Origin of the sequence: Streptomyces sp. NPDC058373, from assembly GCF_042723275.1 — a bacterium.
Taxonomy (GTDB): Bacteria; Actinomycetota; Actinomycetes; order Streptomycetales; family Streptomycetaceae; genus Streptomyces.
Window position 1 is genome coordinate 135,724 of record NZ_JBHXJE010000001.1, and the last position, 54,409, is coordinate 190,132.

A 54,409-nucleotide genomic window follows, 5' to 3' on the forward strand; every position below is an offset into this window, starting at 1 on the left:
CCTCTCACCCTTGCTCCTGCGGGCGCCTCGCTTTTTTTTTCATACCCCCGCGGGGGGGGGGCGCGGGGGGGGGCGGGGGGGGGGGGGGCGGGGGGGGGCGCGGGGGGGGGGGGGGCCCCCCCCCCCCCCGCCCCTCGCTCATGGGCACCCCCTGCCGGGCCCCGGCCCACTCACCCCGAGTCGCCCGGCACCACCCCGTGGTCCGGCGGCGACAACCGGGCCGGGCGGCCCCGCGCGACCTGGCGCCCCGTCCGCCCCGCCGCCTGCTCGGCCCGGACCAGCGCCCGCACCGCCCGCCGGGCCTCTCCCCGCTCGGCCGGGGTGGCGCGGCCCGGCCGCCGGCCCCCGGTGACGGCCGGTCTCGACGCCGAGGCCACCGCGACGGCGAGCCCCACCACCGCCAGCAGCACGACCCCGAGCACCCCGGCCACGCCCAGCAGCGCGTACCCCACCAGGCAGGACACCGCCGCCAGCAGCGCGAACCCCTCGGCCCGCCTGTGACGCCGGCCGCCCGCCGTCCGCCGGGCTCCACCCAGGCTTCGCCCCGCTCCGGCCGAACGTCCTCGCCCGCCCGGCTCCCTCTGCGCATCCGCGTACATCAGCGTCTCCTCTCTCCCCCGGACCGCGCACGCCCGCCCGGCCACCTGCGGCGCCGACCGCTCCCGGCGGTGACGTACGGACGACCGGCCCGCGCGAGCGACCGGAGTAACTCAACGTGAGCATTACTTCATCCGAGAGTGACACACGGCTCCGACAAACGGCGGCGCTTCTCCAGCCCCGACCCCTCGGATCGCCTACCGTTTCGGCGTATCAACCCAGTAACTCCACTGTTCACAGCGATACCGCCCACTAGAGCGTCATTCCGCTTACTTCTCCGCACCCGGTCCGCCCTGCCGACCCCCTCACACCCCACCCGGCACACCCGCCCCTCACCTCACTTCGGCCCCGACCGCCCCCGCCCGCCTTGCGCGTCGCCGCTCCATCGCGCGGCTCCCCCGCCGCCCGCGCACGGCCGGTCGGGTCACAGGCCGGGGCACGGGACCGGAAAGCGACCCCCCATCCCTGGGCGCGCGTGCCATCCTGGCCGGATGAACGGACCGGAGATCCTCCTCACCTTCGCGCCCGAGCTGGGCCTGTTCGTCTCCCACGAGCGCCGGGCGGGTCCCAGCACCGTGATCACCGACGGGGCCTCCACACTCGGCCACGTGGTGGAGTCGCTCGGCGTCCCCCTCACCGAGGTGGGCACGCTGACGGTCGACGGCCGCGAGGTGGCGCGCGGGCACATCCCCGCCGCCGGGGAGCACGTCGCGGTGGGGGCCGTGGCACGTCCGCAGGTGGTCGAGGGGGCGCCGCTGCGCTTCCTCCTCGACGTGCACCTGGGCACCCTGGCCCGCCGGATGCGGCTGCTCGGCATCGACACCGCCTACGAGAGCCACGACCTCGGCGACCCGGCCCTGGCCGCCCGCTCCGCCGCCGAGCAGCGCGTCCTGCTCAGCCGGGACCGCGGCCTGCTGCGCCGCCGCGAACTCTGGGCCGGAGCGTACGTCTACAGCGACAAGCCCGACGAGCAACTACGGGACGTCCTCGGCCGGTTCGCCCCGGCGCTGACGCCCTGGACGCGGTGCACCGCCTGCAACGGCCGGCTGCGCGACGCCGACAAGGACGAGGTCGCCCGCGACCTCGAAGGCGGCACGAAGGCCACGTATGACGTCTTCGCCCGCTGCGACACCTGCGGGCGGGTCTACTGGCGCGGCGCCCACCACGACCGGCTGGAGACCATCGTCCGGCAGGCGGTGCGCGAGTTCGGCAAGGAGCCGGCCAGGGCCTGAGGCCCCGGCCGGCCACCGCGCCGGTCAGTCGCCGAGCTGGGCGGCGAGCAGGGCCGGGTCGGTCGTCGGCACGTCGCAGACGAAGCCCCGGCAGACGTACGCGGTGGGCACTCCGTCGACCGGTACGCGCCCGGCCAGCAGCGGCAGTTCGCCGTCGGCCGGGCCGACCGCGGTCACCGCTCCGGGCGCCGCCGACAGCAGCGCCGTACGGTGCAGCCCCGCCGTCCGCGGGTCGTCCGGGTCGCCGACCACGGCCACCTCGCGGGGACCGTCGAGCAGCGCCTCGGTGACGGCCAGGCCGTGGCCGATGAACCGCGGCACCTTCGGGCCGAGCGCGGCCACCACGCCGAGCGCCCGTTCGGCGGCGGTGCGGTGCGGCTCGGAGCCGGTCTGCGCCGCGTAGGTCAGCAGCGCCCCGGCGGCGGCGGTCCAGCCGGACGGGGTGGCGTTGTCGGTGGGGTCCTGCGGGCGCCGGATGAGGGCCTCGGCGTCGGATGCCGTGTCGTAGAGGGCGCCGCTCTCGTCGGTGAAGCGGTCGACGATGCCGTTCAGGAGCAGCCCGGCGAAGTCCAGCCAGACGCCCTCCCCGGTGACGGAGGCCAGCGCGAGGAACCCCTCGGCGACATCGGCGTAGTCCTCCAGCACGCCCGCGTGGGCGGAGGCGCGGCCGTCGCGGGAGGTGCGGGCGAGCCGGGCGTGGTCGTCCAGGTGGACGCGGACCAGCAGGTCGGCCGCGGTCACGGCGGCGTCGACCAGGTCCGGCCGCTCGAAGCAGGCGCCGGTCTCGGCGAGCGCGGCGATCGCCAGCCCGTTCCAGGCCGCCACCACCTTGTCGTCCCGCCCCGGCTCGGGCCTGCGCAGCCGCGCCTCGTACAGCCGTTCGCGGATCGCGGCGAGCCGCCCGGCGTCCTGGACGGCCCCGCTCTCCTGCGGCAGCCGCAGCACGGAGGCGCCCTCCTCGAAAGTCCCCTCCTCGGTGACGCCGAAGTGGGCGGCGGCGATCCGCCCGTCCTCCTCGCCGAGCACCTCGGTGAGCTGCGCGGGCGTCCACACGTAGTAAGCGCCCTCCACCATCCGCCCGTCGGCGTCCGCGCTGTCGGCGTCGATCGCCGAGGCGAAACCGCCCTGCGGGGTGGCGAGGTCGCGCACCAGGAACTCGGCCGTCTCCAGGGCGACCCGGCGGGCCAGGGCGGAGCCGGTGACCCGCCACAGGTGGGTGTGGACGCGGCAGAGCAGGGCGTTGTCGTAGAGCATCTTCTCGAAGTGCGGGACGATCCACTCGCGGTCGACGGAGTAGCGGGCGAAGCCGCCGCCGAGCTGGTCGTAGATCCCGCCGCGCGCCATCCGCTCGGCGGTGTCGGTGGCCATCTGGAGCGCCCCTTCGGCGCCGGTGCGGGCGTGGTGGCGCAGGAGGAACTCCAGCACCATGGACGGCGGGAACTTGGGCGCGCCGCCGAATCCGCCGTGCACCGGGTCGTACTCCCGGGTGAGCCCGAGCAGCGCCTGCGCCGTCTCCTCGGCGCCGGGCAGCCGGGTCTCGCCGAGCGTCAGCCGCCGCTCGCGCAGATCCGCGGTGATCTTCCCGGCCACCTCGCCGACCTCGCCGCGCCGGTCGGCCCAGGCGACGCGTACCCCTTCGAGGATCTCCCGGAAGCCTGGCATGCCGTGGCGGGGCTCGGGCGGGAAGTACGTACCGAAGTAGAAGGGTTCGGCCTCCGGCGTCAGGAACACCGTCATCGGCCACCCGCCCCGCCCGGTCGCCGCCTGCACCGCCTCCATGTAGACGGCGTCGACGTCGGGCCGCTCCTCGCGGTCGACCTTGACGTTGACGAAGTGCTCGTTCATGACCGCGGCGGTCGCCTCGTCCTCGAAGCTCTCGTGCGCCATGACGTGGCACCAGTGGCAGGCCGCGTAGCCGACGCTGAGCAGGACGGGCACGTCGCGCCGCCGGGCCTCCTCGAATGCCTCGGGCGACCACGGCCACCAGTCGACCGGGTTGTCGGCGTGCTGCAGCAGGTACGGGGACTGCGTGTCGGCAAGGCGGTTCATACGGCCACCCTCGCACGACCGGGACCCTCCAGCTCAACCTCGCGACGCCGTGACCGCGAAGAAAAATGCCGACCGCGGGCCCCCGGGTCGCGGCCGCCCCGCTCCGGCCGGCTGGACGTGGCGGGACGCCGGCGTCCGCGTCTCGTCCGGGCCGGGCGCTGCCCGCCCCTGCCCGCCGCGTGCGGGTCGGAAGGGGGCTCGGCCCCTATCCTCGCCGTACCGCCCCCAGCTGCGCCCTGTTCAGGCCCGGGGCCGCGAAGCGCTGGGCGACGGTGCGCAGGACGGAGGCCATCGCCTGGGCGGGCGGCGTGGCGGGGCGGGACCTGGCGCGGGCCAGCAGGACGCGGCGGGTGGGGGTGGGCAGGTCGGTGGCGAAGGGAAGCAGGCGGACGTCGCTGCGGCGGCTGGTGAGGGCGAGCCGCGGGGCGAGCGCGACGCCGAGACCGGCGGCCACCATGGCCTGCGCCTCCTGGTAGTCGTGCGAGGCGTAGGCGATACGGGGGTCGAACCCGGCCTGGCGGCAGCTGCGGCGCAGGACGTCGGCGACCGGATGGTTGTCGGCGCGGATGATCCATTCCTGGTCGGCGAGGTCGGCCAGCCGCACGGCGGCGTGCGCGCGCAGCGCGGAGTCCGCCGGGACCACCAGGACCGAGGGGTCGTCGAGCAGGTGGGTGAGGACGAGCGCCGGGTCGTCGATCCGGTTCCAGTCGTAGTCCCAGAGCAGCGCCTGCTCCACCTCGCCGGTGTGGAGCAGCTCGCGCAGTTCGGCCAGCACCCCCGCGCGCACCTCGATGCGGACCCCGGGGTGGCGGCGGCGGAAGCGGGTGAGCGCCAGCGGGAGCAGGGAGGCGCTCGCGGTGGGGAACGAGCCGAGCCGCAGCGTGCCCTGGTCGAGGTCGGCGAAGTACTCCAGGTCGGCCTGAGCGGCGCGTAGTTCGCGGCGGATCGCCTTGCCGCGCTCGGCCAGCGCGAGCCCGGCCGGGGTGGGCCGGATACCGCGCGGCAGCCGCTCGACGAGAGGCTGCCCCGCCTCGCGTTCCAGCAGCGACATCTGCTGGGAGGCCGCCGAAGTGGTCATGCCCATCGCCTCGGCGGCGGCGGTGAGGGATCCGCGTTCGGCGGCCTCGGTGAGGAGCAGCAGGCGGCGCGCGTTCAGCATGCCGGTGACTTTAGCTGAGCTGAACCCACCTGAAGAAGACTGCCATTGTGGCCAAGTCGCGCCTCTGCGAGGGTCGTCGCATTCGCCGGGGCGGTTCATCCACCGGCAACGCGCCCGTAACCCCTGACCGCCTCCCCTCTCCGTCACCGGTTCCGCACCGGCGTCGACCGAGAAAGAACCTCAGACATGCACACTCCCGCGACTCTGGTCCGTGGTGGCACCAGCAAGTGCTGGCTCTTCCACCAGGTCCATGTCCCCGCCGACCGTGAGGGGCTCGAACGCCTGCTGGTCGCCGCCTACGGCGCCACCGACCCGGTGGAGCTCGACGGCGTCGGAGGGGCCACCCCCACCACCTCCAAGGCCGCGGTCGTCGGCCGCTCGCCCGAACCCGGCACGGACATCGACTACCTCTTCGCGCAGATCGGCATCGGTACCGGCACCGTGGAGTGGACGAGCAACTGCGGAAACTGCGCGACGGCGGTCGCCCTGTACGCGGTCGCCAAGGGCCTGGTCCCCATCACCGGCGACCGGACGCGCGTGGTGATGCGGAACGCCAACACCGGCGCGGTGCTCGAAGGGCTGGTGGACACCGAGGGCGGCCTCGTCCACGACTTCGGCGAGCAGACCGTGCCGGGCACCCGGGCCGGCGGCGTCGCGGTCGGGCTCACCTTCCGCGACCCGGTCGGCCGCACCACCGGATCGGCGCTCCCCACCGGTTCGCCCGCGCAGGAGCTGCGGGCCGGTGACGCGGACCCGGTGCTGGTGAGCATGGTCGACGCGGGGGCCCCGGTGGTCCTCGTCGAGGCCGCCTCCGCCGCGCGCACCGGGGCCGAGACGCTGGAGGGGATGCGGGCGGAGGTGCCCTGGCTGCGCGCCGTCCGCCACGCTGCCGCACCGCTGATGGGCCTGACCGGACCGGGGCGGGACCCCGGCGACGCGGTACCGAAGGCCGGTCTGGTCGGCCCCCCGGTCGCCTACACGACGAGCCTCGGCGAATCCGTCGCCGCCGAGGAGTACGACGTCTCGGTCCGCATGCTCAGCATGAACGCCCCGCACCCCGCGATCGGGCTGACCTCGGCGGTCGCCCTCGCCGCCGCGGCACTGGTCGAGGGCTCGGTGGTCCATCGCGTCACCGGCGGCTCCACCGGCGAGTGGCTGCGGCTGGGCACTCCCGCGGGGGTCGTCGCGGTCCGCTGCTCACAGCTGCGGGACGGCCTGCCGGGCCTGGTCACCGTGCAGCGCGCGGCCCGGCTGCTCGCGGACGCCCGTATCTACGTACCCGAAACGGTCCGGCCGGCGGCGGCCTGACCTCCGGCCTCCCCTCCCCGGCCCTCAGCTCGACGTCCGTCCCCGAGAGCCTCACACCTCCTCGGACGGCCCGCGCCCCCGGCGGCGCCCATCCCCTGTCCCCACCGCACCAAGGACAATGATGTCTGCTGAAGTGATCTCGATAGGCGCGCTGCTGGTGATGTTCCTGGTCGGCACCATCCTGCCGATCAATCTGGGCATCCTCGCCTTCGTCGCCACCTTCGCCGTCGGCACCGTCTCACTCGGTCTCACCGAGGACGAGATCTTCGAGGGCTTCCCGGTGGAGCTCTTCGTGACGATCGTCGGCGTCACCTACCTCTTCTCCGTCGCCCGCCGCAACGGCACCATCGACTGGCTCGTCGCGGCCGGGGTGCGGCTGGTGCGCGGCAAGGTGGCGCTCATCCCCTGGGTGCTGTTCCTGGTCGCCGCGACGCTCACGGCCTTCGGCACCTTCACCCCGGCCGCCGTCGCGCTCCTCGTACCGATCGCGATGAACTTCGCCCACCGGTACCGGATCAACCCGCTGGTGGCGGGGATGCTGGTGATCAGCGGCGCCCACGCGGGGGCGTTCTCCCCGCTCGCCGTCTCCGGGGCGCTCGTGCTGGGGCTGCTCGACGACACCGGGCTGGAGGTCTCGGCGGCCACCCTGTTCACCGCCAGCTTCACGATCAACCTGCTGCTCTCGGTCCTCACCTACGCGTTCCTCTCCAAGCGCCCCGCGCCGTGGACCGGGGAGGCCGAGGCGGACGAGACCGGGGAGGAGGCCGCCGCCGGGTCCGGCCGGCTCGACTGGCGGCAGTGGCTCACCCTCGCCTGCCTGCTGGCGCTGGTGGTCGGCGCGCTCGGCTTCCGGCTGGAGATCGGCTTCCTGGCCCTGATGGCCGGTGCGCTGCTGGCGCTGGTGGACATGAAGCGCCAGGAGAAGGCCGTGGACGGCATCAGCTGGTCCACCCTGCTGCTGGTGGCGGGCATGATGACCTACATCGCGATGCTGGAGAAGGCCGGGATCATCGAGGACATCTCCGACCACGCCGCGAACCTCGGCGCCCCGCTCGTCGTCGCCCTCGTCCTGTGCTTCACCGTGGCCATCACCTCGGCGTTCGCCTCCTCCACGGCGATCCTCACCGCGATCATCCCCCTCGCGGTGCCGCTGCTGGTCTCCAGCCATCTCAGCGCCGCCGGGCTGGTCGCCGCCCTCGCGGTCTCCACCACGATCGTCGACACCTCCCCGTTCTCCACCAACGGCGCCCTCGTCCTCAGCAACGCCCGCGGCGTGGACACCCGCCGCTTCTACCGCCAGGTCATCGGCTACACCGGGGGCATCGTCGCGGTCGGACCGGTCGTGGCGTGGGGGGCGTTGGTCCTGCCCTGGTCCTGACGAAGGCGCGGGGAGCGGGCTCCCCCGGCCGCCGAACGGCCCGACGCGGCCTGCCCGCTCTCTCGCGAGGGCGGGCAGGCGGCTGCGGACGGTGGGGCGGTGGCTGACGGCGAACCTTGACGCGTTGCGCGAGGCGACCGCCGCGCTCGGGAGGGCGAGGGGTGGAACGGGCGGCGCCGGGGTGTGGGCCCCGCCAGCCCGGACCGACCGATTCCGCTCCCCCGCGCATGACGGCCCGCCAGGGGGCAACACGTTCCAGGTCCGCTCATCACCACCGCGCGAGAAAGGGACGCACATGAGCCAGATCGAGCAGTCCGTCGAGGTGCAGGCGCCGCTGTCCGCGGTCTACAACCAGTGGACGCAGTTCGAGGAGTATCCGCGCTTCATGTCCGGGGTGGACCGGATCGAGCAGCGGACGCCGACGCTCACCCACTGGGTGGCCGAGGTCGACGGCGTGCGCCGGGAGTTCGACGCCGAGATCACCGAGCAGATACCGGACGAGCGGGTCGCCTGGACGACCGTCGGCGGCGACGTGCGGCAGGCCGGGGTGGTCACCTTCCACCGGATCTCCGACGACCGCACCAAGATCATGCTGCAACTGGAGCACGAGCCGCACGGCGTCACCGAGCAGGCCGGCGACAAGCTCGGCGTCGTGCGGCGGCAGGCCGTGGGCGACCTGGAGCGGTTCAAGGACTTCATCGAGAAGCGCGGCACCGAGACCGGCGGCTGGCGCGGCCAGGTCTGACGCCGCCGCACGGCCCGGCGCACGGGAACGGGCCGGGCCCCCTCGGGGGCACCGGCCCGTTCCCGTGCGCCGGGCCGCTCAGCCCGCGGGTGCGGTGAGCACCGAGTCGTCCTCGACGCGGGCGCCGGGCAGCTGGTGGCGGGCGGCGATCACGGCGGCGTCGACGTCCTGGGTGCCGGTGGCCACGCAGAGGGTGTACGACACGTCGGCGAGCCTGCGCTGTGCCTCCTCGCCACCGTCCTGGGCGTTGAGCGCCCGCAGGGTCTCGTACTGGCCGATCAGGTCCCGCAGAACCGCGGGGTGCGCCATCAACATGGGGCATCCTTTCGTCGTCATGGCCGGTCGGTCGCGGCCTGGCTGCCGTGCCGCGCCCCTCCCTCGTACCGTGGCCGGGCGCACGTGCTGTCCGCCGCCGTCTTCCCCCGCCCAGGCCGCCCACACCCGGAGTTTCGTGCCGGGCGCGTGGGGTGACGGGGCCTCCGCTCCGGCGTACGACCCTCTCGCGCTGGGGCGCGCCAGGCTCCACACTGGGGCCGCGGAGGCGGGATGGGCGCGGTGGGGCTCCGCAGGGACCGGCCGGACGCGGCCGGGTGACGGGAAGGGGGACGTCGATGCGGACCAGCCATCGGACCCAGGCCGAGGAACTGCTGGCACGGGCGGTCGAGGAGGAGGTGCGGCGCTCCGGCGGCCGCACCGACGGACAGGTGCTGCTCTCCCGGGCCCGCGGCGAGCTGGACGGGCTGCTCCGCACGACCGACGAGGAATACGCGGCGTACGAGGCGGCCGTCGCCGCCGCCGAGGCCGAGCGGCAGAGTTTCGGCCAGCGGTACGCGCGCGAGGGCGCGGGTACGCCTCTGCTGGTGGCCGGGGTCGCGGCGGCCGCGGCCTGCGCGGCGGACCTGGCGTTCGGCACCGGCGCGGGCACGGCACTCGGCGCGGGGGCCGTGGTGGGCGTGGCCGGGGCGGCGGCGACGGTGGCGAAAGTGGGCGCGGTGCACTGGCCTGCCGCGCACCGGCAGGCGGGCGCGCTGGGGCAGCCGGGCGGGCCCGAGCAGTTGCGGCTGGCGTGGCTCACGGCGCTGGAGGTGCGCGGGGTGCGGCCGTTCCTGGAGCGGCAGCGGACCCCGGCGGTCCCGGCCGCCCGGCGGGCGGTTCCGGCCCGGCGGCACACCGGCCCGGTGCTGCGGCGGACCGACAAGAGCGCGCTGGCCAGGCGGCGTTCGGTGCTGGAGCGGTCGTTCGAGCGGCTGCCGTCGGGCGACGGGCCGTTCGCGGGCCGCCGGGAGCTGATGGCGCGGATCACCCAGGAGGTGCGTGCGGCGCGGGCGGCGACGGAGACCCGGCCGGTGGTGCTGGTGCTGCACGGTGAACCGGGCGCGGGCCGCACCACGCTGGCGGTGCGGGCGGCCCGGGAGCTGAAGGACCAGTTCCGGGGCGCGTGCGTGGTGGACCTGCGCGGCGGCGGGCAGAGCAGGACGGTGCCGCTGTCGACGCGGGAGGCGCTGCTGCACCTGCTCAACCGGCTGGGGGCGCCGCGTGAGCAGTTGCTCCAGCGGGAGCGGAGCTCGCCGGAGCAGCAGACGCGGCGGCTGGCCGAGCTGTACCAGCGGCACCTGACGGACATCCCCGTGGTCGTGGTGCTGGACGACGCCTGGGACCCGGAGCAGGTGGCCGCGCTGGTGCCGGAGCACTCGGACAGCCTGGTCCTGGTGACGGCCCGGGAGCCGATGGAGCTGCCCGCGGAGTCGGCGGCGCGGGTGCGGCAGCTCGCGGTGGGCGAACTGGACGCGGCCGGTGCCGAGGAGGTGCTGCGGGAGGCGGCGGGCGAGGCGGCCGACCCGTACGACGCGCAGGCCTCCGACCGGATCGTGGAGCTGTGCGGCGGGCTGCCGCTGGCGCTGCGGGTGGCGGGCTCGGCGCTGAGGGCCCGCACGCCCCGCGAACTGGCGGCGGCGCTGGGGGCGTACGGCCCGGTGAGCCCGGTGGAGCGGGCGCTGTGGCTGCGCTACACCGACCAGGAGGAGCAGGGACGGCGGCTGCTGCGGCGGCTCGCGCTGGCGGGCCGGGCCTCGCTGGGCGCGGCCGCGGCGGCGGCGCTGCTGGACACCGACGAGCAGGAGGCGGAGCGCCATCTCGCGGAGCTGGCGGGGGCGGGGCTGATCGACCGGGTGCGCGGCAGCCGCTACCGGCTGCACACCCTGGTCCGCGCCTTCGCCCGGGCCCGGCTGACCGACGAGGAGTCGGCGGCGGAACGGACGGCGGCGCAGGAGCGGCTGATCGTCAACTACGCGGAGCTGGCCGAGCAGGTGATCGGCCTGGTCGACGGCAAGTCCTCGACCCGTGCCGACTCGGCGTTCCGGGCCGGGCCGATGGGGCCGCACGGGTTCAGCTCGCTGGAGTACGCACTCAACTGGCTGGACCACGAGTCGAGCTTCATCACGGCGGCGCTGCGCGACGCGGAGGGCGTGGACCAGGGCGCCGTCCGCAACCTCCTGGGCGCCCTCTGCGACTACTGCCTGCTCCGCGGCGATCTGTACCGCCTCGGCGAGCTGAACGACCTGGCGCGCGCCGTCGACCAGGGGCTCCTGGCCCGCTCGGTGCAGTGGCGGACCGGTATCGCGGAGCGGCAGCTCGGCGAGCTGGACAAGGCGCGCACCACGCTGACCTCGGTGGTCGGCCTGTACTACGAGGCGCGGCACGAGCCGGGCGCCGCGCTGGCGCTCTGCTCCCTCGGCATCACCCTGCACCACCAGGGGAAGCTCGCGGAGGCGGCCGGGAAACTGCGGGAGGCGCTGGCGCTCCAGCAGCCGGGTGGGCTGGCGGCGGACCGCGCGTGGACGCTGCACGCGCTGGCCGCCGTCGAGCGCGACCGGGCCCGGCTCACCGAGGCCGAGCGGCTGCTCGCCGAGGCGGCCCGCCTGCACGCGGCCAACTCCTCGCTGCACGGCCAGGCGTGGACCCGCTTCCAGCTCGGCCAGGTCCGGCTGCGGCAGGGCGCCGCCGACAGGGCCGAGGAGGAGCTGCGCTCCGCGCTGGAGCTGTACGGCAGGACCGGCGACGTACGCGGCCAGGCGTGGGCCCTCACCCAGCTCGGCCGGGCCCGGCTGCACGTGGCCCAGGGGGCCGAGGGCCCGGAGGCCGCCGAGGAGCTGCGCGGCGCCCTCTCCCGCCACCGCGACAACGAGGACGTGCGCGGCGAGGCGTGGACGCGCTACTACCTGGGCCAGGCCCTGGAGGAGTGCGGCGACCTGACGACGGCGGTACGCGAGCTGGAACGGGCCCGCACGATGTTCTCCCGGATGCGCGACGTGTACGGGCTGGCCTGCGCCCGGCACCATTCGGCGCGGGTCACCCGCGACCTGCGGGCAGCGCAGACCGGTTCGCTCCGCAACAGCGGCTTCGCCCGGCAGCTGCTGATGGACGCGCGGGCCGATTTCCGGCGGATCGGCGTCGCCCACGGCGAGGCGTGGACCTGCGTGGAGCTGATGGTCACCGACGCGGGCAACGGGCGCACCGGCCAGGCCCTCGCGCTGGCCGAGGAGGCCGCCGCGCTCTTCGCCTCGTACGAGGACGGGCGGGGCGAGGAGTGGGCGCGCTTCCTGACGGCCACGCTCCTCCCCTTCGCCACCCCCGGCGGCACCGAGACCGGCACCGCCCAGGCCCTCGCCCTCCTCGACGACCTCACCTCGTCCCCCACCCCGGCCCGCGACCCCCGCCTGACCACCTGCCTGCCCGCCTACCGCCTCCTGCTGGAACGCGGCGTCGACCCGGGTGGGGAGTGGCCGGCGTGGGGGCTGGGGCTGGTGCCGGGGCGGCATGCCCGGGAGGTGATGGGGGTGTAGCCCTGCGGGGGCAGGGCGTGCCGGGGCGGAAGGGGAGTGCCCCGGCCTGCCGCCCGGCCGCATACTCGCCGCACGGCCTCGTCCTCCGGTCGGTTCCGCGATCCGCGCAGCACCCGGTACGGCTTCCTCGACCTCGTCCTCGTGCGCTGCCCGGGCTGCGCGGGGGCCGCGCCCGTCGTGCGGGCGCCCGGTGATCCCGGCCCGGGAGGCCGGAGCCTGTTCAGCGCGAGGCGTCTTGTCTGCGGGCGCTGCGGGGTGTCGCGGGTGTGCGCCGGCACGCCCCTCACGTCCCCGAACGGCGCCGCCGGACCCGCGACGGACCCCTACTTCGGCAGGCGGCCGCTGTGGCTCCGGTCCGAGACCCGGCACGGGCAGGTGTGGACGTACAACCTCGCGCACCTCGACCTGATCCACCGGTGCGTCCGGGCCACGCTGCGGGAACGGGCGCCCTGGTACGACACGGGACAGGGGGTGACGCTGGTGGCCTGTCCTCCGGCCTGGGTCAAGCGGGCCGGCAACCGGGAGGAGGTCCTTCGTGCCGTCGGCCGGATGCGGGCGGGGGCGCCTTCGCACCCGGGAGCGCGTAGGAATGCGCCCGGCGCCGCGTAGGGACGCGGCCGGAGCCGGTACGCGCGCCCCGGGAACCCCGAAGAGCCCCGGCGCGCGGTGTGCGGGCCGGGGCGGGTGCCGGGCCCGGGGCCCGGCGTGGCTACTTGCTCGCTGAGCCCTGGGCGGGGGCGCCGGTCGGCGCTGCCTCGGACTCGGTGAAGTCGACCTTGACCATGTGGCGGTTCATGGACTTCATCAGGGCCCAGACGGCGAGGGCCATCACGGCGAACACGATGAACCCGAGGACACCCGGGGTCACCTTGTTCTCGTCCAGGTCCTTGGCGAGGGGGACGAGGTGCGTCATTGCCAGGTTTGCGCTAGCGCTCATGTCAGCCATTGTCGCGGATGCCCGCGAAGAGGTCGTGCTCGGGGAGGGAGGTGGCGACGTGCGACTTGGCGAGCTCGTACTCCTCGGTGGGCCAGACCTCCTTCTGGAGCTCCATCGGGATGCGGAACCAGCCGCCCTCGGGGTCGATCTGGGTGGCGTGGGCGATCAGCGCCTTGTCGCGGATCTCGAAGAAGTCCGCGCAGGGCACGTAGGTGGTCAGCTCCCGCTCGACCCGCTCCATCCCGTGCCACCGCTCCAGCCACTCGCCGTACGGCGACTCCATGCCGCGCTCCAGGAGCGCCTCGTGCAGGGCGGTGGTGCGGGGGCGGTTGAAGCCCTGGTTGTAGTAGAGCTTCATCGGCTGGAAGACCTTGCCGAACTCGTCCTCCGGGAAGCGCTCCGGGTCCCCCGCGCCGTCGAAGGCGGCCATCGTGATGTTGTGCGTCATGATGTGGTCGGGATGGGGGTAGCCGCCGTTCTCGTCGTAGGTCGTGACGACCTGCGGGCGGAACGCGCGGATCGACTTCACCAGCCGCCCGGCCGCCTCCTCGACGTCCTCCAGCGCGAAGCAGCCCTCGGGCAGCGGCGGCAGGGGGTCGCCCTCGGGCAGGCCGGAGTCGACGAAGCCCAGCCACTCCTGCTGGACGCCGAGGATCTGCCGGGCCTCCTCCATCTCCTTGGCGCGGACCTCGTGGATGTTCTCCTCGATGTACTGGTCGCCCTTGAGCTTGGGGTTGAGGACGGAGCCGCGCTCGCCCCCGGTGCAGGTCACGACCAGCACGTCCACCCCCTCGGACACATACTTCGCCATGGTCGCCGCGCCCTTGCTCGACTCGTCGTCAGGGTGGGCGTGCACGGCCATCAGTCGCAGCTGCTCTGTCAAGACTCGATCCTCGTATTCACGGCGCCCTCGGTACATCGGCGCGATGGTCGGCTTCTATAGTGACCGAACCGGACGGTGGAAAATTCCGGTGGCCCCCAGCCCGAGAGGATTGATCATGAGCGCGGTGCGCGAGGACCTTCCCGAGGGCCGATACGGACGGGCCCGGTCCGCCGACGAGCGGACCGACCACCGGCTGAAGGTGATCGGCGCCGTGCTGGGCGCGCTCTTCCTCGCCGTGATCGTCTGGTTCGGCTGGTCGCACGTGACCAGCACCGCGATCAGCGGCGAGATGATCAAGTTCGACGTCTCCGCCTCCGGCGAGGCCAAGGTCCACCTTGAGGTGCACAAGGACCGCGAGGCCGCCGGTTACTGCACCGTGCGGGCCCTGGCGGAGAACGGCGCCGAGGTCGGCCGCAAGGACGCCCTCTTCGACCAGGACGCGGCCCGGGTCGACCAGGTGGTCTCCCTGCGGACCACCGCCAAGGCCACCGCCGTCGAGCTGGTCGGCTGCTCTCCCGCCTGACCGGGCCCCCGAACCGGCGACAGCGCCCGCGCTGCCGGGCCACGGAACCCGCCGCGACCTGCGGCGACGCCGCACCGGTCATATTCCTCCTCCCCCTTTCCCGCCTGAATTGTTAGGCTCGTGGTTTCGCCCACCCGGTACGGAACATCCTTCCGAGTAGGGCGATGCTTTGTATCCCAGTACCTACGAGGAGCACCTGTGACCCAGACCAGCGACAACGTCACCTGGCTGACCCAGGAGGCGTACAACCAGCTCAAGGCCGAGCTGGAGTACCTGTCTGGTCCCGCGCGCACCGAGATCTCGAAGAAGATCGAGGCGGCGCGTGAGGAGGGCGACCTGCGCGAGAACGGCGGGTACCACGCGGCCAAGGAGGAGCAGGGCAAGCAGGAGCTCCGTGTGCGCCAGCTGACCCAGCTCCTGGCCCAGGCGAAGGTGGGCGAGGCGCCCGCCGACGACGGCGTCGTGGAGCCGGGCATGGTCGTCACGATCGCCTTCGACGGCGACCCGGACGACACACTTACCTTCCTGATGGCCTCGCGCGAGTACGCCAGCGCGGACATCGAGACCTACTCGCCGCAGTCGCCGCTGGGGACGGGAGTCAACGGCAAGAAGGTCGGCGAGACCGCCCAGTACGAGCTGCCCAACGGCAAGCTCGCCTCGGTGAAGATCCTCGCCGCCAAGCCCTACTCGTCCTGACCCGTCCCTTCACCGGGCAGGTCGGCCGCCACAGGCTGCACCAGGTGCCCCCGGCTCCGGTTGTCCGGAGCCGGGGGCCCTTTCGCGTCCGCGGCGCCGGGACTCCGCCGCGCCCGGCGCGGGGCCGCCACCACGGACCGGCTCAGGTGGCGGACCGTCGGTACCTGCGGACGGCCAGGGTGCGGAAGACCACGAGGATCAGCAGGGACCAGATGATCGAGGCCCAGACCGGGTGCCGCATGGGCCAGGCGTCCGGGGTCACGAAGTCGGGCGGCAGATTGCCGAAGAGCTCGCGGCAGGCCTGCACCGTGGTGCTGAACGGGTTCCACTCCGCGATGTGCCGGAAGACGGTCGGCAGCCTGTTGGAGTCGACGAAGGCGTTGGAGATGAAGGTCAGCGGGAAGAGCCAGATCAGGCCGCCCGAGGTCGCCGCCTCCGGGGTGCGGACCAGCAGCCCGATGAGCGCCCCGATCCACGAGAAGGCGTAGCCGAGCAGGAGGAGCAGGCCGTAGCCGGCGAGGACGCTGCCGATGTTCTCGTGGGTGCGCCAGCCGATGAGGAGCGCGACGCCCGTCAGCACGACCAGGGTGAGGGCGGTCTGCACGAAGTCGGCCAGGGTCCGGCCGGTGAGCACCGCGCCTCTGGCCATGGGCAGCGAACGGAACCGGTCGACCAGCCCCTTGTGCATGTCCTCGGCGATGCCCGCGCTGGCGCCGGCCGTGGCGAAGGTGACGGTCTGCGCGAAGATGCCCGCCATCAGGAACTCGCGGTAGGCCGCCTGGGAGAGCGAGCCGCCGACCTGGATGGACCCGCCGAAGACGTAGGTGAAGAGCACCACGAACATGATGGGCTGGATGAGCCCGAAGAGGACCACTTCGGGGATGCGGGTCATTCTGATCAAGTTGCGCTGGGCCATGACCAGGGAGTCCACCACCGACTGGGCGACTCTCCCTCGGCGCTGCGGCCGGGACTCGTGCTCGGCGACGGTGCTCATCAGTCGGCCTCCTTCATGGCCTGGGCGCGGCGCGCGGCCGCGGACGACCGTCCGTCCTCCGGACCGCCTTCGCCGCTATCGCCGTCCTCGCCGTCCTCGCCCTCGGCCGCCTGGGTGGCGTGGCCGGTGAGGGAGATGAAGACGTCGTCCAGGGTGGGGCGGCGCAGTCCGATGTCGTCGATCTCGATGTTCCGCACGTCCAGCTCGCGGATGACCTCGGCGAGGAGCTTGGCCCCGCCGGAGACCGGGACGGTGAGCTTGCGGGTGTGCTCGCTGATGGCCGGGGCGCCCTCGCCGACGCGGGTGAGGACCTCCACGGCGTCGGCGATGCGCTCCCGCTCGTGCACGACCAGCTCGACACGCTCGCCGCCGGTGCGGGCCTTGAGCTCGTCCGAGGTGCCCCGGGCGATGACCCGGCCGTGGTCCACGACGCAGATGTCGTCGGCGAGGTGGTCGGCCTCCTCCAGATACTGGGTGGTGAGGAGCAGGGTGGTGCCGCCCTCGACCAGCTCCTGGATGACGTCCCACAGGGCCTGCCGGTTGCGCGGGTCGAGGCCGGTGGTGGGTTCGTCCATGAACATCACCGGCGGCGAGACGACGAGGGCCGCGGCGAGGTCCAGGCGGCGGCGCATACCGCCGGAGTAGGTCCTCGCCGTGCGGTCCCCCGCGTCGGCGAGACCGAACCGCTCCAGCAGTTCCCCGGCGCGGGCCTTCGCCTCGCGGCCGGTGAGCTGGTAGAGCCGGCCGACCATCTGGAGGTTCTCACGGCCGGTCAGGTACTCGTCGATGGCGGCGAACTGGCCGGAGAGGCCGATGGCGCGGCGCACCTCGTTCGGGTTCTCGACCACGTCGATCCCGGCGACCACGGCGCGGCCGCTGTCGGGCCGCAGAAGGGTGGTGAGGCAGCGGACGGCGGTGGTCTTGCCCGCGCCGTTCGGGCCGAGCATGCCGAGGACGGTGCCCTCGGGGACGTCGATGTCGACGCCGTCCAGCGCTCTGACGTCGCCGAAGGTCTTGACCAGACCTTCGGCGTAGATGGCGCCTGGCATAGGGATCTCCTGCCGTGAGGCTCTGTGCGGAATATCAGGTTTGCTCAGGCGTGTCCGCGATTCTCGCGACGCGCGGAGGAGGAAGCAGAGCAAGGCGAAGGGGCGGCACCCATCCCGCCCCACTCCGATCACGGAGAGTGACGCGAGACACACCATAACGCGATGTATCGCGTCTCACAACGCATTCCGGCAACAGCCTCCGACGAGAAGGGGAAGCCAGTGCTCCACTCGCCGCTCCCCCACCGCCGACCACCCGCACGCCGGCCACCCCACGCACGAGGGGCGGGCCCCTTCAGGCGCCCGCCCCTCTCGTCTCACGCGACCCGCGACCCGCGACCCGCGACCCGCGCCCCGCGGCCCAGCCGCGGCCGCGCTCACTCCATGACCAGGTACCCCGCCCCCCGCAGCGCCGCCCCCACGCTCGCGCAGTGCTCGGGCCCCTTCGTCTCCAGGTGGACCTCCACCTCCGCCTCGGTGAGCCCCAGCCGCGGATCGGTCCGCACGTGGCTGACGTCGAGCACGTTGGCGTCGGCGCCGGAGAGCACCGCCAGCAGGGTCGCCAGGGCGCCGGGGCTGTCGGTCAGCCGCAGCCGCAGCGACAGGTACCGTCCGGCCGCCGCCATGCCGTGGGTGAGGATGCGCTGCATCAGCAGCGGGTCGACGTTGCCGCCGGAGAGCACCGCCACCACCGGCCCCTCGAACGCCTCGGGCTTGCTCAGCAGCGCCGCCACCGGGCTGGCCCCCGCCGGTTCGACCACCTGCTTGGCCCGCTCCAGGCAGAGCAGCAGCCCGCTGGAGAGGGCGTCCTCGGTGACCGTGACGACCTCGTCCACCAGGTCCCCGACGATCTGGAACGGCACCTCGCCGGGCCGCCCGACCTTGATGCCGTCGGCCATCGTCGACGGCCGCTCCACGGCCACCGGCCGGCCGGCCGCCAGCGACGGCGGGTAGGCCGCGGCGCCCTCCGCCTGCACCCCGACGATCCGCACGTCGGGCCTGAGCGTCTTGACGGCGACCGCTGTCCCCGCGGCCAGCCCGCCCCCGCCGATGCCCAGGACGATCGTCCGCACCTCGGGGCACTGCTCCAGGATCTCCAGCCCCAGCGTGCCCTGGCCCGCGATGACGTCGGGGTGGTCGAAGGGGTGGATGAAGACGGCGCCGGTCCGCTCCGCGTACTCCTGGGCCGCCGCGAGCGTCTCGTCGACCACCTCGCCGTGCAGCCGCACCTCGGCACCGTACTCGCGGGTCGCCGCGACCTTGGGCAGCGGCGCCCCGACCGGCATGAAGACGGTGGAGCCGACGCCGAGCAGGGTCGAGGCGAGGGCCACGCCCTGCGCGTGGTTGCCCGCGCTGGCGGCGACCACGCCCGCGGCCCGCTCCTGCGGGGAGAGGCCGGCGATCCGCACGTACGCGCCGCGGAGTTTGAAGGAGCCGGTGCGCTGGAGGTTCTCGCACTTGAGGTGGACCGGCGCCCCCACCAGCTGGGAGAGGTGGCGGCTGCCCTCCATCATCGTGATCCTCGCCACCCCGGCGAGCATCTTCTGCGCCCCGCGCACGTCGTCGAGTGTCACCCGGGGCGGCCGGACGGCCTTGCTGTCTGTCATGGGACCAGTGTGGCCGCTCGCCCGCGCCCCGGATACGCCGTCGCCCCCCGACGGGGGTCCCGGGCCGCCGGGCAACCGCCGCAGCGCCGGTACGGTCCGCACCCGGGCCGCGTACGCTGTCCCCCCAACCGTCCCTCCCGCACGAAGTGAGCCCTGGCCATGCCCATGACCGAGGACATGTCGACCACTGCTTCCGGCGACCCGGGTCCTTCCGGAAGCTCCGGGGAACCGTCCGCCCTCTTCGACACGCTCCAGCACCAGGTGGCCGTCTTCGCGCGGCGCGCCGAGCAGACCCGCCTCGGCGGGGTCGGCGCCGTCCGCAACTCGATGGACCGCGCCGCCTACCTCCTCCTCAACCACCTCGACAAGGAGGGCCCGATGGGGGTGAAGGCGCTCGCCGCCAGCATGGGCATCGACTCCTCCACCGTCACCCGGCAGGTCGCGCCACTGGTCGACAGCGGGCTGGTCAGCCGCACCAGCCACCCCGAGGACGGGCGCGCCGTCGTCCTCCAGCTCTCCGCGCTCGGCCTCAACCGGCTCGAAGAGGTCCGGGCCGGGCGGCGCGAGCTGCTGAAGGAGCTCACCGGTGGCTGGAGCGACGCCGACCAGGAGGCCTTCTGCCGCCTGCTGACCCGGTTCAACGAGGAGATCGTGGCCCGCCAGAACCGCCTCGCCCAGCCGCCCGGAACCGCCGAGAGCTGATCCGTACCGGCCTCTTGACCCCGCGCGCCCCCTGCCCTCAGATGGGAGCCGGACCCGCTGCGGCGGGCAGGAGGCCCGGTGAGCCCACGCCACGAGATCCCCCGTACCGCCCGCGCCCGCGCGTTCGCGTCCTTCGCCGCCGGGGCGGGCGGGCGGCTCCTGCACCTGGCCACGCTGCTCACCGCCGAACCGCCCGGCGACGCCCCGTACGCCCGCCGCCTGCTCACCGCCGCCCTGGCCCGCACCTACGCCGACTGGGACACCCTGCGCGGCGACGACCCCTACGACCGCACCCGCCAGGACCTCGTCGCCCGCTACGCCCGCGCCGCCTGGCACCGCCGCCTCGTCCCGGCGGGCCGCGCCCCCGCCCCCGGCCCCCTCGGCGCGCTCACCCAGCACGAGCGCGTCGCGGTGGTACTCCGGCTGTACGAGGGCGTCCCCGAGGAGCAGGCGGCGGCCCTGCTGGGCCTGCACGTCGAGCGGGTCAGGGCGCTGACCGCGCGGGCCACCGTACGGCTGACCCGGCCGCCCGGCGCCGCGCCGGAGACCCCGGAGCGTGCCCGGTGAGCGGCGCCGACCACCGGAAGGACCGCGTCCGCCGGCTCCTCGACACCCCGCCGCCGCCCGTGCCGCCGGGCCTGACGACCGAGGCGGTGCGCCGGGGCGAGCGGCTGCGCCGCCTGCGCGCCGGGGCGGTCCGGCTGCTCTGGGCGGCGCTCGCGGCGGCCGCGACGGGGCTGGCGGTGTGGCTGGTGCTGACGCGGCCGTGGGCCGCGCCGGAGGTACCGGTCACGCCGCCGCTGACCGGCTGGTGACACGGCGCGGGGCCGGGCCCCCGTTCGGACCCGGCCCCGCGCTCACCGGCGTACCGGCGTACGCCCGCGTACTGCTCAGCCCAGCGCCTGCTGGAGGTCGGCGAGCAGGTCGTCGGCGTTCTCGATGCCGACGGAGAGGCGCACCAGGTCGGAGGGGACCTCCAGCTGGGAGCCGGCCACCGAGGCGTGCGTCATCCGGCCCGGGTGCTCGATCAGCGACTCGACGCCGCCGAGCGACTCACCGAGGATGAAGACCTTGGTCCGGTCGCAGACCGCGACCGCCTCCTCCTCGCCGCCTGCGACCTGGAAGGAGACCATGCCGCCGAAGGACCGCATCTGCTTGGCGGCGACCTCGTGGCCGGGGTGCTCGGCGAGACCCGGGTAGAGGACCTTGGTGACCTTCGGGTGGCGGCTGAGCATCTCCACGATCCGCTCGGCGTTGGCCGAGTGGCGGTCCATGCGCACCGCCAGGGTCTTGATGCCGCGCAGCACCAGCCAGGAGTCGAACGGCCCGGCCACCGCGCCCATCGCGTTCTGGTGGTAGACCAGTTCGTCGGCCAGCTCCTGGTCGTCTACGACCAGGGCGCCGCCGACCACGTCGGAGTGGCCGCCCATGTACTTGGTGGTGGAGTGCACGACGACGTCCGCGCCGAGCGCCAGCGGCTGCTGGAGGTAGGGCGAGGCGAAGGTGTTGTCGACCACCAGGCGCACCCCGGCGGCGCGCGCCACCCCGGCCAGCGCGGCGATGTCGCTGACGCCGAGCAGCGGGTTGGAGGGGGTCTCCACCCAGATCGCCTTGGTGCGGTCGGTCAGGGCGTCCCGCACGGCGGCCGGGTCGGAGGTGTCGGCCACGGTGTAGTCGACGCCCCAGCGGGTGACGACCTTGGAGATCAGCCGGAAGGTGCCGCCGTAGGCGTCGTCGGGGATGACGAGGTGGTCCCCGGGGGACAGCAGCGTCCGCAGCAGGCAGTCCTCGGCCGCCAGCCCCGAGGCGAAGGCGAGGCCGCGCCTGCCGCCTTCGAGCGCCGCGAGGTTCTCCTCCAGCGCCGTACGGGTCGGGTTGCCGCTGCGGCTGTACTCGTAACCGCCGCGCAGCCCGCCCACGCCGTCCTGCTTGTACGTGGAGACCTGGTAGATGGCGGGGACGACGGCCCCGGTCGTCGGGTCGGGGGTGTTGCCCGCGTGGATCGCCACGGTCTCGAAACCGTGCGCGCCGCGCCCGTCGTTGCGGGGTGCGCGCTCCGCGTCGCTGTGCCTGTCGCTCATGCGCCCCGAGCCTAGTACCTCGGCGGGGATGTCAGGCCGCGCGCCGCCCCGCCATCGCGTCCCGTCCCGTCCCGCCTGCGGATGGAGACCACTCCGTTACGGAGGGGGTTCGCCAACTGTCGGCGCCGTCTGGTTCGCTTGGAGCCATGGAGATTCTCTGGGCCCTGATGGCAGTGGTCATGATCGGAGCGGTCCTCGGACCGGTCATCCTGCGGCGCCGCCGCGGGATACGGCAGGTGCTGCCCGGCACCCCCGAGGCCGCCGACCCCGCCCAGTACGGCTTCCGGCCGCAGGAAACCCTCGACATCCGCCTGCCCGGCCCCGACGAGGACCTCCTCGACGTCCTGGACGTCGTCCAGCGCACCCAGGACTGGCGGGCCGCCTCCCAGTTGCTGGCCGGTACCGACAAGCACGGCGAGCTGCGCTGGCAGCGCGTGCAGGCGTTCGCCGGAGCGGCCTCGCTGGAGCTCCAGCAGCGGCCCGGCGAGGGCGGCCGCTGGCTGCGTGACTGGCGGGCCCGGGATCCGAAGGACGCGGGCGGTGCGGCGGTGCACGCCGAGTTCCTGGTCCAGCAGGCGTGGCGCTCCTCGGCGGCCGGCAGCGACGACTTCCGGATCATCCTCGAAGAGGCGAAGTCCGCCGTGGCGCAGGCCGCGCTGCTCGCCCCGGGCGACCCGGTGCCGTACATCAGCGAGCTGGCCGTGGCCCGCGGGCTCGGGTACACCCCGCAGGAGTTCGACCAGCTCTGGCTGAAGATCCTGGACCGCGCCCCGGCCCACATGGGCGCCCACCTGGTGGCGCTGCCGTACTGGTCGGAGAAGTGGCACGGCTCGCGGAAGCAGTCGATGGAGTTCGCCGAGGCCGCCGCCGCCCGCGCACCCCGCGGCTCGCTCCTCCCGGCGCTCCCCCTCTTCTCCCTGTACGAGCACCTGCCCGAAATCAACCTGGTCCGCAACTTCTTCCAGAGCCAGGTCTTCACCCGCGCCCTGGAAGGCGCCCAGTTCGCAGCCCAGTCGGCCCGCCAGGACGACCCGGTCCTCCCGCACGTCCGCCACCTGCTGGTCTTCTTCCTGGTCACCTCGGAGCGGTGGGGTGAGGCGATGCGTCAGCTCGTCCGCGTGGACGGGCACGTGGGGGCGCTGCCCTGGACCATGTCGGCCGATCCCGCCGCGGAGTTCGCGGTGTACCGCGCGCTGGCGGTCGGGGGCTACGAGGCCAACGGGGGGAGCCCGGCCACCCTCCGGGGGTGACTGGGACGCAGCTTGCGCCCGGCTGTTCGTGTGCGGCTCGTTTCGGCGGGGCCGGTCGCTGATGGGCTCGGCCGCCGGCCGGGTTGGGGTTCTGTGCGGCCCGTCTCGACCGTGACGGTCACAGATGGCCTCAAACGCCGGCCGAGCTGAAGTGGTAGGCGGCTCACCCCGACCTGACGGAGGGTGGCGTACGCCCGGCGCGTGGAGGCGGCGGCCGGATCGCTGGACGAGACGGTGTGGTCCCCGCGCTGGGAGGCGGAAGTGTCGCTGCGCGCGATCTTGCTCCACCTGATCCATGAGTACGCCCGCCACAACGGCCACGCCGACCTCCTGCGCGAGGGGGTCGACGGGGCCGTCGGGGTCTGAGGGGCGGGCACGCGGGCGGGTCGGCGCGGACCGGTCAGAGGGTGGCGGTGTCGATGACGAAGCGGTAGCGCACGTCACTGGCGACGACCCGCTCGTACGCCTCGTTGATCTGGTCGGCGCGGATCACCTCGATCTCCGCGCCGAGGCCGTGCTCGGCGCAGAAGTCCAGCATCTCCTGGGTCTCGGGGATGCCGCCGATGTTGGAGCCGGCCAGCGTCTTGCGGCCGCCGATCAGCGAGAAGAGGTTGAGCGAGACCGGCTCCTCGGGGGCGCCGACGTTGACGAGGGCGCCGTTCGGGCGGAGCAGCGTGAGGTAGCCGCCGAGGTCGAGGGGGGCGGAGACGGTGGAGACGATCAGGTCGAAAGTGCCGGCCAGTTCGTCGAAGACCGTGCCGTCGGCGGTGGCGTAGTAGTGGTCGGCGCCGAGCTTGAGACCGTCCTCGCGCTTGCGCAGGGACTGGCTGAGCACGGTCACCTCGGCGCCGAGGGCGTGGGCGATCTTGACGCCCATGTGCCCGAGCCCGCCGAGGCCGACGACGGCGACCTTCTTGCCGGGCCCGGCCTGCCAGTGGCGCAGCGGCGAGTACATGGTGATGCCCGCGCAGAGCAGCGGGGCCGCGACGTCCAGCGGCAGGCTGTCGGGGATGCGGACGGCGAAGTTCTCGTCGACGACGACGTGGGTGGCGTAGCCGCCGTAGGTCGGCTCACCGTCCCGGCCTATCGCGTTGTAGGTGCCGGTGGAGCCGCCCGCGCAGTTCTGCTCCTGCCCGGCGAGGCAGAACTCGCAGGTGCGGCAGGAGTCGACCATGCAGCCGACGCCGACGCGGTCGCCGACGGAGAAGCGGGTCACGGCCTCGCCCACGGCGGCGACCGTACCGGCTATCTCGTGGCCGGGGACCATCGGGAAGATGCCCTCGGCCCAGCCGTCGCGGGCCTGGTGGATGTCGCTGTGGCAGATGCCGGAGTAGGCGATGTCGATGAGCACGTCGTGCGGCCCGGGGGTGCGCCGCTCGATGGTCGTGCGCTCCAGGGGCGCGCCGGGCGCGGGGGCCGCGTAGGCGGGAACCGTCTGGGTCATGGGGGTGGGCCTCCTGGTCGTGCGGTGGTCGGCCTTCCGACCCTACGGCGTGGACCGGTGTAGAGGCCAACGGCTCCGGGACGGGCCCCCGCGCCCCGGAGCCGCGCTGGTCAGGAGGGGTCCGCCCGGTTTTGACGACGATGACCAGCGCGATGCCGAGCGCGAGCCCGGAGGCGACGACGAGTGCCGCCTTTCTGCGGCGCCGCAGTTCGCGCCGGAGGTGGGTGAGGAACATGCCGTGGCCGTAGGAACGCTCTGTGGTGAACGGTTAAGGCGTGCGTGAGAGCGGCATGAGAAGGCGGCGGTACGGGGGCGGGCGCACGCCGAGGGCCCCGCGTCCGGGGTGGACGCGGGGCCTTCGGGACGTTCAGAACCGGTTCGGGACCGGCCGGGGATCAGGTCAGACGGCGGAGCCGGCCTTCCACTGCGCCCAGTCCATGTTCCAGCCGTTGAGGCCGTTGTCGGGGGCGACGGTCTTGTCGCCGGTGTTCCGGACGTCGACCACGTCGCCGACCATGGAGTTGTTGTAGAACCAGGCGCCCGGGGTGGAGGCGTCGTTGGCGCCCTTGGCGTCGGCGAGACCGACACAGCCGTGGCTGGTGTTGGCGTTGCCGAAGATGGACTTGTCGCCCCAGTAGTTGCCGTGGATGAAGGTGCCCGAGGTGGAGAGGCGCATGGCGTGCGGCACGTCCTTGATGTCGTACTCGCCCTTGCCGTCGTCGTCGGTGAAGCCGACGGTCGCGCCGTTCATCCGGGTCTCCTTGAACTTCTCGGAGATCACCATCCGGCCTTCGTAGGTCTTGTTGTCGGGCGACCCGGCCGAGATCGGGATGGTCTTGACCGTCTTGCCGTCCCGGGTGATCTTCATCGTCTTGGTCTTGGCGTCGACGATGCTGACCTGGTTGCGGGCGATCTTGAAGGTGACCGTCTTCTGCTGGACGCCGTAGACGCCGTCCGCGCCTTCGACACCGTCGAGGTCGAGCTTCAGGGTGACGGTGGAGTTGCCCGCCCAGTAGTCCTCGGGGCGGAAGTCGAGCCGCTTCTCGTTGAACCAGTGGCCGACGACCTCCTGGCCGCTGCTGCTGGAGACCTTGATGCCGTTCTGCACGGCGGCCTTGTTGGTGATGCCCTTGTCGAAGTTGATCGAGACGGGCATGCCGACGCCGACCGTGGAACCGTCCTCCGGCGTGAAGTTGCCGATGAAGCTGTTGTCCGGCGAGACGGTGGTGAAGGAGGCGTTCTCGTGCGCCTTGCGCCCGTCGGTGTCCTCCGCCTCGGCGGCGATCTTGTAGACGGTGGCGCGCTGGAGCTGGCCCTCGGGCTTCCAGGAGGTCTTGTCGGCGGAGAAGGTGCCCGGCACGTCGGTGCCGTCCGCGGACTGCATGCTGACGTCGGTCAGCTTGCCCTTGGTGACGGCGACCTCGGCGTCGTTGTTGATGCTGGCGTTGTCCGCGCCGTCCTTGGGCGTGATCTTTATTCGAGCCGCCGAGGTCTTCTGAGCGGCTGCCTCGTCGACCTCCGCCTGCGACTTCTCGCGGCTCTCCGACGCGCCCCCGCCGCTCCCGCCGTCGCCGCCACTGCACGCCGAGAGCACGAGCACTCCGCCGAGCAGTGCGGACGCGGCCGACAGAGCCCTGCGCCGCTTGCTGTCCGTCATCACACGCTTCTCCATCGTTGCCTGATCCCCGGATGTTCCCGGCCGCACGGGCCCGGTGCTGGCGCGGTCCGGACCTGCGCCTCCGAGGACGCCTGTCCCCACTACAGGTTTACAACACCCGCCCGGTTCGTCCGGTTCCACTTCGCTCGCCGATGTGGGCTACACCACTTCCGCCCGCCAGGGGCCGTTCTAGCAGCTCACGCCACCGGCCACCAGGGGCGGTCGGATTCGGCCACCTCTGACGCGGTGGTCTCCTGCCCAATCCGCCCGAACTCATACGAACCGCTGTGCTCCACCGTCGCACACTCGTGCCGCCGGGCCGTACCCCGTCTCGTTCCGCGCCCCTCCGCTTTCCCCCGCCCCCAGGGGTCACTACGATCGCCCCACACGGCCAATTCGCCAGCGCCACAAGGGGGATCGATACCGTGTCGTCCACCGCACGACGATCACTTCTCACCGCCACCACCGCCGCCACCCTGCTGGGGGCGTTGTGGTTCGTGCCGTCCGCCAACGCCTCCGGCACGGCGACCGGCACCGGCCCGCAGGAACAGCAGACCACCGCCCCCGGCACCCCCGCCGCCGAACCGGCCGGCGAGGAGCTCCTGCTCGCCGACTCCGGCAGCGTGGACACCACCCCGTACCTGGTCGGCGGAACCACGTTCCTGCTGGTCGGCGCGGGCTTCGTGGCCTACTCGGCCCGCCGCGGCCCGTGGGCCGCCGAGGACGCGGGACTGACCTGATCTCCCCGCCGCGGGGACCGTCACGTGCTATGCACCACACCGGCTCCCCGCGGCCCAGCGAAACCCTCGACAACCCGCCCCGGCCGACATCCGGCCCCACCCCGGCCGAGCCGTTCCTCACACCTTTTTACGAGCGCCCCCGTCCGTCCCGCCCCTCCCGGACGGCGGCGCCCGCACCCCTCCCCACCCCGCCGTCACCCGGCGGGGCCAGTCGTCATGCCAGCGGGCCGGTGTGCGGCTCCGCGGCCGCGACCGGGCTGCCGGACCGAACGAACTCGGTGGTCAGCGCCAGCTCCGGCGCCAGCACCCGATCCGGGCCCGGCCCCTCGACACCGGCCGCGCGCAGTGCCGCGATGACGGCGGCGGAGGCCGGGGCGGGGGTGAGACCGGCCCGCAGCTCGATGGCCCGGGTCGCCGCGTACAGCTCGACGGCGAGCACCCGCGCCAGCCCGTCCACGGCGGTCCGCAGCTTGCGCGCGGCCGCCCAGCCCATGGAGACGTGGTCCTCCTGCATCGCGGAGGACGGGATGGAGTCGGCCGACGCCGGTACGGCGAGCCGCTTCAACTCGCTGACCAGGGCCGCCTGCGTGTACTGGGCGATCATGAGCCCCGAGTCGACACCCGGGTCGTCGGCGAGGAACGGCGGCAGCCCGTGCGACCGGTTCTTGTCGAGGAGCCGGTCGGTGCGGCGCTCGGCGATCGAGGCGAGGTCGGCGACAGCGATGGCGATGAAGTCCAGCACGTAGGCGACCGGCGCACCGTGGAAGTTGCCGTTGGACTCCACGCGCCCGTCGATGACCATCGGGTTGTCGACGGCGGCCGCCAGCTCGCGCTCCGCCACCAGCCGGGCGTGCGCCAGCGTGTCCCGGCCCGCCCCCGCGACCTGGGGCGCACACCGCACCGAGTACGCGTCCTGGACGCGCGGGGCGTCGTCCTGGTGCCCGCCGACCAGCCCGGATCCGGCCAGCACAGCGGCCATGTTGGCGGCGCTGGCGGCCTGGCCCGGGTGCGGCCGCACCGCGTGCAGCTCGGGGGCGAGCACCCGGTCGGTGCCGAGCAACGCCTCCAGGGTGAGGGCGGCGGTGATGTCGGCCGTGGTGTAGAGCCGGTCGAGGTCGGCGAGGGCCATGACCAGCATGCCGAGCATGCCGTCGGTGCCGTTGAGCAACGCCAGCCCCTCCTTCTCGCGCAGCTCGACCGGGGTGATGCCGTGCTCGGCCAGGAGTTCGGCGGCGGGCCGCACGGTGCCGTCGGGGCCCTCCGCGTCGCCCTCGCCCATCAGGGCCAGCGCGCAGTGACTGAGCGGCGCCAGGTCGCCGGAGCAGCCCAGCGACCCGTACTCGTGGACGACAGGGGTGATTCCCGCGTTCAGCACGTCGGCGACGGTCTGCGCGACCTCGGGGCGTACGCCGGTGTAACCGGAGCAGAGCGTCTTCAGCCGCAGGAACATCAGCGCCCGCACCACCTCGCGCTCCACCCGCGGCCCCATGCCCGCCGCGTGCGACCGCACGATGTTGCGCTGGAGCTGGCTGCGCAGCTCCGGGCCGATGTGCCGGGTGGCGAGCGCGCCGAACCCGGTGGAGACCCCGTAGACCGGGTCGGGCTTGGCGGCCAGCGCGTCGACCGCCTCCCTGGCGTGGGCGAGCGCGGCCAGGGCTTCCGGGGAGAGTGCGACGCGGGCACCGCCACGGGCCACCGCGACGACGTCGGCCGCGCTGGTCCCGGAGGTTCCCACCACCACAGTGTGCATATCCATATTCAGGAGCGTACGCAGTGAATCCCGCGCTGTCACGGGTGGTGGGCGGGGGAGCCCGTTACCGCTTTCACCTGCCGCGGGCCACGCAGGTCCCGGCCCGGTGCGGCGGCGAGGGGCGGCCGCGGCCTGGTCACCCGGCCCCGCCCGCGTTCCCGTTCCCGTCGCGGCGCCCCCGGATACGCCGCCGCTCCCCGCCCTCCGGCGGCGGCGCGTCCGCCAGCTTCAGCACCGCGTCCGCGCCGGTCTCCGGCTCGGCCTCGCGGCCTGCGACGATCGGGCCCCGCGCGCGTACCGCTTTCGCCCGGTACTGGGCGGCGTCCGCCAGCCGGAAGAGGCGGCGCGCCGAACGGACCTCGCCGATCGGGTCGCCGGTGGAGGCGACGCCGCAGGCCACTCCCTCCCCCGTGGCCAGCCCGTACGCCCGCTCGCACAGCTCCTCGGCCACCGCGACCACCTCGTCCGCCTCGGGGCCCACGCTGACCAGGCAGAACTCGTCGCCGCCCAGCCGGGCCGCCAGCGTCCCCGGCAGCATCGCCCCGCAGAGCGAGAGGACCGAGCCGAACCGCTCCAGGAGCCGGTCGCCGACCGCGTGCCCGTGGGTGTCGTTGACCCGCTTCAGCCCGTTCACGTCGCAGACCACCAGCGACACCACCGCCCCCTCCTCCCGGTGCGACTCCACCGCCTCGTCGAGCCGCGCGTCGACCGCCCGCCGGTTGGCCAGCCCCGTCAACGCGTCCGTGGACGCCAGCCGCCGCGCCTCCTCCAGCCGCTCGCACTGCACGATCCCCGCGGCCACGACCGCCGCCAGCACCGTCGCGAAGTCCGCGTCGGTCCGGTCGAAGACCTCCGCGCCCGCCTCCCGCGCCACGTACAGCTCCCCCCAGGCATGGCCGTGCAGCACGATCGGCGCCACCACGCAGCAGCCCCGGCCCCGGCGGCGCAGGGCGGCGACCCGCTGGTGGCAGTAGCCGGGCCGCCCCTCGGCCCGGCCGTCGGCCGTCTCCACCCAGGCGTCCGGCTCGCCGCCGCCCGCCCAGCGCTCGTGCAGGAACTCCGTGATCTCCGGGAACTGGTGCACCGGATACGTCTCCGTCTCCGGGTACTCCTCCTCACCCGGGGCCAGCCGCCCGGCGTTGACCAGCACCCGCAGCCGGCCCTGCTCCCGCTCCCACACCGAGAGTGCGGCGAAGCCCGCCCCGAGCGCACGGCAGGCGCCCGAGGCGGCCGCCCGCCACACCTCGCGCGGGGACTGCGCCGCCGCCATCGCCTGGGCCAGGGCCACCACGGCCCGCAGCCGGAGATCGTCTCCCATCGCTCCAGGCTAAGAATGTTTTCGGCCAGGTGGGACTTTTTGCTGGGCTGAGCCGGGGCTTCCCTCCGGGGGGCGGGGGGCTCGACCGTGCCGGTCTTGCTTGGGCTCTTGGGGTGGCTGGGCTGTTCTGCTGCGGCGCCGCTCGACCGGGGCGGTCACCGATGGCCTCAAGCGCCGGCCGGGCTGGGGGTTGGCTGCGCCGCCGCTCGACCGTGCCGGTCACTGATGGCCTCAAGCGCCGGCCGGGCTGGGGTTTGGGTGCGGTTCGGCTTGACCGTGCCGGTCACTGATTGGCCTCAAGCGCCGGCCGGGCTTGGGGTTCGCGGTTCGTCCGGCGGGTGGCGCGGGCGTGGCCGTCACCTGGTCGGACGGTGGGGATCGTCTGGCCGGTAGGGGCTTATGGGGTCGGGTGGGGGTCAGGTGGTGGCTGGTGGTTGTCGGGGGTCACTCGCCGGGCCAGTTGGGGGTGCGCTTCTCGTTGAAGGCGGCGACGCCTTCCGCGCGGTCGCCGGAGAAGGCGGTGGCGCGCCAGGCGGCGTCCTCGATCTCCAGACCGGCCCGCAGGTCGAGGCCCTGGCCCAGGCGGAGGGCGCGCTTGGCGTTGCGGAGGCCTACCGGGGAGTGGGCGGCCATGGCCGTCGCCAGCTCCAGGGCCTCCGTCCGGTCCTGGCCCTCCTCGGCGAGCCGGTCGACCAGGCCCAGGGCGAGGGCCTCCGCCCCGGCCACCCGGCGGGCACTGAAGACCATTTCGGCCGCGCGGGCGGCGCCCACCCGGCGCGGCAGGAGCTGCGTGCCGCCGCCGCCGGGGATCACGCCCACGGAGACCTCGGGGAGGCCGACGACCGCCGTCGGGTCGGCGACGATCAGGTCGCAGGCCAGCGCCAACTCGTAGCCGCCGCCGAGGGCATAACCATGTACGGCGGCGATGGTCGGCATCGGAAGCTCCAGCACCGCCGTGTAGGCCGCCCGCGCGGTCGGGCGCTGGCGGACCAGTTCGGCGTCCGTCAAGCGGTTGCGCTCCTTCAGATCGGCGCCCACGCAGAAGGCCTTCGGGTGCGTGGAGGTCAGTACGGTGACCCGCACCTCCTGACTGCGCGCCAAGTCGTCACAGACGGCTGCCAGTTGTTTCGCCAGGTCGGTGGAGACGGCGTTCATCGCCTCGGGGCGGTCGAGGGCCAGTTCTGCCACGTGGCCGTGGTGGGTGACCGTGAGGTGCTCTGCGGTTTGCGGCATGGCCTGCTCCTGGCTGAGGTTAACGATCGTTACCCCATCCTAGCCAGGCCGCCTGCGCGGCACCCGCGCCTACGGCCCCCACCTCGGCCGACGTCAGCCCCGGCCGGGCTGGGTCTTGGTTGAGCGCCGCTTGGCCGTGCGGGTCACTGATTGGCCTCAACCGCCCGCCGGGCTGGGGTTCGCGGTCCCTCCGGTACATGGGTGGGGTGGGGTCGTGCCACCCAGCGAACAAACCGCGAACCCCAAGCCCGGCCGGCGATTGAGGCCGACAGGAACCGGCACCGTCGAGCCGGGCAGGACGGCAAGAGACAACCCAGCCGACGCTGAGGGAAGGAGAAGAAGTCGGGCCGACCGCCCCGAGGTCAGGCTCGGCGGGTGAGCAACCAGGGCTCAACCGCCCCCAACCCCCGCACCGGCCGCTGATGCATGGGCTGCAGCGCGAACCGATACCCCCCAGGCTCCCCCGCGGCAGCGGCCTCCGCCTCGGAGGCCGGCGCCTCCCCGGTCCGCACCAGCTCCGAGGCGAACGCACTGTCCACCAGGATCGCGTTCTTCGGCGCTATGGAGGTGAGCCGCGAGGCGAGATTCACGGTGGTCCCGAAGACATCCCCCATCCGAGTGGTGATGGTCCCGAACGTCATCCCCACCCGCAGCTCCGGCATGCTCCCGTCATTGGCCATGGTCTCGATCAGCCGCAAGGCGATCTCCGCCGCCGTCCCCGCGTCGTCCGCTGCGAAGAGCACCTCGTCCCCGAGGGTCTTGACCAGCCGTCCCCCACGCGCGGCGACCAGGTCGGCCGCGGTGGTCTCGAAGGCCTCGACGAGCTCCCCGAGCTCCTCCTCCTCCATCCGCCGGGTGAGCCGGGTGAACCCGACGAGGTCGGCGAAGGCGACCGCGAACCGCCGGTCGACCATCTCCTCGTCGTCCGCCACCTGGATGACCCGCCCGGTGGAGGCGGCCAGCTGCCGCCTCCAGACGTAGACGAGGAACTCCTCCAGCTCGGGCAGGAGCAGCTCGATCAGCGGATACGTGACCTCGGTACGGGTCATCCCGGGCTCAGGCGGCTCGGTGAGCCCCTCCAGGAAGGAGTCGATCTGCCATTCGGCCAGCCGTGCCGTGGTCTGCCCGGTGGACCGGGCCACCTGGACGGCCATGGCCTCGCTCAGCAGCCCCGCCTCGACCAGACCGGCCAGGCGGCGCAGCGCGAGTACGTCCGCCTCGGTGAGCGCCTTGGCCTGGCCGATGTCGGCGAAGCCCATGGCGCGCCAGAAGCGGGAGGCCAGCTCCATGGAGACGCCGGCGGCCCGGGCGGCCTGGAAGGGTGTGTAACGGCGCTCGGCGCCGAGGATGAGCCCTTCGATCCGCAACGCCAGCGGGTCCTGCCGCGGCTCGGTGTGCCCGGCGTCGTCCTGCTGGTCGACGGCGCGCTCGGGCCGGTCGGGAAGGTCGGGCAGACCGCGCTTCGGGGCGCCGGCGACGGGCCCGCGCCGCCCGGCGTGCGCGGAGTCGTCGGAGGACGGGCTGCCGGACGCCCCGGCCCCGTCACCGGTGTCCCGGCCGTGGGGACCGCGCGGCGTCCCGGTACCGGAACCCGTGTCGTCGACGGTCACTGCCAGCTGCCCTTCCGATCTGCGGCGGTCGCCTGTGGACCGAGCTCAACGATACGGCAGGTGTGCCGTGGCTCACTCCCGGCGGGAGCCCTCCGAGGGACCGTCCGGGCGCAGGTGGACGATGTCCCCGGCGCCCACGGGGCGCTGCACGCCGTCCTCGGTGGCGAGGACGAGCCGCCCGTCCCCGTCGAGGGCCACGGCCTCCCCGGTGAGCGCCTCCCCGCCCGGCAGCTCGGCCCGTACGGCGCGGCCGAGGGTGACGCACCCGGCGGCGTACGCCTCCTGGACGCCGGAGGCGGCGGCGTCGCCGTCGGCCTCCTGCCAGCGGCCGTACCACTCCTCCAGGGAGCGCAGCACCGCGCGGAGCAGCGGGTCCCGGTCGGTGACGGCGGCCTGGGCGAGGCCGAGCGAACCGGCGGTGGGGACGGGCAGCTCGTCGACGCGGAGGCTGACGTTGATGCCGACGCCGACGACGATGCCGCCCGCCGCGGTCTCCGCGAGGATGCCGCCCGCCTTTCGCTCCTCGGAGCCGACGGTGACCATGAGGTCGTTGGGCCACTTGAGTCCGGTGTCGACCCCCGCGACACGGGAGACGGCCGAGGCGGCGGCGACGCCGGTGAGCAGCGGCAGCCAGCCCCACCGGTCGGCGGGCGCCGTCGGCCGCAGCAGGACCGAGAAGAAGATCCCGGACCGCGCCGGAGCCGACCAGCGCCGGTCGAGGCGGCCGCGTCCCGCGAGCTGCTCCTCCGCGACGAGGACCGCGCCCTCGGGCAGGGAGTCGGCCCGGCCGGCGAGGTCGGCGTTGGTGGAACCGGTCTCCTGGACCACGTCGAGGGAGGTCCACAGCCCGCCGGGCCGGACCAGCGCGCGGCGCAGCGCGGACTCGTTGAGCGGAGGCCTGCTGAGGTCGGACCAGGGAGCGGGGCCGCTGCGGCCTCCGGGACGGTCGGTCGGTGTCATGGTTCCCAGCCTGCCCCTCCCGGCCCCTTCCTGGCCAACGCCCGCGCGCCGCCGCCCCCGGGCAGCGGGCCCGCCCGGTACGCCGCCACCCGTGTCACCGCGACCGCGGGACGGGTCCGGGACCCCCACCGGCGAGGCTGAACCGTCAGTCTTCGCCCGCGCTGGACAGAGCATCGGTGATCAGGCGGGTGGCGGAGTCGGGGGCGTCGGTGATGTGGTTGATGTGCTCCGCCACGAGGAAGGCGGTGACCTCCAGGGGAGTCATCTCCTCCTTGGTCCAGCTTCCGTACTGCTGGCGCCGCAGGCTGGGGCTCGGCCCGGCGGCCGAGGCGATGACGAGGCCGGCCATGGTGGGTACCGCCTCGGGGCGGACGCTGTTGGGCATCGTGCGCATCAGCGCCACCAGGTTCGGCACGACGTGGTCGACCGGTTGCCGCTGTTCGGGACCGGCCTCGGCCCTGCCGTCGTGCACGGCCTTCAGGCGGGAGTCGATCAGCACGAGTGCGGCGCCAACATCGCCGACGGGAGCGTGCTGAGGGGCGTAGGGCGAGGAGGGCAGAGGATTCCCCTCGGTGACCGACACGGCGTGCCGCCGGGTGGCAGGCGCTACCGGTGAGCCCTGCGTCTCCCCCGGAATGCCCCTCTTCACTCCCTACGCAAGCGCACACGCGTGTGGCAAACACCGCACTGACGAAGCGGAGCGGCGCCGATACGCTACGGCACAGTAGCTCAGCGGCCTTGCGCCGTTCCGGTCTCCGGCGGCCGCCCTCACGGCGCCGGGTGCCGACCGTCCACCCCTCGTGACCAGGCAGGGAGCCGCATCCCGATGTCCGCGCCGGAAAACGCCACCACACCGCCCAACCCCGAGCTGCACACCACCGCGGGCAAGCTCGCGGATCTGCAGCGTCGGATCGAGGAGGCCACGCACGCCGGTTCCGCGCGTGCGGTCGAGAAGCAGCACGCCAAGGGCAAACTGACGGCGCGTGAGCGAATCGACCTCCTCATCGACGAGGGTTCCTTCGTGGAGCTGGACGAGTTCGCCCGGCACCGCTCCACCAGCTTCGGCCTGGAGGCGAACCGCCCGTACGGCGACGGTGTCGTGACCGGTTACGGCATGGTCGACGGCCGGCCCGTGGCGGTGTTCTCGCAGGACTTCACCGTCTTCGGCGGGGCGCTCGGCGAGGTCTTCGGCCAGAAGATCATCAAGGTGATGGACTTCGCGCTGAAGAACGGCTGCCCGGTCATCGGCATCAACGACTCGGGCGGCGCGCGCATCCAGGAGGGGGTGAGCGCCCTCGGCATGTACGGCGAGATCTTCCGCCGCAACACCCACGCCTCCGGCGTGATCCCGCAGATCTCCCTGGTGGTGGGTCCGGCGGCGGGCGGCGCGGTGTACTCCCCCGCGATCACCGACTTCACGGTGATGGTCGACCAGACCTCGCACATGTTCATCACCGGCCCGGACGTCATCAAGACGGTCACCGGCGAGGACGTCGGCTTCGAGGAGCTGGGCGGCGCGCGGACGCACAACGCCACCTCGGGCGTCGCGCACCACATGGCGGGTGACGAGAAGGACGCCATCGAGTACGTCAAGTCGCTGCTGTCCTACCTGCCCTCGAACAACCTCAGCGAGGCCCCGGTCTTCCCCGAGGAGGCGGACCTGGAGGTCGGCGACGAGGACCGCGAGCTGGACGTGATCATCCCGGACAGCGCGAACCAGCCGTACGACATGCAGCGCGTCATCGAGCACGTGCTGGACGACGGGGAGTTCCTGGAGACGCAGGCCCTGTTCGCGCCGAACATCGTCACCGGCTTCGGACGCGTCGAGGGCCACCCGGTCGGCATCGTCGCCAACCAGCCGATGCAGTTCGCCGGCTGCCTGGACATCGACGCGAGCGAGAAGGCGGCCCGCTTCGTGCGGACCTGCGACGCCTTCAACGTGCCGGTCCTGACCTTCGTCGACGTGCCGGGCTTCCTGCCGGGCGTCGACCAGGAGCACACCGGCATCATCCGCCGCGGCGCCAAGCTGATCTACGCGTACGCCGAGGCGACCGTCCCGCTGATCACCGTGATCACCCGGAAGGCGTTCGGCGGGGCGTACGACGTGATGGGCTCCAAGCACCTGGGCGCCGACCTCAACCTGGCCTGGCCGACAGCGCAGATCGCCGTGATGGGCGCGCAGGGCGCGGTCAACATCCTGCACCGCCGCACGCTGGCGCAGACTCCCGACGACGAGCTGGAGGCGGTGCGCACGCGCCTCATCCAGGAGTACGAGGAGGCGCTGCTCAACCCCTACACGGCGGCCGAGCGCGGCTACATCGACGCGGTGATCATGCCGTCGGCCACGCGCGGCCACATCGTGCGCGGGCTGCGGCAACTGCGCACCAAGCGGGAGAGTCTGCCGCCGAAGAAGCACGGCAACATCCCGCTCTGACGGATTCGGCACTGCCTGGAGGCCCGAGATGATGATCAAGGTCGTACGGGGCAACCCGACGCCGGAGGAACTGGCCGCCGCCCTCGCCGTGGTCCGGGCACGGGCCGCCTCCGTGACCGGTTCCGAGGAGGGACCGGGCGCGCCCGAGGGCTGGTCCGACCCGGCGCGCATCGCCCGGACCCGGATGCCCGCGCCGGGCCCGCGTTCGTGGGCGCGGACGTTCTGGCCGTCGTAGCTCCCGCCGTACCGCGCGGGTGCGGTTCCGGGGTTCCCGGTGGCCGGGGAGGCGCTTGAGTATCCGTACTCAAGCACCTCCGGCGTGCGGAGCGGAGGATCGGATTCATGCTGTGGTCCGATTCCGTGGAACGTGAGGAAGAGGTGCCCCGCGCCGCGCGCGAGGCCCACGCCATGCTGCGGCGTGCGTGGGTGCTGCTGGCGGTGGCGGCAGTGATCGTGATGTGTGTGCTGGGGCTGCGCTGACGCGGGGCGGCGGTCTCCCGGAGCGGGTGCGGCGGCCGGTCCCTGGGGTGCCGGGCGGGCGGTTAGGGTCGGGGGATGAGCAATCGTCGTGTGGTGCTGGCATCGGCCTCCCCTGCCCGTCTCGGTCTGCTGCGGCAGGCGGGGCTGGCGCCCGAGGTGATCGTCAGCGGGGTGGACGAGGACGCGCTGACCGCCGATTCCCCCGGCGCGCTGGCGCTGGTCCTCGCCGAGGCCAAGGCCGACGCGGTGGCGGCCCGGCCCGAGGCGTCGGGCTCGGTGCTGATCGGCTGCGACTCGGTACTGGATCTGGACGGGGTGGCGCTCGGCAAGCCCGCCGACGCCGAGGACGCCACGGCCCGCTGGAAGGCGATGCGCGGCCGGGACGGTGTGCTGCGCACCGGCCACTGCGTGATCGACACGGCCTCCGGACGCCGGGCCTCCGCCACCGCCTCCACCACCGTTCGCTTCGGCGAACCCTCGGACGAGGAGATCGCCGCCTACGTGGCGAGCGGCGAGCCCCTCTACGTCGCCGGGGCGTTCACCCTGGACGGCAGGTCGGCGCCGTTCATCGACGGCATCGACGGCGACCCGGGCAACGTCATCGGCCTCTCGCTGCCCCTGCTGCGCCGCCTCCTCGGCGAACTCGACCTGGCGATCACCGACTTCTGGGAGTAGCCCGCGGGGTGCGCCTGCGGCCGCCTCGTCGAACCACTCCCGCAGCGGCCGCTCGTATCGCTGGTCGGACATGGGGGGACTCCTTGTCGGGGCGGTCCGGCGCGCGGCCGGCCCGCCGGGCGTGACTACCGCTTGTCGTGCATGGCCGGGGAGCAGTTGTCCGGGCACAGGGATCCCCGGTCCCGGCAGACGTGGATCCAGGTGTCTCTGACGTACCGCGCGGCGCCGTCGGGGACGGCCTTGTCCTGTCTGCCGTTGAAGCGGTTCCAGCTGTAGCCCTCGGCTTTGGCCTGGACGGAGGCGTTGTGGCCGTCGCCGGCCGAGGTGTCGGTGAGGTCGCCTCGGAAGTGGGACCCGCCGTAATTGACGCCGGTCGGCACCCACTTGTAGCTGCCGCCGCCGAAGGCGGTGCTGCCTCTGGTGAGTTCGGGGATCGTGCGCCAGGCCGCGGCGAGGGCCATGCCCATGCCGCGGAAAGGGAGGAACGGCCCATCACCCCAGGTCCGCCGCCCCGAAACCCACCCCCGACAACCCCCGCGCCACAGGCCGAGGAGACCACCATGACCACCCCTCGAACCGCTACCCCGCGAACCGCCAACCCTCGAACCGCCGCCCCGCGAACCACTCCCGCTCGCCCGCGACTACGCGGCAGGCTTCGGCCTCGGCTCGCCCGGCGCCTGCACCTGCATCTGCGCCTCGCCGTCGCCCGGCTCCTCCGGCTTCGGGACTCCGGGTCGGCCACCCGGCCCGTACGCCACCAACACGAACACGATCAGCGCGAGCACGACCATCAACACGGCGAAGGCTTCCCAGCCGACGAGGCCGACCGCCAGAGCGCCCAGTACGCCGTGGACGACGGACACGATGACGAGCAGGACGCGGCCGAAGCGCGCCGGTGCCCGGTCGCGGGCGCCGACGAGCAGGAGCACCAGCCCGCAGCCGGCGAGGAAGACGGCGGAGAAGATGCCGAAGCCGAGCGCCCCGTCGGACATCAGCGCCGGGTCGAGCCCGTCGAGCGACATCGACTGGTTCTCCACCACCATGCCGACCGTCATCAGCAGCATGAAGACGCCGAACGCCTCCGCCATCAGTACGACTCCCGCCGCGATCGCCGCCACTCTGCGCATCACCGCGCCACCCCCTGCTCCGTCCGGCCGGGCGACCGGAACTTAGGCCCGCACGCCTGCCTGGACGGGGGCGCCGACGGGGCGCCGCACGCGGTTACCCGCAGTACGGCGACAGCGCGAACGCTACTAACCGGTAAACCTCCGGACAAGACTCCCGCGACACTCCGCCGGACCGCAAAGAAATCCCGCGCCCTTCGTAGGAACTCCACAAAGAACATGGAGCGTGGGACGGGTCCGCCTACAGAGACCTTGACCACACCGGGGAGCTGCTGTGCCCCGGGGAATCCCCGCGTACCTTGGTGCGACAAGGGATGCAGCCACCTTCGTGAGCCTCGGATCACACTCCGTGTGGGCAAGCTCACCTCTGGGGACGGGTCGTAGAGCCGTGTGGGCAGTCCCTAAACTCAGCTTGTTTCAAGGAGGGAGCCATCGTGCGCAAGGTGCTCATCGCCAACCGAGGCGAAATCGCTGTCCGCGTTGCCAGGGCATGCCGGGACGCCGGGATCGAGAGCGTAGCCGTCTACGCCGACCCGGACCGGGACGCTCTGCACGTCCGCGCGGCCGACGAGGCGTTCGCCCTGGGCGGTGACACGCCCGCGGCCAGCTATCTGGACATGGCGAAGGTGCTCCAGGCCGCCGCCGACTCCGGCGCGGACGCGATCCACCCCGGCTACGGGTTCCTCTCCGAGAACGCGGAGTTCGCGCAGGCGGTCATCGACGCGGGCCTGACCTGGATCGGCCCGCCGCCGCAGGCCATCCGCGACCTCGGCGACAAGGTGGCGGCCCGTCACATCGCCCAGCGCGCCGGAGCGCCCCTGGTGGCCGGCACCCCGGACCCGGTCTCCGGTTCCGACGAGGTCGTGGCCTTCGCCGAGGAGCACGGCCTGCCGATCGCCATCAAGGCGGCCTTCGGCGGCGGTGGGCGCGGGCTGAAGGTGGCCCGCACCCTCGAAGAGGTGCCCGAGCTGTACGACTCGGCCGTGCGTGAGGCCGTCGCGGCCTTCGGCCGGGGCGAGTGCTTCGTCGAGCGCTACCTGGACAAGCCGCGCCACGTCGAGACGCAGTGCCTGGCCGACCGCCACGGCAACGTCGTCGTGGTCTCCACCCGCGACTGCTCGCTCCAGCGCCGCCACCAGAAGCTGGTCGAGGAGGCACCGGCCCCCTTCCTGAGCGGGGCTCAGGTCGAGGAGCTGTACTCGGCGTCCAAGGCCATCCTCAAGGAGGCCGGTTACGTCGGCGCGGGCACCGTCGAGTTCCTCGTCGGCAATGACGGCACCATCTCCTTCCTGGAGGTCAACACCCGTCTCCAGGTGGAGCACCCGGTCACCGAGGAGGTCTCGGGGATCGACCTGGTCCGCGAGATGTTCCGCATCGCCGACGGCGAGGAGCTGGGCTACGACGACCCCGCGCTGCGCGGCCACTCCTTCGAGTTCCGCATCAACGGCGAGGACCCGGGCCGGGGCTTCCTGCCCGCGCCCGGCACCGTCACCGCCTTCGACACGCCGGCCGGCCCCGGTGTCCGCCTGGACGCCGGTGTGGAGTCCGGCAGCGTGATCGGCCCGGCCTGGGACTCTCTGCTGGCCAAGCTGATCGTCACCGGCGCCACCCGCGAGCAGGCGCTCCAGCGCGCCGCCCGGGCGCTGGCGGAGTTCAACGTCGAGGGCATGGCGACGGCCATCCCCTTCCACCGGGCCGTCGTCGCCGACCCGGCGTTCGCGCCCGAACTCACCGGGTCCGGCGAGCCGTTCACCGTTCACACCCGGTGGATCGAGACCGAGTTCGTCAACGAGATCAAGCCGTTCGACGCCCCCGCCGACGGTGACGCCGAGGACGAGTCCGGTCGCGAGACGGTCGTCGTGGAGGTGGGCGGCAAGCGCCTGGAGGTCTCCCTCCCGTCCTCCCTGGGCATGTCCCTGGCCCGCACCGGTCTCGCCGCCGGAGCCAAGCCGAAGCGCCGTGCCGCCAAGAAGTCCGGCCCGGCCGCCTCCGGCGACAGCCTCGCCTCGCCCATGCAGGGCACGATCGTCAAGATCGCGGTGGAGGAGGGCCAGGAGGTCAAGGAGGGCGACCTCGTCGTCGTCCTGGAGGCCATGAAGATGGAGCAGCCGCTGAACGCCCACCGTTCCGGCACCGTCAAGGGCCTGACCGCCGAGGTCGGCGCCTCGATCACCTCGGGCGCCGTCATCTGCGAGATCAAGGACTGACCGGCTGCTCACCCAGCCATGGGAACGGGCCCCTGCGGACATCCGCCGGGGCCCGTTCCCAGTTCCGTCCCGCCTCCCGTGCCCGCACCCGCACCCGCACTCACACCGCCTCGGAAGGGCCCCTTGTGACGGGCCCACTCGCTGAAGGCGCCGGCGATTGAAGGTTGTTTGCGGCGCCCGGAGTCGCGCGCGTAGCGTCGCCGCCTGTGCTTCCCGACTCCCCCGTGTCGCCCGCGCCGCCGCCGGTCCTGCGTACGGACCGCCTGGTCCTGGAGCCGTACGTCCGGGAGGACGAGGCGGGTTTCCCGGCGCTGTTCCAGGACCCGCAGGTGTCGCGTTGGATGGGTTCGGGTCCGTCTTCGGAGGCCGAGGACCGCGCTCTGTTCGGCCGGATCTTCACCAAGGTCTACGCCCGCCGCCTGTTCGACGTCTGGGCTGTCCGCCGGAACGGCACCCTGATCGGGCACGGCGAGATCAAGCCGACCGAGGCCACCGGCGGCCACGAGCTGATCTACGCCCTGGCCCCGGCGGCTTGGGGCTCGGGCCTGGGCAGCGAGCTGGCGGCGGCGCTGATGGCCCACGGGTCCGACCGCCTCGGCCTGACCGAGGTCCACGCCACGGTGGCGGCTTCGAACCACGCCTCCCTGAAGCTGCTGCACAGACTGGGCTTCAGGCACATCCGCGACATCGAAGAGTCCGACGGCACGACCACCCACGTACTGACCCACCGCCGCTGAACCCCACTCCGCACCGCGCACCCCCGACGGCAAGCCCACCCGGCCCAGCACGGTCCAGAGCCCGGCCCAGCCGATGCTCAGGCCCGCCCCCTCACCCCCCATGGCATCCTGAAGGAGCAGCAAGGGGCGCCCAGCCCCACCCCCGGGAGGGAAACCCATGCCGACCGAAACGGACCAGCGCCCCCTGCGCGCCGACGCGAGGCGCAACCGCGAACGCCTCCTCGCCGAGGCCCGCCGCGCCTTCGCGGCGCACGGCACGGACACGTCGCTGGAGGAGATCGCCCGCCGCGCGGGCGTCGGCATCGGCACCCTCTACCGCCACTTCCCGCACCGCGAGGCTCTGCTCAGCGCGGTCTTCGCCGACGCCGTGGGCGACCTGCTGGAGCGGGCCCGGGAGCTGCTGCGGGCGGAACACCCGTGCGCCGCCCTGGTCGAGTGGCTCCGTTCCCTGATCACTCATGCGAGTGAGTATCAGGGCCTGTCCGGAGCGCTCATGTCGGCATCCAGCGGGGCCGGTTCGGAGCTCTCCCGGTGCAGCGACCCGATGCGCGCCGCCGGTTCCGCCCTGCTGGCCCGAGCGCAGGAGTCGGGCGCGGTCCGCTCGGACGTCTCCATCGGCGACCTGCTCCAGCTGACCAACGCGATCGCGCTGGCCGCCGAGGCCACCCCGGACGAACCGGAGCTGGCCGACCGCCTGCTCTCCCTCACCCTGCGCGGCATCCGCCCGGACTGACCCGGCCCCACGCGGTTTGAGGGCACGCCGTCTCGGTCGCCCAGGCGAGGCCAGCTCCCCGACGGCCGGCCGCCGACGCCACCTCGGACGAACCGGGACTCGCCGGCCGCCCACTCTCCCTACCCTGCGCGGCATCTGCCCGGACTGACCCGGCCCCACGCGAGCCGAAGCACGCCGCCTCCCCACCACTGGTGGCCGAAACCGCCCACACTTCCCCGCCCCCCACACACCCGAGTCGAAGCGCACCGTCCCCGGCACCTCGGCGACACCACCACGACAGGCCGGCGTAAGCCACGCCGAGCTCGTTGACCGTGCCCTGCCCGGCCGCACCACCCACCGCGACCGGCCTGACCGGCCTGCCCGAAGGCGCGCGACCGGCGAGCCCGTGATCGGAACCCGCGCCCCCGAGCGCGGGCAGACCTTCGAGCCCGGCTCAAGCCTCGCCGTACGCGAACGGTCACCCCCGCCCCGGCACAGCCGAGCCCCGCCCGCGCCCCGCGAACCGGCTCACCTCCGCCGCAGGTCCGCCACTCTCCCCCGCTCCCCGGCCTGCTGCTCTCCCAGGAGCCCGGGCCCCCCGCGCAACTGCGGTCCGCCCGGAGGCGGCGCCCCGTGCACGGTCCGCCGCTGGCCTGGGAGCGGCATCTCGCGGCGCACCCCGTTGCCCCGGCCGCCGGTGGCGGCCGGGGGCGGCGGGGTCTCGGCGGGCGGCTGGTGGGCGCCGGTCATGGAGATCTGCACGCCCTGGTCGGCCAGTGCCTGGAGTTCGGCGGCGGCGCGCTCCTCGTGGGGCGGTGGTTCGTCGGTGACCAGGCGGGTGATGAGGTCGGTGGGCACCGTCTGGAACATGGTGTCGCTGCCGAGTTTGGTGTGGTCGGCGAGGATGACGACCTCGGCGGCGGCCTGGACCAGGGCCCGGTCGACGCTGGCGGAGAGCATGTTGGAGGTGGACAGGCCCCGTTCGGCGGTCAGGCCGGTGCCGGAGAGGAAGGCGCGGGAGACCCGGAGCCCCTGGAGGGACTGCTCGGCTCCGCTGCCGACGAGGGCGTAGTTGGAGCCGCGCAGGGTGCCGCCGGTCATGACGACCTCCACCCGGTTGGCGTGGGCCAGTGCCTGGGCGACCAGCAGGGAGTTGGTGACGACGGTCAGCCCGGGGACCCGGGCGAGGCGGCGGGCCAGCTCCTGAGTGGTCGTACCGGCGCCGACCACCACGGCCTCCCCCTCGCCGACCAGCCCGGCGGCCAGGTCGGCGATGGCGGTCTTCTCCGCCGAGGCGAGGTGGGACTTCTGCGGGAAACCGGATTCGCGGGTGAAACCTCCCGGGAGTACGGCGCCGCCGTGGCGGCGGTCGAGGAGTCCTTCCGCCTCCAGCGCCCGCACGTCCCGCCGTACGGTCACTTCGGAGGTCTGGACGACGCGGGCGAGCTCCCGGAGCGAAACCGCTCCGTTGGCCCGCACCATTTCGAGGATCAATTGGCGACGTTCTGCAGCGAACACGGAACTGACAGTAATGCCAACGACCGTCTGCTTTCAGCAGTTTGCGCCGGATAACAGAAATTGTTCGCACCGGGTCCGCCGAGGTGGTATATGCGACTGGCCCACCCCAGGAGCACCTGCGGGATTGCCTCCGGGCCCCCTGGAACCCCGCACTCCACTTCGCGGAAACGCTCCCGCACACCCCACTTCTGACCTGCGCGGGCGCCCCGGAAACACCGCGGCCCCGGCGGCCGGGTGCGGCTGCCGGGGCCTGGAGCGCGCCGGAGGTCAGGAGTCCGAGGCGAGCTTCCGCGTGTGGAGCTGGCGCGCCACCTCGGCGATCGAACCGGAGAGCGACGGGTACACCGTGAAGGTGTTGGCGATCTGCTCGACGGTCAGATTGTTGTCGACGGCGATCGAGATCGGGTGGATCAGTTCGGAGGCGCGCGGCGCCACCACGACACCGCCGACCACGATCCCGGTACCCGGGCGGCAGAAGAGCTTCACGAAGCCGTCCCGGATGCCCTGCATCTTGGCGCGCGGGTTGCGCAGCAGCGGCAGCTTGACCACGCGGGCGTCTATGACGCCCTTGTCCACGTCGGCCTGGCTGTAGCCGACGGTGGCGATCTCGGGGTCGGTGAAGATGTTGCCGGAGACGGTCTTCAGGTCGAGGGGCGCGACCGCGTCGCCGAGGAAGTGGTACATCGCGATCCGGCCCTGCATGGCGGCGACCGAGGCGAGGGCGAAGACGCCGGTCACGTCACCGGCCGCGTAGACGCCGGGGGCGGAGGTGCGGGAGACCTTGTCGGTCCAGATGTGGCCGGACTCCTTGAGGCGTACCCCGGCCTCCTCCAGGCCCATCCCCGCGCTGTTGGGGACGGCGCCGACCGCCATCAGGCAGTGGCTGCCGGTGATGACCCGGCCGTCGGCGAGGGTGACCTCGACGCGGTCGCCGACCCGCTTGGCGGACTGGGCGCGGGAGCGGGCCATGACGTTCATGCCGCGGCGGCGGAAGACGTCCTCCAGGACGGCGGCTGCGTCCGGGTCCTCGCCGGGGAGCACCCGGTCGCGGCTGGAGACCAGCGTGACCCGGGAACCGAGTGCCTGGTACGCCCCGGCGAACTCGGCGCCGGTGACGCCGGAGCCGACCACGATCAGCTCCTCGGGAAGCTCGTCGAGGTCGTAGACCTGGGTCCAGTTGAGGATGCGCTCGCCGTCGGGCTGGGCGTCGGCCAGCTCGCGCGGGTGGCCGCCGGTCGCCAGCAGCACCGCGTCGGCGGTCAGCCGCTCCTCGGTGCCGTCGGCCGCGGTCACCACGACGGTCCGCGAGCCGTCGGTTCCCTGCTGGCCCTCCAGCCGCCCCCGGCCGCGCAGCACGCGGGCACCGGCCCGGGTCACCGAGGCGGTGATGTCGTGCGACTGGGCGAGCGCGAGGCGCTTCACCCGGCGGTTGACCTTGCCGAGGTCGACACCGACCACCCGGGCGGGTGAGTCGATGTGTGGGGTGTCGTCGGCGACGATGATGCCCAGCTCCTCGTAGGAGGAGTCGAAGGTCGTCATCACCTCGGCGGTGGCGATGAGGGTCTTGGACGGGACGCAGTCGGTCAGTACCGACGCCCCGCCCAGGCCGTCGCAGTCGACGACGGTCACCTCCGCGCCGAGTTGCGCGGCGACGAGCGCCGCTTCGTAGCCGCCAGGTCCGCCACCGATGATCACGATCCGAGTCACGTACTCCATTGTCCCGCACGCCTCGCGGAGCGACGCCCCGGGGCCCTCCGTCCGGGGTGCGGCGGCCCCGGCGCCGCTCCGAGCTGTGGTTCCGTAACACCCGGACGCCCGCCGCTCCTGCCGTACCCTCGGAACCATGTCGCTCTTCGCCGCGTACGCCGGCACTCTCGACGCGCGGCTCATGTCCCGCCGCGCCCCGCACTCCCCGCTGCGCGCCACCGGCTGGCTCAACGGGTGGCGGCTCACCTTCGGGGGCGAGCACCTGGGCTGGGAAGGGGCGCTCGCCACCATCGTGGAGGCGCCGCGCTCGCAGGTCTTCGTGGCGCTGTACGACATCGCGCCGATGGACGAGGACGCGATGGACCGGTGGGAGGGCGTGGGCCTCGACATCTACCGCCGGATGCGGGTGCGGGTGGACACCCTGGACGCCGCGGAGCCCGCCTGGGTCTACGTCCTCAACGGCTACGAGGGCGGTCTGCCCTCCGCCCGGTACCTCGGCGAGATCGCGGACGCCGCCGAGTCGGCCGGAGCCCCCCACGACTACGTGATGGAACTGCGCAAACGACCCTGCTGACCAGGCGCGGCCCGAGAGCCGGTCCGCACGTCGGCCGCCCCCGCCGTCTACGCGCGTAGGCAGAGAGCGGCTACGCTCTCCCCCGTGAACGCATCTGCCATCCCCGGACACCTGCCCAGCGACCCGTACACCGCAGCGGGCGACGCGGCCGCCACGCTGCGCGCGCTGACCGGTGCCGACACCCACGACGTCGCCCTCGTGATGGGCTCGGGCTGGCTGCCCGCGGCCGACCAGCTGGGGCCCGCGGAGCACGAGTTCCCCGTCACCGAGCTGCCCGGCTTCCCGCCGCCCGCCGTCGAGGGCCACGCCGGTACGGTCCGCTCCCAGCTCATCGAGGGCCGCCGCGCGCTGGTCTTCCTGGGCCGCACCCACTTCTACGAGGGCCGAGGCGTCGCCGCCGTCGTGCACGGCGTGCGCACCGCGGTCGCCGCCGGGTGCAAGACCATCGTGCTGACCAACGGCTGCGGCGGCCTGCGCGAGGGCATGGTCCCCGGCCAGCCGGTCCTCATCAGCGACCACCTGAACCTCACCGCCTCCTCCCCGGTCGTCGGCGCCCGCTTCATCGACCTGACCGACCTGTACTCGCCGCGGCTGCGCACCCTGTGCAAGGAGATCGACGCGAGCCTGGAGGAGGGCGTCTACGCCCAGTTCCCCGGGCCGCACTACGAGACGCCCGCCGAGATCCGGATGGCCCGCACGCTCGGCGCCGACCTGGTCGGCATGTCCACCGCGCTGGAGGCGATCGCGGCCCGCGAGGCCGGCGCCGAGGTGCTCGGGATCTCCCTGGTCACCAACCTCGCCGCCGGGATGACGGGCCAGCCGCTGAGCCACGAGGAGGTGCTCCAGGCCGGGCGCGACTCCGCCACCCGGATGGGCGCGCTCCTGCGCCAGGTCCTCGGCCGCGTCTGACCTCGTCCGACCGCGCCTGCCGGCGCCCGGGCGCGTCCGGTCACCGCCGGTCGCGCCCGGTCGCGAGGGGCCCTGCCGCGGGGCCCCGCCCGTCCGCCGTCCCGCCCGCAGAGAGGCACCGCATGTCCGCCCCGTCCGACGACCTCCACCGGCGGGCCGCCGCCTGGCTCGCCGAGGACCCCGATCCCGAGACCCGCGCGGAACTGGCCGCCCTGATCGAGGCGGCCGAGGACGACCCCGCGCCGCTGGCGGAGCGGTTCTCGGGGACGCTGACCTTCGGTACGGCCGGGCTCCGCGGCGAGCTGGGCGCGGGCCCGACCCGGATGAACCGGGCCGTGGTGATCCGCGCCGCCGCCGGGCTCGCCGCGTACCTGCGGGAGACCGGGCAGGCCGACGCGGGCCCGGTCGTCGTCGGCTACGACGCGCGGCACAACTCCGAGCGGTTCGCCCGTGACACCGCCGAGGTCATGGCGGGCGCGGGCCTGCGCGCCCTGCTGCTCCCCCGCCCGCTGCCCACCCCCGTCCTCGCCTTCGCCATCCGGCACCTGGGCGCGGTCGCGGGCGTCGAGGTGACGGCGAGCCACAACCCGCCCCGGGACAACGGCTACAAGGTCTACCTCGGCGACGGCAGCCAGATCGTGCCGCCCGCCGACGCCCAGATCGCCGCCCGGATCGCGGCGGTCGGCGCGCTGGACTCCGTACCGCGTGCCGAGGGCGGCGGCACGGTGCTCGACGAGTCGGTGGTCGACGCCTACCTGGACCGGGCCGCCGCCGTCCTCGCCCCCGGCTCCGCGCGGACGGCGAGGACCGTCCACACCGCCCTGCACGGCGTCGGCGCGGTCCCGCTGGCCGCCGCCTTCGCCCGGGCCGGGTTCCCGGCGCCGGTGCCGGTCGCCGAGCAGGCCGAGCCGGACCCGGACTTCCCCACGGTGGCCTTCCCCAACCCGGAGGAGCCCGGCGCCATGGACCTGGCGCTCGCCACGGCCCGCCGAAGCGCCCCCGACCTGGTCCTCGCCAACGACCCGGACGCCGACCGGCTCGCCGCCGCCGTCCCGGACGAGGCGGCCGAGGGCGGCTGGCGGATGCTGCGGGGCGACGAGACGGGCGCGCTCCTCGCCGCCCACCTGGTCCGCCGGGGGCTGCCCGAGGGCGCGGTGTTCGCCACCTCGATCGTCTCCTCCTCGCTCCTGTCGAAGATCGCCGAGGCGGCGGGCGCCGGGTACGCGGAGACGCTCACCGGCTTCAAGTGGATCGCCCGCGCCGAGGGGTTGCGCTTCGGCTACGAGGAGGCGCTCGGCTACTGCGTCGACCCCGAGGGTGTCCGCGACAAGGACGGCATCACGGCGGCGCTGCTCCTGACCGAGCTGGCCTCGGAGCTGAAGGAGAGCGGGGAGACGCTGCTCGGCCTGCTGGACGAGCTGGCGGTGCGCCACGGCGTGCACGCCACCTCGCAGCTCTCGGTCAGGGTGGACGACCTGAGCGTCATCGCCCGCGCCATGGAGCGGCTGCGCTCGGCTCCGCCGGAGCGCCTGGGCGGGCTGCCGGTGGTGCGGACCGAGGACCTGAGCGAGGGCGTGGGCGGGCTGCCGCCCACCGACGGCCTGCGGTACACGCTGGACGGGGCGCGCGTCGTGGTCCGGCCGAGCGGCACCGAGCCGAAGCTCAAGTGCTACCTGGAGGCGGTCGTGCCGGTCGGCGGCCCGGAGGGGCTGCCCGAGGCGCGGGCCGCCGCCGTCCGCACGCTGGCCGCCGTCGAGGCGGACCTCGCCGAGGCCGCCGGGCTCTGAACACGACTCCGCCGCCCGTCCCGACAGGGGGAGGGGCGGCGGAGCCGCACGCGCGTACGGCGGGCCGGGGCTCAGCCGGTGGCGACCAGCGCCACCAGCGCGATCGCGCCGACGGCGGTCGGCGCGATGATCTCGTACGCCCAGCGGACCACGGCCTGGCCCTGCGCGGTGGGCGCCGCCGCCCGGCGCTCGGCGATCTCCCGCAGGTCCTCGACGGCCTGGTCGGAGTCGCCCCGGACGGGCTGCGCCACGGTGGTGGGGGTGGCGCCGTGCGGGTCGGCCACCGCGTTCCGCATCTGGGCGCGGGCGGCCTTCTTGCGGGCGCGCAGCGAGACCGGGAGCGCCCAGAGCTGGTAGGTGCGGCCCTCGCTGCGGACCTCGTTGGTGAAGCCGGCGCGGAGTTCGGCGACGGCGGCCCAGGGCAGCGTGACGGTGCGGAACGGGTTGCGGACGGTCAGCCGGTCCTCGTCGGCGAGGACCGCGGGCCGCAGCGTGTAGGCGACGACCAGTGGGACCAGCATCACCAGCGCGGCCAGGGCCAGCCACGGGGTGCGCCCGCTGCCGCGCACGATCGCGTCGACGCCGAACCAGGCGCCGAGTGCCAGCAGCAGGGCGCCGGTCACCAGGGAGGCGGTGGACCGGAAGGTTCTCGGCTCCGGTGCGGAGGACTGCGGGGTGCTCATGAGTGCGATTCTGCCCCACGGCTCGCCCGGGCCCGCCGCACGGGCCACCCGCGCGCGTCCGGTCCGCCCACCCGCGTGCGCCCCCGGCGGCTGCCTCGCCCCCACTCACCCCGCCCTCACGGCTGTACACCTCCCTACGCGCGTAGATATGCTCACCGACGTGAGTATGTCCAGGAAGGAACTCAAGAGTGAGTTCGGCGACGTGACCGCCACGGAGACCGGCCTCCGCCGGTTCCTGCACGGGCTGCCCGGCGTCGACCCGGTAGGACTGGAGGCCCGCGCCGCCGCGCTCGGGACCAGGTCCGTGAAGGCGGAGGCGAAGGCGTACGCGCTGGACCTGGCCGTCTCGATGATCGACCTGACCACGCTGGAGGGGTCGGACACGGCGGGGAAGGTGCGGGCGCTCGGCGCCAAGGCCGTCCTCCCCGATCCCACCGACCGCTCGACACCGCAGGTCGCCGCCGTCTGCGTCTACCCCGACATGGTGGCCACCGCCAAGGCCGCCGTCGCCGGTTCCCCGGTGAAGGTCGCCTCGGTGGCGACCGGCTTCCCGGCCGGGCGGGTCGCGCTCGACGTGAAGCTGGCCGACACCCGGGACGCGGTCGCGGCGGGCGCCGACGAGATCGACATGGTGATCGACCGGGGCGCGTTCCTCGCGGGGAACTACGGCAAGGTCCACGAGGAGATCACCGCCGTCAAGGAGGCCGCGGGCAACGCCCGGCTGAAGGTCATCTTCGAGACCGGCGAGCTCTCCACGTACGACAACATCCGCCGCGCCTCGTGGCTGGCGATGCTGGCCGGCGCCGACTTCATCAAGACCTCGACCGGCAAGGTCGGTGTCAACGCCACCCCGGCCAACACCCTGCTGATGCTCCAGGCCGTCCGCGACTTCCGCGACCGGACCGGCGTCCAGATCGGGGTGAAGCCCGCGGGCGGCATCCGTACGGCCAAGGACGCCGTGAAGTTCCTGGTGCTGGTCAACGAGACGGCGGGCTCCGACTGGCTGGACAGCCACTGGTTCCGCTTCGGCGCCTCCAGCCTCCTGGGCGACCTGCTGATGCAGCGCCAGAAGCTCCGTACCGGCCGATACTCCGGCCCCGACTACGTCACGGTGGACTGAGATGGCCGAGATGAGCGAGACGACGACCGGCGCGGCGACCCCCTCCGATCCCTTCGGCACCTTCGCTTATGCGCCCGCGCCCGAGTCCCGCGCGGTGGTGGACCTAGCCCCCTCCTACGGGCTCTTCATCGACGGCGAGTTCACCGACGCGGCCGACGGGCAGGTCTTCAAGACCCTCTCCCCCTCGACCGAGGAGGTCCTCTCCGAGGTGGCCCGCGCGGGCGCCGAGGACGTGGACCGCGCGGTCAAGGCGGCCCGCAGGGCGTTCGGCCCGTGGTCGGCGCTGCCCGGTGCCGAGCGCGCCAAGTACCTCTTCCGGATCGCCCGGATCATCCAGGAGCGCTCGCGCGAACTGGCGGTCCTGGAGACGCTGGACAACGGCAAGCCGATCAAGGAGACCCGCGACAGCGACCTCCCGCTGGTCGCCGCGCACTTCTTCTACTACGCGGGCTGGGCGGACAAGCTGGCGCACGCCGGCTTCGGCCCCGACCCGCGCCCGCTGGGCGTGGCGGCACAGGTCATCCCGTGGAACTTCCCGCTGCTGATGCTGGCGTGGAAGATCGCCCCGGCGCTGGCGGCGGGCAACACCGTGGTGCTGAAGCCGGCCGAGACGACGCCGCTGTCGGCGCTCTTCTTCGCCGACATCTGCCGCAGCGCGGGCCTGCCCAAGGGCGTCGTCAACATCCTCCCCGGGTACGGCGACGCGGGCGCGGCCCTGACCGCCCACCCGGACGTCGACAAGGTCGCCTTCACCGGCTCGACCGCCGTCGGCAAGGAGATCGCCCGCACGGTCGCGGGCACCCGCAAGAAGCTGACCCTGGAGCTGGGCGGCAAGGGCGCCAACATCGTCTTCGACGACGCCCCGCTGGACCAGGCGGTCGAGGGGATCGTCAGCGGCATCTTCTTCAACCAGGGGCAGGTCTGCTGCGCCGGCTCCCGCCTGCTGGTCCAGGAGTCGGTGGCCGAGGAGGTGGTGGAGGCCCTCAAGCGGCGGCTGACCACCCTGCGCCTCGGCGATCCGCTGGACAAGAACACCGACATCGGCGCGATCAACTCCGCCGAGCAGCTGGCCCGGATCACGGAGCTGACCGAGGCGGGCGAGGCGGAGGGCGCCGAGCGCTGGAGCGCGCCCTGCGACCTCCCGTCCACCGGCCACTGGTTCGCGCCGACCGTCTTCACCCAGGTCACCCAGGCCCACCGGATCGCCCGCGAGGAGATCTTCGGGCCGGTGCTCTCGGTGCTGACCTTCCGCACCCCGGCCGAGGCGGTCGCCAAGGCCAACAACACGCCGTACGGCCTCTCCGCCGGCATCTGGTCGGAGAAGGGCTCGCGCATCCTCGCGGTCGCCGAGAAGCTCCGCGCGGGCGTGGTGTGGGCCAACTCGTTCAACAAGTTCGACCCCACGTCGCCGTTCGGCGGCTACAAGGAGTCGGGCCACGGCCGTGAGGGCGGCCGGCACGGTCTGGAGGCGTACCTCGATGTCCGATAAGCCGGAGCCGCCGGTGCGGCTCTCCGTGTTCAAGACCTACAAGCTGTACGTCGGGGGGAAGTTCCCCCGCAGCGAGAGCGGCCGGGTGTACGAGGTGACCGACTCCAAGGACCGCCCGCTCGCCAACGCTCCCCAGGGCTCCCGCAAGGACGCCCGGGACGCGGTGGTCGCCGCGCGCAAGGCGTTCGGCGGCTGGTCGGGCGCGACCGCGTACAACCGGGGCCAGGTCCTGTACCGGGTCGCGGAGATGCTGGAGGGCCGCGCGGACCAGTTCGCCCGCGAGGTCGCCGAGGCCGAGGGCCTCTCGCGCTCCAAGGCGGCCGCCCAGGTCGCGGCCGCCGTCGACCGCTGGGTCTGGTACGCCGGGTGGACCGACAAGATCGCCCAGGTCGCGGGCGGCGCCAACCCGGTCGCGGGCCCGTTCTTCAACCTCTCCTCGCCGGAGCCGACCGGTGTCGTCGCCGTCCTCGCCCCGCAACGCTCCTCGCTGCTCGGCCTGGTCTCGGTGCTCGCCCCGGTGGTCGCCACCGGCTGCACCGCCGTGGTGGCCGCCTCCGAGGAGCGTCCGCTGCCCGCGCTGACCCTCGCCGAGGTGCTGGCCACCTCGGACGTGCCCGGTGGCGTGGTCAACATCCTCAGCGGCCGGACCGCCGAGCTGGCGGCGCCGCTCGCCGCCCACCAGGACGTCAACGCGATCGACCTGACGGGCGCCCCGGGCGAGCTGGCCGTGGAGCTGGAGCGGGCGGCCGCCGACAACCTCAAGCGGGTGCTGCGCCCGGTGGACACCGAGGGGAACGGCGAGGAGTTCGCCGCCGACCCCGGCACGCGCCGCCTGACGCCGTTCCTGGAGACCAAGACGGTCTGGCACCCGACCGGTTCGCTGGGCGTCTCCGGCTCGGCGTACTGACGCTCGACGGCACGACACGGCCGGGGCGGCACCCTCGCGAAGGGTGGCGCCCCGGCCTGTTGCGTGGGCGGCTCAGCCCGGCAGCAGCCCCGCAGCCTGGCCGACCAGCGGCAGGTCGTCCAGCGAACCGCCGTCCGAGAGCGGCCCGGTGACCAGCCCGGTGGAGACCGGCTGGAAGTCGGCGACCTGGGTGCCGAGGGTGTTGTCCAGCGGGTCGGTGCCGGTGCCCGCCAGTGGGTTGAGCGGGAGCTCCTTGACCGGGCCGAGGCTGTGCGTCGTCGACGAGTCCAGCGCGCCGGTGGTGATGCCGACGGCCCCGGTGGCGGTGGAGAGGGCCTCGCCGGTCGAGGCGCCCGGCTGCCCCTCGGCGGCCTGGGCGGCGCCCGCCCCGGCGGTCAGCGCGGCGCCCAGCGCGCCGAGGGCGAGGCCGGCGCGGAGCAGGGCGCGCGGGGCGGTGGGTCGGGGAGTTGCTGCGTGTCGTGCCATGGTGCGCCACCTGACGAGGAGTTGCGGACGTGCGTGAGCGTGCGGGCACACAGCGTAGTCGAGGCGTGACGTACGTTCCAAAGCCCGCCCCGGAAGGTGAACCGTTCCGCGGCATGCCCCACACTGTTCTCCCGTGAGCAGCCTCAGTCCGATACCGACCCGCGTGGTCCTGCTGACCGGCCCTTCCGGTTCCGGCAAGACCTCGCTCGCCGCCCACTCCGGCCTGCCGGTGCTGGCACTCGACGACTTCTACAAGCAGAGCGGCGACCCGACGCTGCCGCTGCTTCCCGCGACGGGCGAGACCGACTGGGACTCGCCGCTCTCCTGGGACGCCGCCGCGGCCCTGGACGCCATCGAGGCGCTCTGCCGCCGGGGGCGCGCGCGAGTGCCGGTCTACGACATCGGGGCCAGCGCCCGGGTCGGCGAGTCGACCCTGGACATCGACCGTACGCCGCTCTTCATCGCCGAGGGCATCTTCGCGGCCGACCTGGTGGAGCGCTGCCGCGAACGCGGCCTGCTCGCCGACGCCCTGTGCCTGCGCGGCCGCCCCGCCACCACCTTCCGCCGCCGCCTCGCCCGCGACCTGCGCGAGGCCCGCAAGCCGCTGACGGTGCTGCTGCGGCGGGGCTGGCGGCTGATGCGCGCGGAACGGACCATCGTCGCCCGGCAGTCGGCTCTCGGCGCCCACCCCTGCACCCGCGAGGAGGCGCTCTGCCGCCTGGCCGCGGCGGCGGCGGGCCGCCACGTCACGGCCCGGGGCACCGCCGACCGCCCGGAGCGGGTCGCCGGGGCGTGAGCCCGGCGGGCCGACGCGGCCCGGACAGGCGAAAGGGCGCCCCCTGGGGGACGCCCTGCCCGCACCCTCCGCCCGTACCGCGGGCGGCCGGAGGAAGGTGCCGGTACCGGGAGGACGAGCGAGGGACCGGCCGGACCCCCCGGCCCTCCGGTCCCGCGCCCTTCCCGGCGATCCCCCCCGGATCCCCCCGTACTGCGCCAGGGCCCCCCGGCCCTGGCTCCCCCGTTTCCCCCTGGTCCGGGTCCGCGCCTGATCCCCCGATCACGCGGTCCCGTTTCCCCCTCGGACTGCCCCACGTCCCCCGTGGGCTGCCCGCTTCCCCC

The 54,409-nt window shown here is 73.7% G+C and carries 51 protein-coding genes and 1 pseudogene; 28 read left to right on the forward strand and 24 right to left on the reverse strand.

Features of this window, described 5'->3' with window-relative positions; all coding sequences use genetic code 11:
• Window positions 1–170 precede the first annotated feature (170 nt).
• Window positions 171–464: a hypothetical protein gene (locus ACFWMZ_RS00640; RefSeq protein ID WP_383198946.1), complete on the reverse strand. Its 294-nt coding sequence runs from the start codon at window positions 462–464 to the stop codon at window positions 171–173.
• A 624-nt stretch (window positions 465–1,088) separates the two neighbouring features.
• Here ACFWMZ_RS00640 and ACFWMZ_RS00645 point away from each other — a divergent pair.
• The gene (locus tag ACFWMZ_RS00645; protein ID WP_383183632.1) at window positions 1,089–1,829 is read left to right on the forward strand and encodes a Mut7-C RNAse domain-containing protein; all 741 of its coding nucleotides are present in this window, start codon (window positions 1,089–1,091) and stop codon (window positions 1,827–1,829) included.
• Between the two features lie 24 nt (window positions 1,830–1,853).
• Here the strand turns inward: ACFWMZ_RS00645 and ACFWMZ_RS00650 are convergent, their stop codons facing one another.
• Together ACFWMZ_RS00650 and ACFWMZ_RS00655 are read right to left on the reverse strand one after the other, a co-directional pair.
• The gene (locus tag ACFWMZ_RS00650; protein ID WP_383198948.1) at window positions 1,854–3,878 is read right to left on the reverse strand and encodes a thioredoxin domain-containing protein; all 2,025 of its coding nucleotides are present in this window, start codon (window positions 3,876–3,878) and stop codon (window positions 1,854–1,856) included.
• A gap of 205 nt (window positions 3,879–4,083) precedes the next feature.
• Complete coding sequence (locus ACFWMZ_RS00655; RefSeq protein WP_383183596.1) at window positions 4,084–5,037, reverse strand: LysR family transcriptional regulator; 954 nt, start codon at window positions 5,035–5,037, stop codon at window positions 4,084–4,086.
• Window positions 5,038–5,223: 186 nt separating this feature from the next.
• Between ACFWMZ_RS00655 and ACFWMZ_RS00660 the strand changes: the two genes are divergently transcribed.
• The 3 genes from ACFWMZ_RS00660 to ACFWMZ_RS00670 all read left to right on the forward strand — a co-directional run bounded on the left by ACFWMZ_RS00660 (window position 5,224) and on the right by ACFWMZ_RS00670 (window position 8,468).
• Complete coding sequence (locus ACFWMZ_RS00660) at window positions 5,224–6,345, forward strand: PrpF domain-containing protein (RefSeq protein WP_383183594.1); 1,122 nt, start codon at window positions 5,224–5,226, stop codon at window positions 6,343–6,345.
• Between the two features lie 121 nt (window positions 6,346–6,466).
• Window positions 6,467–7,723 carry an SLC13 family permease gene (locus ACFWMZ_RS00665; RefSeq protein WP_383183592.1) on the forward strand — a complete coding sequence of 419 codons (1,257 nt, stop codon included), beginning with the start codon at window positions 6,467–6,469 and terminating at the stop codon, window positions 7,721–7,723.
• A 295-nt stretch (window positions 7,724–8,018) separates the two neighbouring features.
• Window positions 8,019–8,468, forward strand: a complete 450-nt coding sequence (locus tag ACFWMZ_RS00670) for an SRPBCC family protein (RefSeq protein WP_383183590.1) — start codon at window positions 8,019–8,021, stop codon at window positions 8,466–8,468.
• A 78-nt stretch (window positions 8,469–8,546) separates the two neighbouring features.
• Here the strand turns inward: ACFWMZ_RS00670 and ACFWMZ_RS00675 are convergent, their stop codons facing one another.
• Window positions 8,547–8,783 (reverse strand): DUF5133 domain-containing protein, encoded by a 237-nt coding sequence (locus ACFWMZ_RS00675; protein ID WP_383198950.1) that lies wholly within the window; start codon window positions 8,781–8,783, stop codon window positions 8,547–8,549.
• Window positions 8,784–9,079: 296 nt separating this feature from the next.
• On the opposite strand from ACFWMZ_RS00675, the gene ACFWMZ_RS00680 reads away from it, so the two are divergent.
• Both ACFWMZ_RS00680 and ACFWMZ_RS00685 read left to right on the forward strand, forming a co-directional pair.
• Window positions 9,080–12,310 carry an NB-ARC domain-containing protein gene (locus tag ACFWMZ_RS00680; RefSeq protein WP_383198952.1) on the forward strand — a complete coding sequence of 1,077 codons (3,231 nt, stop codon included), beginning with the start codon at window positions 9,080–9,082 and terminating at the stop codon, window positions 12,308–12,310.
• 36 nt (window positions 12,311–12,346) lie between these two features.
• Window positions 12,347–12,919 carry a hypothetical protein gene (locus ACFWMZ_RS00685; RefSeq protein ID WP_383198954.1) on the forward strand — a complete coding sequence of 191 codons (573 nt, stop codon included), beginning with the start codon at window positions 12,347–12,349 and terminating at the stop codon, window positions 12,917–12,919.
• Between the two features lie 100 nt (window positions 12,920–13,019).
• Here ACFWMZ_RS00685 and ACFWMZ_RS00690 read toward each other — a convergent pair whose 3' ends face one another.
• Both ACFWMZ_RS00690 and mca read right to left on the reverse strand, forming a co-directional pair.
• Entirely contained in the window at window positions 13,020–13,256 is a 237-nt protein-coding gene (locus ACFWMZ_RS00690) for a hypothetical protein (protein ID WP_383198956.1), read from the reverse strand.
• Window positions 13,249–14,130, reverse strand: a complete 882-nt coding sequence (gene mca, locus ACFWMZ_RS00695; protein WP_383198958.1) for a mycothiol conjugate amidase Mca — start codon at window positions 14,128–14,130, stop codon at window positions 13,249–13,251. The genes ACFWMZ_RS00690 and mca overlap by 8 nt, the downstream gene beginning before the upstream one ends.
• Window positions 14,131–14,245: 115 nt before the next feature.
• Between mca and ACFWMZ_RS00700 the strand changes: the two genes are divergently transcribed.
• Both ACFWMZ_RS00700 and greA read left to right on the forward strand, forming a co-directional pair.
• On the forward strand, window positions 14,246–14,653 hold the full coding sequence (locus tag ACFWMZ_RS00700) for a DUF4307 domain-containing protein (RefSeq protein ID WP_383179516.1): 408 nt from the start codon (window positions 14,246–14,248) through the stop codon (window positions 14,651–14,653).
• Window positions 14,654–14,851: 198 nt separating this feature from the next.
• A complete protein-coding gene (greA, locus tag ACFWMZ_RS00705) occupies window positions 14,852–15,349 on the forward strand; it encodes a transcription elongation factor GreA (protein ID WP_383179513.1) in 498 nt (165 codons plus the stop codon).
• A 142-nt stretch (window positions 15,350–15,491) separates the two neighbouring features.
• On the opposite strand, the gene ACFWMZ_RS00710 is transcribed toward greA, so the two are convergent.
• From ACFWMZ_RS00710 to ilvA, 3 genes are all read right to left on the reverse strand, one after another.
• Window positions 15,492–16,343 (reverse strand): ABC transporter permease, encoded by an 852-nt coding sequence (locus ACFWMZ_RS00710; RefSeq protein WP_383198960.1) that lies wholly within the window; start codon window positions 16,341–16,343, stop codon window positions 15,492–15,494.
• A complete protein-coding gene (locus ACFWMZ_RS00715) occupies window positions 16,343–17,392 on the reverse strand; it encodes an ATP-binding cassette domain-containing protein (RefSeq protein WP_383198962.1) in 1,050 nt (349 codons plus the stop codon). Before ACFWMZ_RS00715 ends, ACFWMZ_RS00710 begins: the two co-directional genes overlap by 1 nt.
• Window positions 17,393–17,766: 374 nt before the next feature.
• Window positions 17,767–18,996, reverse strand: a complete 1,230-nt coding sequence (gene ilvA / locus ACFWMZ_RS00720; RefSeq protein WP_383198964.1) for a threonine ammonia-lyase — start codon at window positions 18,994–18,996, stop codon at window positions 17,767–17,769.
• Between the two features lie 177 nt (window positions 18,997–19,173).
• On the opposite strand from ilvA, the gene ACFWMZ_RS00725 reads away from it, so the two are divergent.
• The 3 genes from ACFWMZ_RS00725 (at window position 19,174) to ACFWMZ_RS00735 (ending at window position 20,513) form a co-directional block, all read left to right on the forward strand.
• The gene (locus ACFWMZ_RS00725; RefSeq protein ID WP_383179551.1) at window positions 19,174–19,698 is read left to right on the forward strand and encodes a MarR family winged helix-turn-helix transcriptional regulator; all 525 of its coding nucleotides are present in this window, start codon (window positions 19,174–19,176) and stop codon (window positions 19,696–19,698) included.
• Between the two features lie 78 nt (window positions 19,699–19,776).
• Entirely contained in the window at window positions 19,777–20,265 is a 489-nt protein-coding gene (locus tag ACFWMZ_RS00730; protein WP_383179501.1) for a sigma factor-like helix-turn-helix DNA-binding protein, read from the forward strand.
• Window positions 20,262–20,513, forward strand: coding sequence for a hypothetical protein (locus ACFWMZ_RS00735; protein WP_383179498.1), 252 nt, complete (start codon window positions 20,262–20,264; stop codon window positions 20,511–20,513). Before ACFWMZ_RS00730 ends, ACFWMZ_RS00735 begins: the two co-directional genes overlap by 4 nt.
• Before the next feature lie 75 nt (window positions 20,514–20,588).
• Here ACFWMZ_RS00735 and ACFWMZ_RS00740 read toward each other — a convergent pair whose 3' ends face one another.
• Entirely contained in the window at window positions 20,589–21,779 is a 1,191-nt protein-coding gene (locus tag ACFWMZ_RS00740; RefSeq protein ID WP_383179495.1) for a cystathionine gamma-synthase, read from the reverse strand.
• Between the two features lie 146 nt (window positions 21,780–21,925).
• On the opposite strand from ACFWMZ_RS00740, the gene ACFWMZ_RS00745 reads away from it, so the two are divergent.
• Together ACFWMZ_RS00745 and ACFWMZ_RS00750 are read left to right on the forward strand one after the other, a co-directional pair.
• Window positions 21,926–23,029: a hypothetical protein gene (locus ACFWMZ_RS00745; RefSeq protein WP_383198966.1), complete on the forward strand. Its 1,104-nt coding sequence runs from the start codon at window positions 21,926–21,928 to the stop codon at window positions 23,027–23,029.
• Between the two features lie 183 nt (window positions 23,030–23,212).
• Window positions 23,213–23,395: pseudogene (locus tag ACFWMZ_RS00750) on the forward strand (DUF664 domain-containing protein); the annotation flags it as partial.
• Window positions 23,396–23,429: 34 nt separating this feature from the next.
• Here ACFWMZ_RS00750 and ACFWMZ_RS00755 read toward each other — a convergent pair.
• Both ACFWMZ_RS00755 and ACFWMZ_RS00760 read right to left on the reverse strand, forming a co-directional pair.
• Entirely contained in the window at window positions 23,430–24,473 is a 1,044-nt protein-coding gene (locus ACFWMZ_RS00755) for an NAD(P)-dependent alcohol dehydrogenase (protein WP_383198968.1), read from the reverse strand.
• Between the two features lie 400 nt (window positions 24,474–24,873).
• Complete coding sequence (locus ACFWMZ_RS00760) at window positions 24,874–26,130, reverse strand: Ig-like domain-containing protein (RefSeq protein WP_383179486.1); 1,257 nt, start codon at window positions 26,128–26,130, stop codon at window positions 24,874–24,876.
• Window positions 26,131–26,555: 425 nt separating this feature from the next.
• On the opposite strand from ACFWMZ_RS00760, the gene ACFWMZ_RS00765 reads away from it, so the two are divergent.
• Window positions 26,556–26,870 carry a hypothetical protein gene (locus ACFWMZ_RS00765; RefSeq protein WP_383179484.1) on the forward strand — a complete coding sequence of 105 codons (315 nt, stop codon included), beginning with the start codon at window positions 26,556–26,558 and terminating at the stop codon, window positions 26,868–26,870.
• 214 nt (window positions 26,871–27,084) lie between these two features.
• Here ACFWMZ_RS00765 and hutH read toward each other — a convergent pair whose 3' ends face one another.
• The 6 genes from hutH to ACFWMZ_RS00795 all read right to left on the reverse strand — a co-directional run bounded on the left by hutH (window position 27,085) and on the right by ACFWMZ_RS00795 (window position 34,240).
• Window positions 27,085–28,626: a histidine ammonia-lyase gene (gene hutH / locus ACFWMZ_RS00770; protein WP_383179481.1), complete on the reverse strand. Its 1,542-nt coding sequence runs from the start codon at window positions 28,624–28,626 to the stop codon at window positions 27,085–27,087.
• A gap of 130 nt (window positions 28,627–28,756) precedes the next feature.
• Complete coding sequence (locus ACFWMZ_RS00775) at window positions 28,757–29,938, reverse strand: diguanylate cyclase domain-containing protein (protein ID WP_383198970.1); 1,182 nt, start codon at window positions 29,936–29,938, stop codon at window positions 28,757–28,759.
• Between the two features lie 444 nt (window positions 29,939–30,382).
• A complete protein-coding gene (locus ACFWMZ_RS00780; RefSeq protein WP_383179475.1) occupies window positions 30,383–31,171 on the reverse strand; it encodes an enoyl-CoA hydratase/isomerase family protein in 789 nt (262 codons plus the stop codon).
• Window positions 31,172–31,533: 362 nt separating this feature from the next.
• Window positions 31,534–32,781 carry an adenylate/guanylate cyclase domain-containing protein gene (locus tag ACFWMZ_RS00785; protein ID WP_383198972.1) on the reverse strand — a complete coding sequence of 416 codons (1,248 nt, stop codon included), beginning with the start codon at window positions 32,779–32,781 and terminating at the stop codon, window positions 31,534–31,536.
• Window positions 32,782–32,853: 72 nt separating this feature from the next.
• Window positions 32,854–33,741 carry a biotin--[acetyl-CoA-carboxylase] ligase gene (locus ACFWMZ_RS00790; protein ID WP_383179469.1) on the reverse strand — a complete coding sequence of 296 codons (888 nt, stop codon included), beginning with the start codon at window positions 33,739–33,741 and terminating at the stop codon, window positions 32,854–32,856.
• A gap of 145 nt (window positions 33,742–33,886) precedes the next feature.
• On the reverse strand, window positions 33,887–34,240 hold the full coding sequence (locus ACFWMZ_RS00795) for a hypothetical protein (RefSeq protein WP_383198974.1): 354 nt from the start codon (window positions 34,238–34,240) through the stop codon (window positions 33,887–33,889).
• A 327-nt stretch (window positions 34,241–34,567) separates the two neighbouring features.
• Here ACFWMZ_RS00795 and ACFWMZ_RS00800 point away from each other — a divergent pair, with 327 nt between their 5' ends.
• From ACFWMZ_RS00800 to ACFWMZ_RS00815, 4 genes are all read left to right on the forward strand, one after another.
• The gene (locus ACFWMZ_RS00800; RefSeq protein ID WP_383179464.1) at window positions 34,568–36,175 is read left to right on the forward strand and encodes an acyl-CoA carboxylase subunit beta; all 1,608 of its coding nucleotides are present in this window, start codon (window positions 34,568–34,570) and stop codon (window positions 36,173–36,175) included.
• Between the two features lie 31 nt (window positions 36,176–36,206).
• Window positions 36,207–36,410, forward strand: a complete 204-nt coding sequence (locus ACFWMZ_RS00805) for an acyl-CoA carboxylase subunit epsilon (protein WP_383179548.1) — start codon at window positions 36,207–36,209, stop codon at window positions 36,408–36,410.
• Between the two features lie 107 nt (window positions 36,411–36,517).
• Complete coding sequence (gene mmpB / locus ACFWMZ_RS00810; RefSeq protein ID WP_383179461.1) at window positions 36,518–36,655, forward strand: morphogenic membrane protein MmpB; 138 nt, start codon at window positions 36,518–36,520, stop codon at window positions 36,653–36,655.
• A gap of 75 nt (window positions 36,656–36,730) precedes the next feature.
• Window positions 36,731–37,330, forward strand: coding sequence for a Maf family protein (locus ACFWMZ_RS00815; protein WP_383198976.1), 600 nt, complete (start codon window positions 36,731–36,733; stop codon window positions 37,328–37,330).
• A gap of 125 nt (window positions 37,331–37,455) precedes the next feature.
• On the opposite strand, the gene ACFWMZ_RS00820 is transcribed toward ACFWMZ_RS00815, so the two are convergent.
• Entirely contained in the window at window positions 37,456–37,797 is a 342-nt protein-coding gene (locus tag ACFWMZ_RS00820; RefSeq protein WP_383198977.1) for a hypothetical protein, read from the reverse strand.
• 174 nt (window positions 37,798–37,971) lie between these two features.
• The gene (locus tag ACFWMZ_RS00825) at window positions 37,972–38,457 is read right to left on the reverse strand and encodes a hypothetical protein (RefSeq protein WP_383179545.1); all 486 of its coding nucleotides are present in this window, start codon (window positions 38,455–38,457) and stop codon (window positions 37,972–37,974) included.
• Between the two features lie 431 nt (window positions 38,458–38,888).
• Between ACFWMZ_RS00825 and ACFWMZ_RS00830 the strand changes: the two genes are divergently transcribed.
• From ACFWMZ_RS00830 to ACFWMZ_RS00840, 3 genes are all read left to right on the forward strand, one after another.
• Window positions 38,889–40,661 (forward strand): acetyl/propionyl/methylcrotonyl-CoA carboxylase subunit alpha, encoded by a 1,773-nt coding sequence (locus tag ACFWMZ_RS00830; RefSeq protein WP_383179452.1) that lies wholly within the window; start codon window positions 38,889–38,891, stop codon window positions 40,659–40,661.
• 206 nt (window positions 40,662–40,867) lie between these two features.
• Window positions 40,868–41,398 carry a GNAT family N-acetyltransferase gene (locus ACFWMZ_RS00835; RefSeq protein WP_383198979.1) on the forward strand — a complete coding sequence of 177 codons (531 nt, stop codon included), beginning with the start codon at window positions 40,868–40,870 and terminating at the stop codon, window positions 41,396–41,398.
• Between the two features lie 157 nt (window positions 41,399–41,555).
• A complete protein-coding gene (locus ACFWMZ_RS00840; protein WP_383179450.1) occupies window positions 41,556–42,131 on the forward strand; it encodes a TetR/AcrR family transcriptional regulator in 576 nt (191 codons plus the stop codon).
• Window positions 42,132–42,638: 507 nt separating this feature from the next.
• Here the strand turns inward: ACFWMZ_RS00840 and ACFWMZ_RS00845 are convergent.
• Entirely contained in the window at window positions 42,639–43,592 is a 954-nt protein-coding gene (locus tag ACFWMZ_RS00845; RefSeq protein WP_383199047.1) for a DeoR/GlpR family DNA-binding transcription regulator, read from the reverse strand.
• Between the two features lie 303 nt (window positions 43,593–43,895).
• A complete protein-coding gene (locus tag ACFWMZ_RS00850; RefSeq protein WP_383179447.1) occupies window positions 43,896–45,344 on the reverse strand; it encodes an NAD(P)H-quinone dehydrogenase in 1,449 nt (482 codons plus the stop codon).
• 127 nt (window positions 45,345–45,471) lie between these two features.
• Between ACFWMZ_RS00850 and ACFWMZ_RS00855 the strand changes: the two genes are divergently transcribed.
• From ACFWMZ_RS00855 to ACFWMZ_RS00865, 3 genes are all read left to right on the forward strand, one after another.
• Window positions 45,472–45,909 (forward strand): gamma-glutamylcyclotransferase, encoded by a 438-nt coding sequence (locus ACFWMZ_RS00855; RefSeq protein WP_383179444.1) that lies wholly within the window; start codon window positions 45,472–45,474, stop codon window positions 45,907–45,909.
• 84 nt (window positions 45,910–45,993) lie between these two features.
• The gene (locus ACFWMZ_RS00860; RefSeq protein ID WP_383179441.1) at window positions 45,994–46,818 is read left to right on the forward strand and encodes a purine-nucleoside phosphorylase; all 825 of its coding nucleotides are present in this window, start codon (window positions 45,994–45,996) and stop codon (window positions 46,816–46,818) included.
• A gap of 122 nt (window positions 46,819–46,940) precedes the next feature.
• Window positions 46,941–48,605, forward strand: a complete 1,665-nt coding sequence (locus ACFWMZ_RS00865; RefSeq protein WP_383198982.1) for a phospho-sugar mutase — start codon at window positions 46,941–46,943, stop codon at window positions 48,603–48,605.
• Window positions 48,606–48,676: 71 nt separating this feature from the next.
• Here ACFWMZ_RS00865 and ACFWMZ_RS00870 read toward each other — a convergent pair whose 3' ends face one another.
• Window positions 48,677–49,288, reverse strand: a complete 612-nt coding sequence (locus tag ACFWMZ_RS00870; protein WP_383179436.1) for a PH domain-containing protein — start codon at window positions 49,286–49,288, stop codon at window positions 48,677–48,679.
• A gap of 166 nt (window positions 49,289–49,454) precedes the next feature.
• Between ACFWMZ_RS00870 and deoC the strand changes: the two genes are divergently transcribed.
• Genes deoC through ACFWMZ_RS00885 form a run of 3 tightly spaced genes read left to right on the forward strand, consistent with a single transcriptional unit; the run spans window position 49,455 to window position 52,804 of the window.
• On the forward strand, window positions 49,455–50,408 hold the full coding sequence (deoC, locus tag ACFWMZ_RS00875; RefSeq protein ID WP_383179539.1) for a deoxyribose-phosphate aldolase: 954 nt from the start codon (window positions 49,455–49,457) through the stop codon (window positions 50,406–50,408).
• 1 nt (window position 50,409) lies between these two features.
• On the forward strand, window positions 50,410–51,897 hold the full coding sequence (locus ACFWMZ_RS00880) for an aldehyde dehydrogenase family protein (protein ID WP_383179433.1): 1,488 nt from the start codon (window positions 50,410–50,412) through the stop codon (window positions 51,895–51,897).
• Entirely contained in the window at window positions 51,887–52,804 is a 918-nt protein-coding gene (locus ACFWMZ_RS00885) for an aldehyde dehydrogenase family protein (RefSeq protein WP_383179430.1), read from the forward strand. The genes ACFWMZ_RS00880 and ACFWMZ_RS00885 overlap by 11 nt, the downstream gene beginning before the upstream one ends.
• 72 nt (window positions 52,805–52,876) lie before the next feature.
• Here the strand turns inward: ACFWMZ_RS00885 and ACFWMZ_RS00890 are convergent, their stop codons facing one another.
• Complete coding sequence (locus ACFWMZ_RS00890; protein WP_383179428.1) at window positions 52,877–53,290, reverse strand: hypothetical protein; 414 nt, start codon at window positions 53,288–53,290, stop codon at window positions 52,877–52,879.
• A 133-nt stretch (window positions 53,291–53,423) separates the two neighbouring features.
• Here ACFWMZ_RS00890 and ACFWMZ_RS00895 point away from each other — a divergent pair, with 133 nt between their 5' ends.
• Complete coding sequence (locus ACFWMZ_RS00895; protein ID WP_383179425.1) at window positions 53,424–54,086, forward strand: ATP-binding protein; 663 nt, start codon at window positions 53,424–53,426, stop codon at window positions 54,084–54,086.
• The last annotated feature ends 323 nt before the right edge of the window (window positions 54,087–54,409 follow it).

What these genes read in the sequence shown, in the direction of transcription:
- ACFWMZ_RS00880 (WP_383179433.1), top strand. Translation starts at nt 50,410, where the DNA reads ATGGCCGAGATGAGCGAGACGACGACCGGCGCGGCGACCCCCTCCGAT.
- mmpB (WP_383179461.1), top strand. Translation starts at nt 36,518, where the DNA reads ATGCTGTGGTCCGATTCCGTGGAACGTGAGGAAGAGGTGCCCCGCGCC.
- deoC (WP_383179539.1), top strand. Translation starts at nt 49,455, where the DNA reads ATGTCCAGGAAGGAACTCAAGAGTGAGTTCGGCGACGTGACCGCCACG.
- ACFWMZ_RS00775 (WP_383198970.1), bottom strand. Translation starts at nt 29,938, where the DNA reads ATGGGAGACGATCTCCGGCTGCGGGCCGTGGTGGCCCTGGCCCAGGCG.
- ACFWMZ_RS00865 (WP_383198982.1), top strand. Translation starts at nt 46,941, where the DNA reads ATGTCCGCCCCGTCCGACGACCTCCACCGGCGGGCCGCCGCCTGGCTC.
- ACFWMZ_RS00745 (WP_383198966.1), top strand. Translation starts at nt 21,926, where the DNA reads ATGGAGATTCTCTGGGCCCTGATGGCAGTGGTCATGATCGGAGCGGTC.
- ACFWMZ_RS00850 (WP_383179447.1), bottom strand. Translation starts at nt 45,344, where the DNA reads ATGGAGTACGTGACTCGGATCGTGATCATCGGTGGCGGACCTGGCGGC.
- ACFWMZ_RS00675 (WP_383198950.1), bottom strand. Translation starts at nt 8,783, where the DNA reads ATGTTGATGGCGCACCCCGCGGTTCTGCGGGACCTGATCGGCCAGTAC.
- ACFWMZ_RS00870 (WP_383179436.1), bottom strand. Translation starts at nt 49,288, where the DNA reads ATGAGCACCCCGCAGTCCTCCGCACCGGAGCCGAGAACCTTCCGGTCC.
- ACFWMZ_RS00855 (WP_383179444.1), top strand. Translation starts at nt 45,472, where the DNA reads ATGTCGCTCTTCGCCGCGTACGCCGGCACTCTCGACGCGCGGCTCATG.
- ACFWMZ_RS00645 (WP_383183632.1), top strand. Translation starts at nt 1,089, where the DNA reads ATGAACGGACCGGAGATCCTCCTCACCTTCGCGCCCGAGCTGGGCCTG.
- ACFWMZ_RS00680 (WP_383198952.1), top strand. Translation starts at nt 9,080, where the DNA reads ATGCGGACCAGCCATCGGACCCAGGCCGAGGAACTGCTGGCACGGGCG.
- ACFWMZ_RS00890 (WP_383179428.1), bottom strand. Translation starts at nt 53,290, where the DNA reads ATGGCACGACACGCAGCAACTCCCCGACCCACCGCCCCGCGCGCCCTG.
- ACFWMZ_RS00815 (WP_383198976.1), top strand. Translation starts at nt 36,731, where the DNA reads ATGAGCAATCGTCGTGTGGTGCTGGCATCGGCCTCCCCTGCCCGTCTC.
- ACFWMZ_RS00845 (WP_383199047.1), bottom strand. Translation starts at nt 43,592, where the DNA reads ATGGTGCGGGCCAACGGAGCGGTTTCGCTCCGGGAGCTCGCCCGCGTC.
- ACFWMZ_RS00805 (WP_383179548.1), top strand. Translation starts at nt 36,207, where the DNA reads ATGATCAAGGTCGTACGGGGCAACCCGACGCCGGAGGAACTGGCCGCC.
- ACFWMZ_RS00780 (WP_383179475.1), bottom strand. Translation starts at nt 31,171, where the DNA reads ATGCCGCAAACCGCAGAGCACCTCACGGTCACCCACCACGGCCACGTG.
- ACFWMZ_RS00885 (WP_383179430.1), top strand. Translation starts at nt 51,887, where the DNA reads ATGTCCGATAAGCCGGAGCCGCCGGTGCGGCTCTCCGTGTTCAAGACC.
- ACFWMZ_RS00655 (WP_383183596.1), bottom strand. Translation starts at nt 5,037, where the DNA reads ATGCTGAACGCGCGCCGCCTGCTGCTCCTCACCGAGGCCGCCGAACGC.
- ACFWMZ_RS00820 (WP_383198977.1), bottom strand. Translation starts at nt 37,797, where the DNA reads ATGGGCATGGCCCTCGCCGCGGCCTGGCGCACGATCCCCGAACTCACC.
- hutH (WP_383179481.1), bottom strand. Translation starts at nt 28,626, where the DNA reads ATGGATATGCACACTGTGGTGGTGGGAACCTCCGGGACCAGCGCGGCC.
- ACFWMZ_RS00660 (WP_383183594.1), top strand. Translation starts at nt 5,224, where the DNA reads ATGCACACTCCCGCGACTCTGGTCCGTGGTGGCACCAGCAAGTGCTGG.
- ACFWMZ_RS00670 (WP_383183590.1), top strand. Translation starts at nt 8,019, where the DNA reads ATGAGCCAGATCGAGCAGTCCGTCGAGGTGCAGGCGCCGCTGTCCGCG.
- ACFWMZ_RS00790 (WP_383179469.1), bottom strand. Translation starts at nt 33,741, where the DNA reads ATGACACCGACCGACCGTCCCGGAGGCCGCAGCGGCCCCGCTCCCTGG.
- ACFWMZ_RS00825 (WP_383179545.1), bottom strand. Translation starts at nt 38,457, where the DNA reads ATGCGCAGAGTGGCGGCGATCGCGGCGGGAGTCGTACTGATGGCGGAG.
- ACFWMZ_RS00650 (WP_383198948.1), bottom strand. Translation starts at nt 3,878, where the DNA reads ATGAACCGCCTTGCCGACACGCAGTCCCCGTACCTGCTGCAGCACGCC.
- ACFWMZ_RS00840 (WP_383179450.1), top strand. Translation starts at nt 41,556, where the DNA reads ATGCCGACCGAAACGGACCAGCGCCCCCTGCGCGCCGACGCGAGGCGC.
- ACFWMZ_RS00755 (WP_383198968.1), bottom strand. Translation starts at nt 24,473, where the DNA reads ATGACCCAGACGGTTCCCGCCTACGCGGCCCCCGCGCCCGGCGCGCCC.
- ACFWMZ_RS00690 (WP_383198956.1), bottom strand. Translation starts at nt 13,256, where the DNA reads ATGGCTGACATGAGCGCTAGCGCAAACCTGGCAATGACGCACCTCGTC.
- ACFWMZ_RS00740 (WP_383179495.1), bottom strand. Translation starts at nt 21,779, where the DNA reads ATGAGCGACAGGCACAGCGACGCGGAGCGCGCACCCCGCAACGACGGG.
- ACFWMZ_RS00725 (WP_383179551.1), top strand. Translation starts at nt 19,174, where the DNA reads ATGTCGACCACTGCTTCCGGCGACCCGGGTCCTTCCGGAAGCTCCGGG.
- ACFWMZ_RS00715 (WP_383198962.1), bottom strand. Translation starts at nt 17,392, where the DNA reads ATGCCAGGCGCCATCTACGCCGAAGGTCTGGTCAAGACCTTCGGCGAC.
- ACFWMZ_RS00800 (WP_383179464.1), top strand. Translation starts at nt 34,568, where the DNA reads ATGTCCGCGCCGGAAAACGCCACCACACCGCCCAACCCCGAGCTGCAC.
- ilvA (WP_383198964.1), bottom strand. Translation starts at nt 18,996, where the DNA reads ATGACAGACAGCAAGGCCGTCCGGCCGCCCCGGGTGACACTCGACGAC.
- ACFWMZ_RS00665 (WP_383183592.1), top strand. Translation starts at nt 6,467, where the DNA reads ATGTCTGCTGAAGTGATCTCGATAGGCGCGCTGCTGGTGATGTTCCTG.
- ACFWMZ_RS00760 (WP_383179486.1), bottom strand. Translation starts at nt 26,130, where the DNA reads ATGACGGACAGCAAGCGGCGCAGGGCTCTGTCGGCCGCGTCCGCACTG.
- ACFWMZ_RS00700 (WP_383179516.1), top strand. Translation starts at nt 14,246, where the DNA reads ATGAGCGCGGTGCGCGAGGACCTTCCCGAGGGCCGATACGGACGGGCC.
- ACFWMZ_RS00710 (WP_383198960.1), bottom strand. Translation starts at nt 16,343, where the DNA reads ATGAGCACCGTCGCCGAGCACGAGTCCCGGCCGCAGCGCCGAGGGAGA.